Source organism: Mycobacterium sp. SMC-19 (genome assembly GCF_045310815.1).
Taxonomy (GTDB): Bacteria; Actinomycetota; Actinomycetes; order Mycobacteriales; family Mycobacteriaceae; genus Mycobacterium.
This window is the reverse complement of record NZ_JBJIAM010000015.1, coordinates 1-57367: the sequence shown is the minus strand read 5'-3', so window position 1 is coordinate 57367 and position 57367 is coordinate 1. Positions and strand designations below refer to the sequence as shown.

General features: G+C 68.1%; 51 protein-coding genes and 1 tRNA gene (1 of these 52 cut by a window edge). 16 read left to right on the top strand and 36 right to left on the bottom strand.

Annotated features, from left to right (window positions below; all coding sequences use genetic code 11):
* Window positions 1-394, bottom strand: partial view of a UDP-N-acetylglucosamine 1-carboxyvinyltransferase gene (murA, locus tag ACJH5R_RS21910; protein ID WP_067975122.1) — the beginning only. 860 nt of this gene lie to the left of the window's left edge; only the first 394 of its 1254 coding nucleotides appear in the window; it begins with the start codon at window positions 392-394; its stop codon lies off the left edge, out of view.
* Window positions 395-493: 99 nt separating this feature from the next.
* Between murA and ACJH5R_RS21905 the strand changes: the two genes are divergently transcribed.
* Window positions 494-1084 carry a cob(I)yrinic acid a,c-diamide adenosyltransferase gene (locus ACJH5R_RS21905; protein ID WP_406760003.1) on the top strand — a complete coding sequence of 197 codons (591 nt, stop codon included), beginning with the start codon at window positions 494-496 and terminating at the stop codon, window positions 1082-1084.
* A gap of 33 nt (window positions 1085-1117) precedes the next feature.
* Here the strand turns inward: ACJH5R_RS21905 and ACJH5R_RS21900 are convergent, their stop codons facing one another.
* The 21 genes from ACJH5R_RS21900 to argS all read right to left on the bottom strand — a co-directional run bounded on the left by ACJH5R_RS21900 (window position 1118) and on the right by argS (window position 22694).
* The gene (locus tag ACJH5R_RS21900; RefSeq protein ID WP_406782907.1) at window positions 1118-1561 is read right to left on the bottom strand and encodes a DUF2550 domain-containing protein; all 444 of its coding nucleotides are present in this window, start codon (window positions 1559-1561) and stop codon (window positions 1118-1120) included.
* A 14-nt stretch (window positions 1562-1575) separates the two neighbouring features.
* On the bottom strand, window positions 1576-1941 hold the full coding sequence (locus ACJH5R_RS21895) for a F0F1 ATP synthase subunit epsilon (RefSeq protein WP_406760001.1): 366 nt from the start codon (window positions 1939-1941) through the stop codon (window positions 1576-1578).
* Window positions 1942-2008: 67 nt separating this feature from the next.
* A complete protein-coding gene (gene atpD, locus ACJH5R_RS21890; RefSeq protein WP_406760000.1) occupies window positions 2009-3439 on the bottom strand; it encodes a F0F1 ATP synthase subunit beta in 1431 nt (476 codons plus the stop codon).
* A gap of 24 nt (window positions 3440-3463) precedes the next feature.
* Complete coding sequence (locus ACJH5R_RS21885; RefSeq protein ID WP_406782906.1) at window positions 3464-4387, bottom strand: F0F1 ATP synthase subunit gamma; 924 nt, start codon at window positions 4385-4387, stop codon at window positions 3464-3466.
* 7 nt (window positions 4388-4394) lie between these two features.
* Entirely contained in the window at window positions 4395-6044 is a 1650-nt protein-coding gene (atpA, locus tag ACJH5R_RS21880) for a F0F1 ATP synthase subunit alpha (protein WP_406759998.1), read from the bottom strand.
* Window positions 6045-6104: 60 nt separating this feature from the next.
* Window positions 6105-7442 (bottom strand): F0F1 ATP synthase subunit B/delta, encoded by a 1338-nt coding sequence (locus ACJH5R_RS21875; RefSeq protein WP_406782905.1) that lies wholly within the window; start codon window positions 7440-7442, stop codon window positions 6105-6107.
* An 8-nt stretch (window positions 7443-7450) separates the two neighbouring features.
* Window positions 7451-7972, bottom strand: a complete 522-nt coding sequence (locus ACJH5R_RS21870) for a F0F1 ATP synthase subunit B (protein ID WP_406759996.1) — start codon at window positions 7970-7972, stop codon at window positions 7451-7453.
* A gap of 9 nt (window positions 7973-7981) precedes the next feature.
* Complete coding sequence (locus tag ACJH5R_RS21865) at window positions 7982-8242, bottom strand: F0F1 ATP synthase subunit C (protein ID WP_019735417.1); 261 nt, start codon at window positions 8240-8242, stop codon at window positions 7982-7984.
* A 61-nt stretch (window positions 8243-8303) separates the two neighbouring features.
* Entirely contained in the window at window positions 8304-9059 is a 756-nt protein-coding gene (gene atpB, locus ACJH5R_RS21860; RefSeq protein WP_406782904.1) for a F0F1 ATP synthase subunit A, read from the bottom strand.
* The gene (locus ACJH5R_RS21855; RefSeq protein WP_046285343.1) at window positions 9052-9498 is read right to left on the bottom strand and encodes a hypothetical protein; all 447 of its coding nucleotides are present in this window, start codon (window positions 9496-9498) and stop codon (window positions 9052-9054) included. The genes atpB and ACJH5R_RS21855 overlap by 8 nt, the downstream gene beginning before the upstream one ends.
* Window positions 9499-9613: 115 nt before the next feature.
* Window positions 9614-10792: a glycosyltransferase family 4 protein gene (locus ACJH5R_RS21850; protein ID WP_406782903.1), complete on the bottom strand. Its 1179-nt coding sequence runs from the start codon at window positions 10790-10792 to the stop codon at window positions 9614-9616.
* A complete protein-coding gene (locus ACJH5R_RS21845) occupies window positions 10789-11448 on the bottom strand; it encodes an L-threonylcarbamoyladenylate synthase (protein WP_406782902.1) in 660 nt (219 codons plus the stop codon). The genes ACJH5R_RS21850 and ACJH5R_RS21845 overlap by 4 nt, the downstream gene beginning before the upstream one ends.
* Window positions 11445-12326, bottom strand: a complete 882-nt coding sequence (prmC, locus tag ACJH5R_RS21840) for a peptide chain release factor N(5)-glutamine methyltransferase (protein ID WP_406782901.1) — start codon at window positions 12324-12326, stop codon at window positions 11445-11447. Before prmC ends, ACJH5R_RS21845 begins: the two co-directional genes overlap by 4 nt.
* A gap of 27 nt (window positions 12327-12353) precedes the next feature.
* Complete coding sequence (prfA, locus tag ACJH5R_RS21835; protein WP_406782900.1) at window positions 12354-13430, bottom strand: peptide chain release factor 1; 1077 nt, start codon at window positions 13428-13430, stop codon at window positions 12354-12356.
* Between the two features lie 72 nt (window positions 13431-13502).
* On the bottom strand, window positions 13503-13745 hold the full coding sequence (rpmE, locus tag ACJH5R_RS21830) for a 50S ribosomal protein L31 (RefSeq protein ID WP_024442333.1): 243 nt from the start codon (window positions 13743-13745) through the stop codon (window positions 13503-13505).
* A gap of 227 nt (window positions 13746-13972) precedes the next feature.
* Window positions 13973-15985, bottom strand: a complete 2013-nt coding sequence (gene rho, locus ACJH5R_RS21825) for a transcription termination factor Rho (RefSeq protein ID WP_406782899.1) — start codon at window positions 15983-15985, stop codon at window positions 13973-13975.
* A 265-nt stretch (window positions 15986-16250) separates the two neighbouring features.
* Window positions 16251-17198, bottom strand: a complete 948-nt coding sequence (gene thrB / locus ACJH5R_RS21820) for a homoserine kinase (protein WP_406759990.1) — start codon at window positions 17196-17198, stop codon at window positions 16251-16253.
* The gene (gene thrC, locus ACJH5R_RS21815; protein WP_406759989.1) at window positions 17198-18280 is read right to left on the bottom strand and encodes a threonine synthase; all 1083 of its coding nucleotides are present in this window, start codon (window positions 18278-18280) and stop codon (window positions 17198-17200) included. The genes thrB and thrC overlap by 1 nt, the downstream gene beginning before the upstream one ends.
* A complete protein-coding gene (locus ACJH5R_RS21810; RefSeq protein WP_406760007.1) occupies window positions 18277-19596 on the bottom strand; it encodes a homoserine dehydrogenase in 1320 nt (439 codons plus the stop codon). Before ACJH5R_RS21810 ends, thrC begins: the two co-directional genes overlap by 4 nt.
* 18 nt (window positions 19597-19614) lie before the next feature.
* Window positions 19615-20997 (bottom strand): diaminopimelate decarboxylase, encoded by a 1383-nt coding sequence (gene lysA, locus ACJH5R_RS21805; RefSeq protein ID WP_406760006.1) that lies wholly within the window; start codon window positions 20995-20997, stop codon window positions 19615-19617.
* A gap of 50 nt (window positions 20998-21047) precedes the next feature.
* Complete coding sequence (gene argS, locus ACJH5R_RS21800; RefSeq protein WP_406759988.1) at window positions 21048-22694, bottom strand: arginine--tRNA ligase; 1647 nt, start codon at window positions 22692-22694, stop codon at window positions 21048-21050.
* 112 nt (window positions 22695-22806) lie between these two features.
* Here argS and ACJH5R_RS21795 point away from each other — a divergent pair.
* The 4 genes from ACJH5R_RS21795 (at window position 22807) to ACJH5R_RS21780 (ending at window position 25152) form a co-directional block, all read left to right on the top strand.
* Window positions 22807-22879: transfer RNA gene (locus tag ACJH5R_RS21795), tRNA-Arg, on the top strand.
* Between the two features lie 81 nt (window positions 22880-22960).
* A complete protein-coding gene (locus ACJH5R_RS21790) occupies window positions 22961-23320 on the top strand; it encodes a type VII secretion target (protein WP_406759987.1) in 360 nt (119 codons plus the stop codon).
* 6 nt (window positions 23321-23326) lie between these two features.
* Complete coding sequence (locus ACJH5R_RS21785; RefSeq protein ID WP_406759986.1) at window positions 23327-24586, top strand: hypothetical protein; 1260 nt, start codon at window positions 23327-23329, stop codon at window positions 24584-24586.
* Complete coding sequence (locus ACJH5R_RS21780) at window positions 24586-25152, top strand: hypothetical protein (RefSeq protein WP_406759985.1); 567 nt, start codon at window positions 24586-24588, stop codon at window positions 25150-25152. The genes ACJH5R_RS21785 and ACJH5R_RS21780 overlap by 1 nt, the downstream gene beginning before the upstream one ends.
* A gap of 126 nt (window positions 25153-25278) precedes the next feature.
* Here the strand turns inward: ACJH5R_RS21780 and ACJH5R_RS21775 are convergent, their stop codons facing one another.
* From ACJH5R_RS21775 to ACJH5R_RS21765, 3 genes are all read right to left on the bottom strand, one after another.
* Window positions 25279-25941 carry an HAD family hydrolase gene (locus ACJH5R_RS21775; protein WP_406782898.1) on the bottom strand — a complete coding sequence of 221 codons (663 nt, stop codon included), beginning with the start codon at window positions 25939-25941 and terminating at the stop codon, window positions 25279-25281.
* A 72-nt stretch (window positions 25942-26013) separates the two neighbouring features.
* Window positions 26014-29694 (bottom strand): PE family protein, encoded by a 3681-nt coding sequence (locus ACJH5R_RS21770; RefSeq protein WP_406782897.1) that lies wholly within the window; start codon window positions 29692-29694, stop codon window positions 26014-26016.
* 501 nt (window positions 29695-30195) lie between these two features.
* Entirely contained in the window at window positions 30196-30903 is a 708-nt protein-coding gene (locus ACJH5R_RS21765) for a DUF732 domain-containing protein (protein WP_406782896.1), read from the bottom strand.
* A gap of 253 nt (window positions 30904-31156) precedes the next feature.
* Between ACJH5R_RS21765 and ACJH5R_RS21760 the strand changes: the two genes are divergently transcribed.
* A complete protein-coding gene (locus ACJH5R_RS21760) occupies window positions 31157-32071 on the top strand; it encodes an LLM class F420-dependent oxidoreductase (protein WP_406782895.1) in 915 nt (304 codons plus the stop codon).
* A gap of 9 nt (window positions 32072-32080) precedes the next feature.
* On the opposite strand, the gene ACJH5R_RS21755 is transcribed toward ACJH5R_RS21760, so the two are convergent.
* Entirely contained in the window at window positions 32081-33529 is a 1449-nt protein-coding gene (locus ACJH5R_RS21755) for a DUF4185 domain-containing protein (RefSeq protein WP_406782894.1), read from the bottom strand.
* A 131-nt stretch (window positions 33530-33660) separates the two neighbouring features.
* The gene (locus ACJH5R_RS21750; RefSeq protein ID WP_406782909.1) at window positions 33661-34551 is read right to left on the bottom strand and encodes an LLM class flavin-dependent oxidoreductase; all 891 of its coding nucleotides are present in this window, start codon (window positions 34549-34551) and stop codon (window positions 33661-33663) included.
* Window positions 34552-34609: 58 nt separating this feature from the next.
* Between ACJH5R_RS21750 and ACJH5R_RS21745 the strand changes: the two genes are divergently transcribed.
* Window positions 34610-34999 (top strand): VOC family protein, encoded by a 390-nt coding sequence (locus ACJH5R_RS21745; protein WP_406782893.1) that lies wholly within the window; start codon window positions 34610-34612, stop codon window positions 34997-34999.
* Window positions 35000-35051: 52 nt separating this feature from the next.
* Here the strand turns inward: ACJH5R_RS21745 and ACJH5R_RS21740 are convergent, their stop codons facing one another.
* The 5 genes from ACJH5R_RS21740 to ACJH5R_RS21720 all read right to left on the bottom strand — a co-directional run bounded on the left by ACJH5R_RS21740 (window position 35052) and on the right by ACJH5R_RS21720 (window position 39793).
* Entirely contained in the window at window positions 35052-35528 is a 477-nt protein-coding gene (locus tag ACJH5R_RS21740) for an Rrf2 family transcriptional regulator (RefSeq protein WP_406760004.1), read from the bottom strand.
* A gap of 25 nt (window positions 35529-35553) precedes the next feature.
* The gene (locus tag ACJH5R_RS21735) at window positions 35554-36282 is read right to left on the bottom strand and encodes a 3'(2'),5'-bisphosphate nucleotidase CysQ (protein ID WP_220696054.1); all 729 of its coding nucleotides are present in this window, start codon (window positions 36280-36282) and stop codon (window positions 35554-35556) included.
* The gene (cysC, locus tag ACJH5R_RS21730; protein WP_220696053.1) at window positions 36279-38132 is read right to left on the bottom strand and encodes an adenylyl-sulfate kinase; all 1854 of its coding nucleotides are present in this window, start codon (window positions 38130-38132) and stop codon (window positions 36279-36281) included. The genes ACJH5R_RS21735 and cysC overlap by 4 nt, the downstream gene beginning before the upstream one ends.
* A complete protein-coding gene (gene cysD / locus ACJH5R_RS21725) occupies window positions 38132-39070 on the bottom strand; it encodes a sulfate adenylyltransferase subunit CysD (RefSeq protein ID WP_406782892.1) in 939 nt (312 codons plus the stop codon). The genes cysC and cysD overlap by 1 nt, the downstream gene beginning before the upstream one ends.
* A 231-nt stretch (window positions 39071-39301) precedes the next feature.
* On the bottom strand, window positions 39302-39793 hold the full coding sequence (locus ACJH5R_RS21720; RefSeq protein WP_406782891.1) for a beta-class carbonic anhydrase: 492 nt from the start codon (window positions 39791-39793) through the stop codon (window positions 39302-39304).
* A gap of 216 nt (window positions 39794-40009) precedes the next feature.
* Here ACJH5R_RS21720 and ACJH5R_RS21715 point away from each other — a divergent pair, with 216 nt between their 5' ends.
* The 7 genes from ACJH5R_RS21715 to ACJH5R_RS21685 all read left to right on the top strand — a co-directional run bounded on the left by ACJH5R_RS21715 (window position 40010) and on the right by ACJH5R_RS21685 (window position 47655).
* Window positions 40010-40987: an ABC transporter permease gene (locus ACJH5R_RS21715; protein ID WP_406759974.1), complete on the top strand. Its 978-nt coding sequence runs from the start codon at window positions 40010-40012 to the stop codon at window positions 40985-40987.
* On the top strand, window positions 40984-41871 hold the full coding sequence (locus ACJH5R_RS21710; RefSeq protein WP_406782890.1) for an ABC transporter permease: 888 nt from the start codon (window positions 40984-40986) through the stop codon (window positions 41869-41871). The genes ACJH5R_RS21715 and ACJH5R_RS21710 overlap by 4 nt, the downstream gene beginning before the upstream one ends.
* The gene (locus ACJH5R_RS21705; protein ID WP_406782889.1) at window positions 41868-43688 is read left to right on the top strand and encodes a dipeptide ABC transporter ATP-binding protein; all 1821 of its coding nucleotides are present in this window, start codon (window positions 41868-41870) and stop codon (window positions 43686-43688) included. Before ACJH5R_RS21710 ends, ACJH5R_RS21705 begins: the two co-directional genes overlap by 4 nt.
* A gap of 95 nt (window positions 43689-43783) precedes the next feature.
* Window positions 43784-45421 (top strand): ABC transporter family substrate-binding protein, encoded by a 1638-nt coding sequence (locus ACJH5R_RS21700; RefSeq protein ID WP_406782908.1) that lies wholly within the window; start codon window positions 43784-43786, stop codon window positions 45419-45421.
* Window positions 45421-46878 carry an FAD-dependent monooxygenase gene (locus tag ACJH5R_RS21695; protein WP_406782888.1) on the top strand — a complete coding sequence of 486 codons (1458 nt, stop codon included), beginning with the start codon at window positions 45421-45423 and terminating at the stop codon, window positions 46876-46878. Before ACJH5R_RS21700 ends, ACJH5R_RS21695 begins: the two co-directional genes overlap by 1 nt.
* A 106-nt stretch (window positions 46879-46984) precedes the next feature.
* Entirely contained in the window at window positions 46985-47236 is a 252-nt protein-coding gene (locus tag ACJH5R_RS21690; protein ID WP_406782887.1) for a FitA-like ribbon-helix-helix domain-containing protein, read from the top strand.
* A complete protein-coding gene (locus ACJH5R_RS21685) occupies window positions 47233-47655 on the top strand; it encodes a type II toxin-antitoxin system VapC family toxin (RefSeq protein WP_406782886.1) in 423 nt (140 codons plus the stop codon). The genes ACJH5R_RS21690 and ACJH5R_RS21685 overlap by 4 nt, the downstream gene beginning before the upstream one ends.
* Window positions 47656-47668: 13 nt before the next feature.
* On the opposite strand, the gene ACJH5R_RS21680 is transcribed toward ACJH5R_RS21685, so the two are convergent.
* Window positions 47669-50284 (bottom strand): AAA family ATPase, encoded by a 2616-nt coding sequence (locus tag ACJH5R_RS21680; RefSeq protein WP_406782885.1) that lies wholly within the window; start codon window positions 50282-50284, stop codon window positions 47669-47671.
* A complete protein-coding gene (locus ACJH5R_RS21675) occupies window positions 50281-51423 on the bottom strand; it encodes an exonuclease SbcCD subunit D (protein WP_406782884.1) in 1143 nt (380 codons plus the stop codon). Before ACJH5R_RS21675 ends, ACJH5R_RS21680 begins: the two co-directional genes overlap by 4 nt.
* A 218-nt stretch (window positions 51424-51641) precedes the next feature.
* Here ACJH5R_RS21675 and ACJH5R_RS21670 point away from each other — a divergent pair, with 218 nt between their 5' ends.
* Together ACJH5R_RS21670 and ACJH5R_RS21665 are read left to right on the top strand one after the other, a co-directional pair.
* Window positions 51642-52142 carry a SixA phosphatase family protein gene (locus ACJH5R_RS21670; RefSeq protein ID WP_406782883.1) on the top strand — a complete coding sequence of 167 codons (501 nt, stop codon included), beginning with the start codon at window positions 51642-51644 and terminating at the stop codon, window positions 52140-52142.
* Window positions 52143-52212: 70 nt separating this feature from the next.
* The gene (locus ACJH5R_RS21665; protein WP_406782882.1) at window positions 52213-52683 is read left to right on the top strand and encodes a MarR family winged helix-turn-helix transcriptional regulator; all 471 of its coding nucleotides are present in this window, start codon (window positions 52213-52215) and stop codon (window positions 52681-52683) included.
* Between the two features lie 102 nt (window positions 52684-52785).
* Here ACJH5R_RS21665 and ACJH5R_RS21660 read toward each other — a convergent pair whose 3' ends face one another.
* Together ACJH5R_RS21660 and gjpA are read right to left on the bottom strand one after the other, a co-directional pair.
* Window positions 52786-55530, bottom strand: a complete 2745-nt coding sequence (locus ACJH5R_RS21660) for a PGRS repeat-containing protein (protein ID WP_406782881.1) — start codon at window positions 55528-55530, stop codon at window positions 52786-52788.
* A gap of 72 nt (window positions 55531-55602) precedes the next feature.
* Window positions 55603-56754: an outer membrane porin GjpA gene (gene gjpA / locus ACJH5R_RS21655; RefSeq protein WP_406782880.1), complete on the bottom strand. Its 1152-nt coding sequence runs from the start codon at window positions 56752-56754 to the stop codon at window positions 55603-55605.
* Between the last annotated feature and the right edge of the window lie 613 nt (window positions 56755-57367).

Genomic DNA, 57367 nt, shown 5'->3' with positions numbered 1-57367 from the left:
GTAGGCCGGCCTGGTGCATGTCGAGCGGGCGAGACCCGATCGCGTCGCCGCCCGGTAGCGCGACCTTCGCCTGCAGACAGCGGCCCACCAAGGGGCCCAGCACACAGACCGAAGCCCGGAACTGGCGCACCGCGGCGAAGTCCGCGTCGTACTTGGGTTCGTCCGGCGAAGTGATGCGCACCGTGGTGCCGTCAAGCTCGACGTTGGCACCCAGGCCGCGCAGCACCTCAGCCATCAACGGCACGTCCAGAATGTCCGGGCAGTTGGTGATGGTGCTGGTGCCCTCCGCCAACAGGGCCGCCGCCATCAGCTTCAGGACGCTGTTCTTAGCGCCACCGACGGCGACCTCACCGGACAATCGGTTACCGCCGGTAACCACGAAACGCTCACCCACTCGCGTCAGTGTAGTGACGACGCGAGGACTATCCCGACCAATCCGGGCTCCTGCCGAACCGGGGATTGCAGTGGTTCCCTCCCCCGGTACGGTTTGACTATGGCGGTGCACATCACTCGCGTTTACACCCGTACCGGCGACGACGGGACGACAGGCCTCAGCGATTTCTCTCGCGTGCCCAAGACCGATCCGAGGCTGGTGGCCTATGCCGATGTCGAGGAGGCCAACGCGGCGATCGGTGTTGCGATCGCGCTTGGCGACCCCGCCGAGACGGTCAGCGCCACGCTGCTGCACATCCAGAACGACCTGTTCGACGCGGGCGCAGACTTGGCCACGCCGGTCGCCGAGAATCCGAAGTACCCGCCGCTGCGGATCACCGCCGACTACGTCGACCGGGTGGAGGCGTGGTGTGACGAATACAACGAACAGCTGCCCCCGCTCAACTCGTTCATCCTGCCAGGTGGCTCACCACTGTCGGCATTGCTGCACGTGGCCCGAACCGCGGTGCGCCGGGCCGAGCGCTCGGCCTGGGCTGCCCTCGACGCCTATCCGGACGGGGTGTCGGTGCTGCCGGCGAAGTACCTGAATCGGTTGTCGGACTTGATGTTTGTGCTGTGCCGCGTGGCCAATGCCGACGGCGACGTGCTCTGGAAGCCCGGCGGCGAACGCACCGACGGTCCCGAAAAATAGTCCGCGCCAACGGCTCCAACGCCGTAGGGCTGCTCAGTAGCTCTGGCGCCGGGAACGGGGCGACGGGCGCGCCTCCAGCCAGGACAGGAACGCGGTCCGCGCGCCGCGGTCCAGCGCTATCTCGAAGCCGGCCCGGTGGTCCTGACTGACGTCGCAGAGTTCCAGCACCACGATCTCGTCAGTCATGATGTCGAATTCGTCGCCCCGGGGCGCGCGGCGCGCCACCACGTCCACACCACGTCGGCTCAGCCGACGATCCGGCCACAACCGCACGCTGGAAAGACGGTAGAAGGCGGCTTCACCGCCCCGATAGCGGACGACGCCATGACGCCAGCCATGGCCGCCGACCGCCGGAAGGTCCCGCATGATTGCCGCGGTGCCGCCCTGGCGCAGCTTCCACAGCCGATAGCTCAGCGCGACAACAGCGCTGAGGAGAACAACGACAAGCACGACCATGCCGATCATGGGCGTGCTCATCGTCTTCAGACCTACTAGTCGATCACACCCAGGGCGCGCAGCCTGGCCCGTCCCTGTGCGGCCATCTTCGGGTCGCTGGACTGGGCCTCGTGCCGCGCGGTCGCTTCGTCGATCTCTGCGGCGAAGTCGACCGCCTCGGCCAGGATGCTGACGCCCTCGTCGGTCACCGACAGGAAGCCGCCATGCACGGCGAGCCGCAGCTCACCCTCCTCGACGCGGTCCACCCGCACCATGGCGTCATCGACGAGCTCGGCGACCACCGGGATGTGCCCCGGCAAGATGCCGATCTCACCAACGGTGGTCCGGGTGAAGATGAACGTGGCCTTGCCCGACCACACCTTGCGATCGACCGCGACGATGTCGACGTCAAGCTCTGCCATTACCCACCGCCTTTCGTCTTGGTAGGACGCTCTTCGCGCAAGCGCTCATCGCCAGCAGCACACCCGGTCACAGCTTGGCGCCCAGGCTCTCGGCCTTCTTGGCCAGGTCGTCGAGGCCACCGATCAGGAAGAACGCCTGCTCGGGCAGGTGGTCGAAGTCACCCTTGGTCAGGCGGTCGAAGGCCTCGATGGTCTCCTTCAGCGGCACCGTCGAGCCGGGCTGGCCGGTGAACTGCTCGGCAGCCATCATGTTCTGGCTCAGGAACCGCTCGATACGCCGTGCCCGGCCGACCAGCTGCTTGTCCTCTTCGGAGAGCTCGTCGATACCGAGGATGGCGATGATGTCCTGCAGGTCCTTGTAACGCTGCAGGACCCGGATGACCTCCTGGGCGACACGGTAGTGGTCTTCACCGACGATGGCCGGGTCCAGAATGGTCGAGCTGGAGGCCAGCGGGTCCACCGCCGGGAAGATGCCCTTGGAGAACACCGCACGGGACAGCTCGGTGGTGGCGTCCAGGTGCGCGAACGTGGTCGCCGGCGCCGGGTCGGTGTAGTCGTCGGCGGGCACGTACACGGCCTGCATCGAGGTGATGGACCGACCTCGGGTCGAGGTGATCCGCTCCTGCAGCTCACCCATCTCGTCGGCCAGCGTGGGCTGGTAACCCACGGCCGAAGGCATCCGGCCCAGCAGGGTCGAAACCTCGGAGCCGGCCTGGGTGAACCGGAAGATGTTGTCGATGAACAGCAGCACGTCCTGGCCCGCCTCGTCGCGGAACCACTCGGCCATGGTCAGGGCCGACAGGGCCACCCGCATACGCGTGCCCGGCGGCTCGTCCATCTGGCCGAACACCAAGGCGGTGTCCTTGAGCACGTTGGCGTCCTCGAGCTCGACCCACAGGTCGTTGCCCTCACGGGTCCGCTCCCCCACGCCGGCGAACACCGAGGTGCCACCGAAGTTGCGGGCGATACGGTTGATCATCTCCTGGATCAGCACGGTCTTGCCCACGCCGGCACCACCGAACAGGGCGATCTTGCCGCCACGCACGTACGGGGTGAGCAGGTCCACGACCTTCAGGCCGGTCTCGAGCATCTCGGTGCGCGGTTCCAGCTCGTTGAAGGCCGGGGGCTTCCGGTGGATGCCCCAGTGCTCGAAGTCCTCGCCGTAACCCGGCTTGTCGAGGCAGTGGCCCAGTGCGTTGAACACGTGGCCCTTGACCTCGTGCCCCACCGGCACCGAGATCGCGGCACCGGTGTCGGTGACCGCGGTGCCACGCACCAGGCCGTCGGTGGGCTGCATCGAAATGGTGCGGACCAGGTTGTCACCCAAGTGCTGGGCGACCTCGAGGGTCAGCGTCTTGGCCAGCTCCGAGAAGGAGATCTCCGCGTGCAGAGCGTTGAACAGCTCGGGCACCGCGCCCCGGGGGAACTCGACGTCGACGACGGGGCCGGTTACGCGCACCACGCGGCCGGCGGTTGTCTTGTCAGCGGTAACAGTCATTATCTTCTTCGCTTCCTTGGGGACTTACCGGGCGGCGTCGGCGAGGGCATTCGCACCGCCAACGATTTCGCTGATTTCCTGGGTGATCTGAGCCTGGCGCTCGCGGTTGGCCTCAAGGGTCAACGCTTTGATCAAGTCGTCGGCGTTGTCGGTCGCCGACTTCATCGCGCGCTGGCGCGAAGCCAGCTCCGAGGCCGCCGAGTCGAGCAGCGCGGCGTACACGCGGGTGGTCAGATACCGCGGCAGCAGCGAGTCGAACAGCGTCGTGGCATCCGGCTCGAAGGAGTACAGGGTCTTCGGCCCGGTCTCCTCGCCCACGTACTCCACCAGCATCGGGGCGATCCGACGCGCCTCGGCCGACTGCGACAGCATCGAGCGGAAGTCGGTCGACACGATGTGCAGTTCGTCGACGCCCAGGACCCCGTCGGTGCCCGGGTGGTCGCCGTCGTCGTCGACGCCGGCCAGGAATGCCTCAACCAGGGTGGAGGCGATCGTGGCGGCGTTCTCGTATGTCGGCTGCTCGGAGAATCCGGTCCAGGAGTCGGTCACCGACCAGTTCCGGAACGAGTAGTAGGCCAGCGCCTTGCGGCCGACGACGTAGAGCACCGGGTCCTTGCCCTCCGAGCGCAGCAGAGAGAACAGTTCCTCTGCCCGACGAAAGACGTTGGCGTTGTAGCCGCCACACAGACCACGGTCGGACGACACCACCAGGACACCCGCCCGCTTGGGCTCGCTGCGCTCGACCAGCAACGGGTGGTCCAGGGCCGCCTCGGCGGCCAGGGTGGTGAGCAACCGGGTGATCTCGACGGCGTACGGCCGTGCCGTTTCCAGCCGGGCCTGCGCCCGGCCGATACGCGAGGTGGCGATCAGCTCCTGGGCCTTGGTGATCTTCTTGATCGACCCGGCTGAGCGGATTCGCCCGCGTAGTTCGCGAAGTGTGGCTGCCATATCGGCGTTACTTCTTCTTCGCCGGCGCGGCCTTGTGGACCTGCACCGCTTCCTTGCCGAGCTTGTCCTCGTCGAGCGCCTCGACGTGCGCGTCGGGCACCACCGAGCTGCCGTCCGTGGCGGCGAAGCCCTTCTTGAACTGGTTGATCACGGCGACCAGCTTCTCGTTGGCCTCATCGGAGAGCTTCTTGGACTCACGAATCCCGGTCAGGATGTCATTCTCCGAAGCCCGGATGTGGTCCAGCAACTCGGATTCGAAGCGGCCCACGTCCTCGACCGGCACCGAGTCCAGGTGACCTTCGGTACCCAGGAAGATCGAGACCACCTGCTCCTCGACCGGCAGCGGTGCGTACTGGGGCTGCTTGAGCAGCTCCACCAGGCGTGCACCACGCTCCAGCTGAGCCTTCGACGTGGCGTCCAGGTCGGAGGCGAAAGCGGCGAAGGCCTCCAGCTCGCGGTACTGCGACAGGTCCAGACGCAGCGAGCCGGCCACCTCCTTCATCGCCTTGATCTGGGCGGCGCCACCGACACGGGACACCGACACACCGACGTTGATGGCCGGGCGAACACCCTGGTTGAACAGGTCGCTCTCCAGGAAGCACTGGCCGTCGGTGATCGAGATGACGTTGGTCGGGATGTAGGCCGAGATGTCGTTGGCCTTGGTCTCGATGATCGGCAGACCGGTCAGCGAACCGCCGCCCAGCTCGTCGGAGAGCTTCGCGCAACGCTCCAGCAGACGAGAGTGCAGGTAGAACACGTCACCCGGGTAGGCCTCGCGGCCCGGCGGGCGGCGCAGCAACAGCGAGATGGCGCGGTAGGCCTCGGCCTGCTTGGTCAGGTCGTCGAACACGATCAGCACGTGCTTGCCCGAGTACATCCAGTGCTGGGCGATCGCCGAGCCGGTGTAGGGGGCCAGCCACTTGAAGCCGGCGGAGTCGGACGCCGGCGCGGCGACGATCGTGGTGTAGTCCATGGCGCCGCCCTCTTCCAGCGCGCGACGCACGCTGGCGATGGTGGTGCCCTTCTGGCCGATCGCGACGTAGACGCAACGAACCTGCTGGTTCGGGTCCCCGGTCTCCCAGTTCTTGCGCTGGTTGAGGATGGTGTCCACACAGAGCGCGGTCTTGCCGGTCTTGCGGTCGCCGATGATGAGCTGACGCTGGCCGCGGCCGATCGGGGTCATGGCGTCGACAGCCTTGATACCAGTCTGCAGCGGCTCGCTGACGCTCTGACGCTGAACCACCGAGGGGGCCTGCATCTCAAGCGGACGGCGAGTCTCGGCCTCGATCTCGCCGCGCGCGTCGATGGGCTGTCCCAGCGGGTTGACGACGCGACCGAGGAAGCCGTCGCCGACCGGCACCGAGAGCACCTCACCGGTGCGCTTGACCTGCTGACCTTGCTCGATGTGCTCGAATTCACCCAGGATCACCGCACCGACGCTGTGCTCGTCGAGGTTCAGGGCCACGCCCAGCACGCCGCCGGGGAACTCCAGGAGCTCCTGGGTCATCACCGAAGGCAGGCCCTCGACGTGTGCGATGCCGTCCCCGGCGTCGATGACGGTGCCGACCTCCTCGCGCGCGGTCTCGGCGCTGAAGGAGCTCACGTACTCCTCGATCGCCCCCTGAATGTCGTCAGAGGAGATTGTCAACTCTGCCATGGCTTTTCGTCTTCCTGCCTTCGAAATGGGTGATGGGCTCTGGGACCGGGTAGGTCCGGGTCAGTCGGGCAATTGCGTCTTCGCGGCCGCGAGGCGCGACGACAGCGTGCCGTCGATCACCTCGTCGCCGACCGAGATCGCCAACCCGCCTAGGCGTGCGGGGTCGACGTCGACCTGCACACGCACCGGGTGGCTGTAGATCCGGCTCAGCACGGAATTCAGCCGGGCGCGCTGGGCGTCGCTGAGTTCGGCGGCCGCACCGACGTCCGCCACCAATTCGCCGCGACGTGCCACTGCGATCTGAGCAAGCTCGGTGATCGCCTGATGCGCGGACTGGCCACGCAGCAGCCGTACGGTCTGCTCGAGTAGCGCCACCGTGATCGGGTTGGCACCACTGCCACCGCCGATGACATTGCTCAGCAACCCGACCCGACCAGCGGCCGGGGTCGCGGTGTCGCCGAGCAGGATGTCCAGACGGGGCTGGGCATCCAACACGCGGGAGAACCGGAACAGCTGGTCCTCCACCTCGTCGACGGTGCCGGCACTCTCGGCCGACAGCAACAGTGTCTGCCGGGCGACGTGCTCGAGGGCGGTGACCAGATCCTCGCCGTTGGACCACCGGGCCGAAGCGGCGTCGGTCACCAGTGTCAGTGCGCCGGCACCGATCTTGTCGGCGAACAGCCGCTGCACCAGACGCACCTTCGGTGCGGCGTCGTCGGTCGGCACGGTCAGGTGCCGGGTGATCACGCTCTCGCGCTCCAGCAGTTCGGCGACCGCGGTCAGGTCACCGGCCAGCGCGGCCAAGCCCTGCTGGTCCAGGCCACCGGCCACTTCGCTGAACTTGTTCAGCACGCCGGCCAACGCCTGGCGGCTCGCAGAACGCATCCGGACCAGGATCGGTGATTCGACCTCGACGGACTTCGGCGCCATGGCGTCGAGCTCGTCGAGGAACCGGTCCACAGTGGCCGACTGCCGCTGCGGATCGGCGACGTGCGCGCGAACCAGTTCGCCCGCCCGCTGCACCGCTTCGGCACCCAAGCCGGACCGCAGCTCACGGATGAGTTGCGCCCGCATCAGACCGACCTGCTGTCCGCCGGTGGCCTTCACGCGCTCGGCGTCGACACCGGCCTGGCTACGCAGTTGCTCGGCGATCCGCTCGGCGTCCGAGCGGGCCTCCGCGGTCACCCGCTGCGCCTCGGCGGTGGCGTTTGCCAGTGCCGTGGAGTGCGCCTGACCGGCTTCGGTCAGACGAGCGGCGGCGGCTGCCGCCTCCTCCAGCTGCTTGCGCACCGACTCCTGCTGGTCGGCCATCAGCTTGCGTACCGGTGGCACGACGAACTTGACCAGCAGCCACACGATGATGGCAAAGCCGACCAGCTGCCCGATGAAAATCGACATCTCTGTTGCTACCGCCCCGTACTCGCCGCGGAAAGTGCCTCGGCGTCAACGCCGAGGATCCGGCCGGCCAGGGTGGCGGACAGTGTCTCCACCCGGGCCTGCAGCTGGTCACTCACCGCATCGCCTTCTTGCTTGAGCTTGTCGGTGGCGGCCTGCAATGTCGAGGCCACCTCCGCCTCGGCCGCCGAACGCTGCTCGTCGATCACCTTGCGACCCTCGGCACGGGCTTCGTCCCGTGCCGTGCTGGCCTCAAGGCGCGCCGCCGCCATCTGCTTCTCGTAGTCGGCGTCGGCCGCCGCGAACTGCTCGGCGGACTCCCGATTGTCGGCGAGAGTCTTGGTGACCATGTTCTCGCGCTCCCGCAGCACCTTCATGATCGGCGGCACCACGAAGGTACTGATCACGCCGAGCACGATCAGGAAGATCGCGAGCACGACAAAGAAGGTGCCGTCGGGAATGAGGAAGCTCTTCTTCGGGCCTTCCTCAGCCGCCTCGCTCAAAGCGAGGACAGCAACGCTCATGTCACCCATCTTTGTGCGTTACTGCTGTGCGGCGATCGGGGTGGCGAAGACGAACAACGCCATGAAGGCCAGGTTGATGAAGTAGGCCGCTTCGACCAGACCAACCGTGATGAAGAACGGGGTGAACAGGCGACCCTGAGCTTCGGGCTGACGAGCGATACCGGCGATCAGCGCGTTACCGGCGATACCGTCACCGATACCGGCGCCGATGGCACCGCCGCCCATGATGAGACCGCCGCCGATGAGGGCACCAAGTCCGATCAGATTGGGATCTGCCATTTCATTCCTCCTTGCTAGCTGGTAGTGCTCTACCAGGTCTGATGTGGTCGTGCAGGTGGTACTAGTGGTGGTCTTCTTCGAGCTCCATGGCCTGGCTGAAGTACAGGATGGTCAGCAGCGCGAAGATGAACGCCTGGATCAGTCCGACGAACAGGTCGAAGGTCTTCCAGATCGCGTTCGGCGCGACCATGAAGACCGGCCCGAGCAGCGCGATCAGGCTGACCAGGATGCCGCCGGCGAAGATGTTGCCGAACAGACGCAGGGACAGCGAGACCGGCTTGGCGATCTCTTCGACCAGGTTGATCGGCGCCAGGATCGCGACGTGGCCCTTGAGCACCCGCAGCGGGTGGCCGATGAAGCCGCGGCGCCAGAAGCCGGCCAGGTGGTAACCGCAGAACACCAGCAGGGCCAGCGCCAGCACGAAGTTGATGTCGGCGGCGGCAGAGGAAATCAACTCATGGATGCCGTGCTCGTCGGAGTACTGCACCGGCAGCACCGACAGCCAGTTACAGACCAGGATGAAGATGAAGATCGTCACCGCCAGCGGCAGCACGAACGGGGCGATCTTCATCCCGATGGCGCCCTCGATCTGGTTGCGCATCTGAATGGTGATCGCCTCGAAGAACAGCTGCACCCCGCCCGGGACGCCGCTCGAGGTGACCTTGGCGCGCAGGAACAGCGCCAGGGCGATCACGATCACCGCCGCGATCGCGGTGGAGGTGATGGTGTCGATGTTGACCTCACCGACCAGCGGCCACACCGCGGTCTCGTGGTGGCCGACCTCGATGGCTCCCTCAGCCACGATCGACTCAGTCATTTTCCGTCCCTTCAGCGCCCGACTCTGACGCTTGCGCGCGGAGCTTTTTTACCACTGGCAGCATGGTGGTCAGCACCAGCACTACCTCGAACAAGGCCAATCCGAACAGCGCGCCGAGGCCCTCTGGACGGAACTGGTAAGCGATAGCCAGGCCGATCGCGCTGATGACCAGCAGACGAGACGCCGAGTTCAGCGCCATCTTCTTCTTCAGCGGATGGTCGGAGGCGGTGATCTTCAGTGCCGATCGGCGAATCAGCAGGGCGTTGCCCAGACCGAGCGCCAGGCCCAGCCCGAAGAACACTCCGAACAGCGGGCGGCCGAATTGAGCAGCCGCGGCGATTGCGGCAGCGGTCAGAGCGACACAGATCAGTGACAGCCGAATCGGCTGGAACACCACCGACGGCAACACCAACGGCGCATCCTGCGCTGGTGTCGTCACCGCCTCACCCCAATCTGAATCTGCCCTGCGTCACTGTCGTGAAGTCGCCCGCCGAGCGTATCGGATGCCCGAACGCACTGTGGAACCACCTACAACACCATCTTAGACGGTGCTACTACCGCGCGTCGTAGGGGTCGTCTTCGGGGCTGCCGCCCCGGCGTAGCAACGGGATGAGCGTAACGACAATCGCGATGAGCATCGCACCCAACATCACCGCCCCGGTGTAGCGCGGGTCGAAGAAGATGGTGCCGGCCGCCCCGAACGCGACGATCGCGGTCCACAAGTAGATCAGCAGCACCACCCGGCGATCGGAATGGCCGATCTGCAGCAACCGGTGGTGCAGGTGCATCTTGTCCGGGCTGAAGGGACTGAGCCCAGCCCGAGTACGACGGATGATCGCCAGCAGCACGTCCAGGGCCGGCACACACATCACGGCCGCCACCAGCAGGAACGGTGACAGCAGCGCGAAGACGTCGCGCGCGCCGTAGGCGGTCTGCGAGATCGGCCCGGCCGCGGTGGTGGACGCCGCGGCCAGCATCAGCCCGATCAGCATCGAGCCGGAGTCACCCATGAAGATCTTCGCGGGGCTGAAATTGTGCGGCAGGAATCCGAGACAAGCGCCGGCCAAGACCACCGAGATCAACGCCGGCGGGTAGAACAGCACGTCGCCGCCGTGGTCCTGCAGCACGCCGACGGAGAACATGCAGATCGCCAGCGCGGTGATTAGTCCCAGGCCGGCGGCCAGCCCGTCGAGGCCGTCGACGAAGTTCATGGCGTTGACGATCGAGACCGTCAACGCCAGCGTGAGCAGGATCGACGACACCTGATCGAGCACCACGGTGCCGACGCCGCCGATCGGGATGTAGAGCACGCTCCAGGCCACGCCCATGGTGACCAGCACGCTGGCCGCGGTGATCTGACCGGCGAATTTTGTCAGGGCGTCCAGGCCCCACTTGTCGTCGAGCAGACCGATTCCCATGATGACCCCGCCGGCCAGCACCACCGCCGGCATCCCGGTGGAATAGACGAAGCCGCGCGTGAGCGCCGGCAGCTGCGAGGCCAGGAAGATCCCCGCGACGATCCCGACGTACATCGCCAGCCCACCCATTCGCGGTGTCGGCTGCACATGGACATCGCGTTCGCGCGGGTAGGCGACCGCACCGATCCGGGTGGCCATCCAGCGAACGGGTCCGGTGGTGAAGTAGGTGATGATCGCGGCGGTCAGTCCGACCAGCGCCAGCTCCCGCAGCGGCACGCCGGCACCACGGTCGGCCAGCGCCAGCAGGCTGGTCACGGTGTTCCCGTCAGGGAGTCCGGATCCAGCCCCAGCACGGCGCCGATCTGTTCGGCCGAGACCGGTCCGGTCCGGACGATCCGCGGCGCGGGGCCGGTGAGATCCACGATCGTCGACGCCGCGCCCTGTTCGGCCGGGCCCGCGTCGAGATAGACGTCGACGGACTCCCCCAGTTGGCTTTGCGCTTCGCCGGCCTCGACCGCGGGCGACCCACCGGAGACGTTGGCGCTGGACACCGCCATCGGGCCCACCGCCTTGAGGACCTCCAGGGCCACCGGGTGCAGCGGCATGCGCACCATGACGGTGCCGCGGGCCTCGCCGAGATCCCATTGCAGCGACGGCGCCTGGGTGACGATCAGGCTGAGCGCACCCGGCCAGAACGCCCGGATCAGTTCACGGGCGGTGTCGGGCACGATCAGGGCCAGCCCGTCGATGGAGTTCCACGACCCGACCAGCACCCCCACCGGCATGTCGCGGCCGCGTCGTTTGGCCGCCAGCAGCGCAGTCACCCCGGCAGCGTTGAACGCGTCGGCACCGATGCCGTAGACCGTGTCGGTCGGCAACACCACCAGTCGACCACCGCGCACAGCGTCGATCGCCGCCGTGATCCCGGCCGTACGCTGGTCCGCGTCGGTGCAGTCGAAAACCTCTGTCATGGTTGACCGTTCCTGATCGCCGTCACGAACCGGAGCCGCCCAGTCAGGTCGGGCCGGGACACTACTTCGTCGAAAAATCCAGTACCGCTGACGGTTTGGACAGTGGCCGTCGGGGTGGTGTCGTCGTGCTCAACGGCGAACAACCCACCGGGGCGCAGCAGTCGCGCAGCGAGGTCGGCCAGCGGGGTGATCACCGACATTCCGTCGGGGCCGCCGAACAGAGCGTGCTCCGGATCATGCTCAGCCACTTCAGGATCCAGATCTGCACCCTCGGGGATATAGGGCGGGTTGCTGACCATCAAGTCGACCCGACCATCAAGCTCCGACAGCAGCCCCGGCGTGGTCACGTCGGCATAGATCAGCTCCACTGGCGTACCCACGCAGTTGCGCCGCGCATAATCCAATGCCGCCTCAGAGTCCTCCACTGCGAGGACCCGCGCAGCGGGAAAGCTGCGGGACAAGGCGACCGCCAGCGCACCGGAACCGGTGCAGGCGTCGACAATCACCGGCTGCGAACCGAACGGTTGGGCCGCAGCCTGTTTCAGAACCCAGTCGAGCATGGCCTCAGTCTCCGGCCGCGGGGTGAACACCCCGGGGCCGACCTGCAGCAGGACCGGGCCGAACGCCGCGGTGCCGATCAGGTGCTGCAGCGGGATCCGGGAACTGCGTGCGGCGACCAATTCCCGGTAACGCCCGAAGAACTCGTCATCGGGTGGATCCAGCAGCGCCAGCCGGCCACGATCGGTGCCGGCCGCATGGGCAGCGAGTTCTTCGGCGTCGAAGCGGGCGGAATCGATACCGGCATCAGCGAAAAGCGCTGCAGCGGAATCGATCGCGTCCCGTATCCGGCTGCGCTCGATGGTCCGCCTCCTCCTCATCGCTTCGCTCTGCATCGTCGCCGGTGGCTATGCCGTCCCCTGTAACCGGGTTTCCTTATCGGCGGCTGCCAGCGCGTCGAACATCGGATCGAGATCCCCGTCGAGGACCTGGTCGAGGTTGTGCGCCTTGTAGCCGATGCGGTGGTCGGTAATCCGGTTCTCCGGGAAGTTGTAGGTACGGATGCGCTCGCTGCGGTCCACGGTACGGATCTGGCTGGCCCGATCGGCCGAGGCGTCGGCCTGCGCCTGCTCCTCGGCCACCGCCTGCAGCCGGGCCGCCAAGACCTGCAACGCACGGGCCTTGTTCTGCAGCTGGGACCGCTCGTTCTGGCAGGTCACCACGATCCCGGTCGGCAGGTGGGTGATCCGCACCGCGGAGTCGGTGGTGTTGACGCCCTGGCCACCCTTGCCGGAGGACCGGTAGACGTCGATGCGCAGGTCCGACTCGTCGATGGCCACCTCGCCGACCTCTTCGGGCTCGGGGTAGACCAGCACGCCGGCCGCCGAGGTGTGGACCCGGCCCTGCGATTCGGTGACCGGCACCCGCTGCACGCGGTGCACACCGCCCTCGAACTTCATCCGCGACCACACGCCGTCGGCGGACTCGCCCTTGCTCGCGATGGTCAGCGTGGCGTCCTTGTAGCCGCCGAGGTCAGAGGTGGTCTCGTCGAGGACCGTCACATTCCAGCCCTGGCGCTCGGCGTAGCGGATGTACATCCGGGCCAGGTCAGCGGCGAACAGCGCCGATTCCTCGCCGCCCTCGCCGGATTTGACCTCGAGCACGATGTCGTCGGCGTCGTGCGGGTCGCGGGGCGCCAGCATGTCGGTGAGCGCGGTGTCCAGCTCGGCGACGCGCGCCTCCAGGTCTGGAATCTCGGCGGCGAACGACGCGTCGTCGGCGGCCAGTTCCCGAGCCGCCTCAAGGTCGCCGCGGGCCGACTCGAGCTTGCGGTGGGTGGCGATGATGGGCGCCAGCTGGGCGAAGCGCCGACCGGCCCGACGAGCCTCGGCCGGATCGTTGTGCAGTTCGGGATCGGACAGCTGCGTTTCCAGGGCGGCGTGCTCGGCCAGCAGGGCGTCGATCCCCTGAACACTTTGGGTCATCTCACCTCCATCCCCGAACGCAAGCCGACGCCCGGGTGACGTGCTGGCACGTTCCGGGCGTCGGTGAGGGAGCTACTTGTCGTCGGCTGCAGCTGCTGCGGCACCGGCGTTGCGCTTGCCGTAGCGCTTCTCGAAGCGCGCGACCCGGCCGCCGCTGTCGAGGATCTTCTGCTTACCGGTGTAGAACGGGTGGCACTGCGAGCAGACCTCGACCACGATGTGGCCGCTCTCCTTGGTGCTACGGGTGGTGAAGGTGTTGCCACAACCGCAGACCACGGTGGTCTCGCCGTAGGCGGGGTGAATGCCAGTCTTCATGGTGTCCTCTTCAATCGTGGGCCGCCGGGTCGCCCGCCTTCGAATGTGAGGCGGACGTGAACCGGAACCTGAGGTTTTCGATTATGCCAGCTACGCTGTCGCCCCCCAAAACGCCGGGAGGGTTATGCGTATTCCGCTGCCGTCACCCGTCGAGATTGCCGTCAGGGTTGTGATCGCGGGGCTATCACAGCCCTGACCGCAATTTCAGTGGTCGGTGGCAGCGCCGATCAGTCGTTGTCCATTCCCGGCGTGGTCTTGGACACCTGCACCAGGAACTCGTAGTTGTTCTTGGTCTTGCGCAGCTGACTCATCAACAGGTCGATGGCCTGATGCGAATCCAGGCCGGACAGCAGCCGGCGCAGCTTGTGCACGATCGCGAACTCGTCCGGCGAGAGCAGCAGCTCGTCCTTGCGAGTGCCCGACGGGTTGACGTCGACGGCCGGGAAGACCCGGCGCTCGGCGATCTTGCGGTCCAGCTTGAGCTCGGCGTTGCCGGTGCCCTTGAACTCCTCGAAGATCACCGTGTCACCGGTGGAGCCGGTCTCCACCATCGCGGTGGCGATGATGGTCAGCGAGCCGCCGTCCTCGATGTTGCGGGCCGCGCCCAGGAACCGCTTGGGCGGGTAGAGCGCGGTGGAGTCCACACCACCGGACAGGATGCGGCCCGACGCCGGGGAGGCGTTGTTGTAGGCACGACCCAGCCGGGTGATCGAGTCCAGCAGCACGACCACGTCCTTGCCCTGCTCGACCAGGCGCTTGGCCCGCTCGATGGCCAGCTCGGCGGCCTGGGTGTGGTCTGACGGCGGCCGGTCGAAGGTCGAGGCGATGACCTCACCCTTGACCGAGCGCTGCATGTCGGTGACTTCTTCGGGACGCTCGTCGACCAGCACCACCATCAGGTGGCACTCGGGGTTGTTGCGGGTGATCGCGTTGGCGATGTCCTGCATGATCGTGGTCTTACCGGCCTTGGGCGGCGACACGATCAGCGCGCGCTGCCCCTTGCCGATCGGCATGATCAGGTCGATGACGCGGGTGGTCAGCTTCTCCCCCGAGGTCTCCAACCGCAGCCGCTGGTTCGGGTACAGCGGGGTCAGCTTGGTGAAGTCCGGACGGTTCCGGGCCTCTTCGACCGGGCCGCCGTTGACCGAGTCCAACCGCACCAGCGGGTTGAACTTCTGACGCTGGTTGGGCTGGTCGCCGTCCCGGGCCACCCGCACCGCGCCGGTCACCGCATCGCCACGGCGCAGCCCGTTCTTGCGGACCATGTTCATCGAGACGTAGACGTCGTTAGGTCCGGCCAGGTAGCCGGAGGTGCGCACGAACGCGTAGTTGTCCAGCACGTCGAGGATGCCGGCGACCGGTTGGACGACGTCGTCTTCACGCAGCTCGGCATCGCCGCGTTCGCCACCGCCGCCTTCGCCGCCACGTTCGCCACGGCGACGCCGGTCCCGGAAGCGGCGACCGCGCCGGCCACCACGTCCTTCGTCGTCGTCGCCACCGCCGCGGTTGGACTGGTCGCCGCCCTGGTCGTCGTTCTTGGACTGTGCGGCGTCGTCGGATTTGGCGTCGGCCTTGGGCTCGTTCTTGGCGCCCTCGCGCTCACGCCGCCCACCGGGCTGCTCGGCCTTGTCGGCCCTGTCGTCGTTCCGGCCCTGCTTACGCGACTCGCCCTGGGGCTCTGCCTCGGCAGGCTTGTCCTGCTCAGCCGGCTTCTCGGAGTCTCCGCCATCGGCAGCGGGCGAGCCGGTCGCGCGGCTGGCGCCACGGCGTTCGCGGCGCCGCGGTGCCGCGGCAGCGTCCGCCTCGTTGGCCGGGGCGGGCTCGGCACCGTTGGCCGCGCCGTTGGCGGGCTGCTCGGCGCTGGGCTGTGTCTTCGGCGCTTCGGCGCCACTGCCGCCGTTGCCCCCGTTGTCGGAGACCTCGCGGATGGCAGCGATCAGTTCGCTCTTGCGCATCCCCGAGGAGCCCTTGACACCGACGCGGTTGGCCAGCGCCCGCAGTTCGGGCAGCACCATCGCCGACAACGAGCTGTCGGAGGGTGCGGATGCGGCGCCGTTGTCGGGCGCCGAAGCGGGAGCGGACTCGGTGGTGGCCGGCGCCGAGGCGGTCTCCGGGGCGGACGGCGCGGCGTCACTACCGCCGGCGGCTACGTCCTGGCTGGTCTCGGAAGTACTCGGGGGGGTCGACAGCGATTCCTGTTCGGTGCTGCCTTCAGCCGTGAAGAGGTCCGTTTCGGTCACGGATTTCCTTTCTTCCCTCGTCGGTTTTCTCACGCGAGGGGCTTGGTTGCATTCAGCGGACTCGCCGAGTGCGTGTCACCGTCGACTGTTTAACGGTGTAGCCCGTATCGACGGCGTCGTAACACAAACCGTCAGCTACGGGAAGAATTTGGTGGCATCCCGGTTGACATCGCAGTCTGATTCAGGTGCTGATGCCGCGAATGCGGGACGGGACCGAGGATAGCCCGCTTCTGTGCTGGACGCAACAGATACTGCGCGGCGCGCCTCAACCCGGTACCGCCACCCCGGAGTTCCACTTGACCGCGGCGCCGACCGGCATCTCGGTGACGTTGAACACCCGCGCCTCGGGGGAATCGAGCACCGCAGCGGGCAGTTGGGCCGCTGTGGTCAACGCGATCACCGCAGGTCCGGCGCCAGAAAGCACGGCCGCGATGCCGTGGCGACGCAGCAACTGCAGGAACGCCGCGGACTCCGGCTGCGCGGCGCCACGCTGCGGCTGGTGCAGCACGTCCTCGGTGGCCGCCAGCAGCAGATCGGGCCGCTCGGTCAGTGCCACCACCAGCAGCGCGGCTCGGCTGACATTGAACCGGGCATCGCGGTGGCTGACCTGCTCGGGCAGCAAAGCCCGCGTCTCGGCAGTCGACGAGCGCAGTTGCGGGATCGCCGGGAACAGATGGATGTCGGGGTGCAGCCGCAGCGGCGCCGCCGCGTAATCGACGTTGCCGTCGGCGGCGTTGGCAGTCCATGAAACCACCGCGCCACCCAGTACGGCGGCGGCGGCGTTGTCGGGGTGGCCCTCGAACTCCGAGGCCAGCTGGATCAGCTGGGATTCGGACAGGCCGGGCCGATCGATTTGCGCAACAAGGCCGTTGACCACGGCCAGCCCGCCGACCACCGCGGCCGCCGACGAGCCCAGGCCACGCTGATGCGGAATCGCATTGCGGCAACGCACCACCATGCCCGGAGCCTCGACACCAGCCTCGCGCATGCCGCGCAGGATGCCTTGCACCACAAGGTGATCCGAGGTGAGAGGAACCTGACCGGCGCCCTCCCCCTCGACCTGCACCACCAGACCGGACTCGACGGTCTCGACGATCACCTCGTCGTAGAGGCCCAGCGCCAGGCCCAGGCTGTCGAAGCCGGGGCCCAGGTTGGCGCTCGACGCCGCAACCGCGACGCTGGCGGTCAACCCGGTCGGCAACAACTGAACCACTAGGCCAGCCCCAGTGCGGCGACAACGGTGGCCGCGTCGACGGGAACCGCGGTCACCTCGGGCATGTCCTTCAGCGCGGTGTCGGGATCTTTGAGCCCGTTGCCGGTCACGGTGCACACGACGGTCGAACCGCGCGGAACCCAGCCGTCCTCCACCGACTTGAGCAGCCCGGCGATGCTGGCAGCCGAGGCCGGCTCGACGAACACGCCCTCGGTCTGCGCCACCAGGTGATAGGCGGCCAGGATCTCGTCATCGGTGGCGGCCAGGAACCGGCCACCCGAATCCACCTGCGCTTCGACGGCCTGAGTCCAGGAGGCCGGCGAGCCGATGCGGATCGCGGTGGCGATGGTCTCCGGGTTCTTGACCGGCTCGCCCAGCACCAGCGGCGCCGCACCGGCGGCCTGGGTGCCCAGCATCTTCGGCAGCTTTTCGGTCAGGCCGTCGGCGAAGTACTCGCGGTAGCCCTTCCAGTACGCGGTGATGTTGCCGGCGTTACCGACCGGCAGCGAGTGGATGTCGGGCGCGGTGCCCAGTGCGTCGACGATCTCGAAGGCCGCGGTCTTCTGACCTTCGATGCGCACCGGGTTCACCGAGTTCACCAGCGAGATGGTCGGGAAGTCGGTGGCCATCTTGCGGGCCAGTTCCAGGCAGTCGTCGAAGTTGCCGTCGATCTGAATGATCTTGGCGCCGTGCATGACTGCCTGCGCGAGCTTGCCCATCGCAATCTTGCCCTGCGGGATCAGCACCGCACAGGTGATACCGGCCCGGGCGGCGTAGGCGGCCGCCGATGCCGAGGTGTTGCCGGTCGAGGCGCACAGCACCGCCTTTTGACCGCGGGCGACCGCGTCGGTGACCGCCATCGTCATCCCGCGGTCCTTGAACGAGCCGGTCGGGTTGAGCCCCTCGACCTTCAGGTGCACCGTGCAGCCGGCCTGCTCGGAGATCCGCTTGGCGTGGATCAGCGGGGTGCCGCCCTCGTGCAGGGTGACGGCCGTCCAGTCGTCGCCGATGGGAAGCCGATCGCGGTAGGCGCCGATCAGGCCGGGCCAGGGGCGGTGGATCGGTGTCCGGGTGGAGCTCACTGGTCTGTTCCTTCCAGTCGTAGCACGCTGGCGATCCGCTGGACTGCGTCCAGGTCAGCCAGCGCCGCAACGGTTTTCGACAATGCTGCGTCGGCAGCTCGGTGGGTGACCACCACGATTCGCGCGCCGATCAGTTGGCCGTCGTCGTCGGCCACGCCCTCCTGGCGCACCTCGGCGATGCTGACGCCGTGGGCGGCGAACTCGGCTGCCACGGTGGACAGCACACCAGGCTTGTCGGCGACGTCCATGCTCACGTAGTAGCGGGTCTGCACGTCCCCGATCGGGGCGATGGCCAGCTGGGCGTACTTGGACTCGCGCGGTCCGCGCCCGCCCTGCACCCGGTTGCGAGCGGCCATCACCAGATCACCGGTGACCGCCGATGCGGTCGGCGCACCACCGGCGCCCTGGCCGTAGAACATCAGCCGGCCGGCCGCCTCGGCTTCGACCACCACCGCGTTGAAGGCTCCGTTGACGGTGGCCAGCGGGTGGGTCAGCGGCACCAGCGCCGGGTAGACCCGGGCCGAAACCCGCTGTTGCCCATCGCCGGTGGTGATGCGCTCGCAGATCGCCAGCAGTTTGATGGTGCAGCCCAACGCCCGGGCCGTGGTGAAGTCCGCCGGGCTGATGCTGGTGATGCCCTCGCGGTAGACGTCGTCGGCCGTCACCCGGGTGTGAAAGGCGATCGATGCCAGGATCGCGGCCTTGGCGGCGGCGTCGTACCCCTCCACGTCAGCGGTCGGGTCGGCCTCGGCGTAGCCCAGCGCACTGGCATCGGCCAGCGCGGCGGTGTAGTCGGCGCCGGTGGAGTCCATTTCGGACAGGATGTAGTTGGTGGTGCCGTTAACGATGCCCGCCACCCGCAACACGGTGTCGCCGGCCAGCGACTGGGTCAACGGCCGGATGACCGGGATCGCGCCGGCGACGGCAGCCTCGAAGTATAGGTCTACACGCGCGTTCTCGGCGGCCTCGGCCAGTTCGCCGGTGGACCTCGACAGCAGGGCCTTGTTGGCGGTCACGACGGATTTGCCGTGCGCGATCGCCGACAGGATCGCCTTGCGGGCCGGCTCGACCGGGCCCATCAGTTCCACGACGATGTCAACGTCGCTGCGCGACACCAGGCTGTCGATGTCGTCGGTGAGCAACTCCTCGGGCACGCCACGGTCGGCCGCCACCCGGCGCACCCCGACCCCGCGCAGCACCAGTGGCGCACCGATGCGGGCGGCCAGATCATCAGCGCTCGACTCGAGGATGCGAACGACTTCGCTGCCGACGTTGCCCAAGCCGAGAACTGCCACCCCTACCGGGGCCCCGGACATCTGCGAACCGGACATTTTCTACCCCACCTCCAGGCTGATCAGGTCTTCGACGGTCTCCCGGCGCAGCATAAGGCGGGCTTTCCCGTCACGTACCGCCACCACCGCCGGGCGGGTGAGCAGGTTGTACCGGCTCGACATCGAGTAACAGTAGGCGCCGGTGGCGGCCACGGCGATCAGGTCGCCGGGAACCATGCCTTCGGGCACCCAGGTGTCGCGGACGATGATGTCGCCGCTCTCGCAGTGCTTGCCGACGATGCGCCCCAGCTCCGGCAGAGCCCCTGCTTCTCCGAGGCCCGGCAGACCTCGCGAGACCAGCCGCACGTCGTAATGCGCGTCGTAGAGCGCCGGACGGATGTTGTCGCTCATGCCGCCGTCGACGCTGACGTAGCGGCGATGTCCGGTGGCGCTGACGGCGACGTCCTTGACGGTGCCGACCTCATAGAGCGTGACGGTGCCCGGCCCGGCGATGGCCCGCCCGGGTTCGACGACCAGCTGCGGGGTGGGCAGGCCCACCGCCGCGGACTGCTCCGCCACGATCGCGGCGAGCTTGGCTGCCAGCTCGGCCATCGGCGGCGGGTCGTCCTGCGGCTGATACGAGATGCCCAGTCCCCCACCCAGGTCGATGACCGAGAGCTGCGCGGTCTTGTCGACGCCGAATTCGGCGACCACATCGCGCAGCAGCCCGATGACGCGGTGGGCGGCCAACTCGAAGCCGGCGACGTCGAAGATCTGCGAGCCGATGTGGCTGTGCAGGCCGATCAGCCGCAGGTGCTCGGCGGCGAACACCCGCCGGATGGCGTCCATCGCCGCACCGCTGGCTAGCGACAGCCCGAACTTCTGGTCTTCGTGGGCGGTCGAGATGAACTCGTGGGTGTGGGCCTCCACACCCACGGTGACGCGCACCAGCACATCCTGGACGGTCCCGGCAGCCTTGGCGACCGCTTCGAGGCGGTCGATCTCGATCAGCGAGTCGACCACGATGTGGCCGACGCCGGCGTTCACTGCGGTCTGCAGCTCGGCAACCGATTTGTTGTTGCCGTGCAAGGTGATCCGCTGTGCGGGGAAGCCGGCGTGCAGCGCAACGGCCAGCTCTCCCCCGGTGGCGACGTCCAGACACAGGCCCTCTTGGTCGATCCAGCGCGCGATCTCGCTGCACAGGAAGGCCTTGGCGGCGTAGTGCACGTTGTCGCCCCCACCGAACGCCTCGGCGATCTCGCGGCAGCGGCCGCGGAAGTCGTCCTCGTCGATGACGAACAGCGGGGTGCCGAATTCGGCGGCCAGGTCGGTGACCTTCACCCCGGCGATCTGGGTCACGCCGTCGTCACCGCGAACGGTGTTGCGCGGCCAGACGTTCGGCGCCAGCTGCAGCAGCTGCTGCGGGGTCTGGGGCCGCGGCGGCAGTCCGTCGTGCTGGATCTCTTCGGCGTGGCGCGGGCCCGCGGGGTGAACGTTCACATCCGCTCCGGTGCGCTCACGCCGAGGATGCCCAGCCCGTTGGCGATCACCTGGCGGGTGGCCTGACACAGCGCCAGCCGCGCAGCGTGCAGGTCGCCAGGCTCCTCATCGCCCTGGGGCAGCACCCGGCAGCTGTCGTAGAACCGGTGGTAGTCCCCGGCAAGGTCTTCCAGGTAGCGGCAGACCCGGTGCGGTTCCCGCAGTGCGGCAGCGGTTTCCAGCACCCGGGGAAACTCGCCGAGGTTGCGGATCAGCGCGCCTTCCTTTTCGTGGCTCAGCAGCCCGAGGTTGGCGGTGTCGGCGGCCAGACCCAGTTCGGCGGCGTTGCGGGCCAGCGCGGAGAGCCGGGCGTGCGCGTATTGCACGTAGTAGACCGGGTTTTCGTTGCTCGCCGAGGACCACAGCGCCAGGTCGATGTCGATCGGGGTGTCCACCGAGGAGCGGGTCAGGCTGTACCGGGCGGCGTCCACGCCAATGGCCTCGACCAGGTCATCGAGGGTGATGACGGTGCCGGCACGCTTGCTCATCTTGACCGGCTGGCCGTCGCGTACCAGGTTGACCATCTGGCCGATCAGCACCTCGACAGTGGCAGGGTCGTCACCGAAGGCGGCCGCGGCGGCCTTGAGCCGGGCGATGTAGCCGTGGTGGTCGGCGCCGAGCATGTAGATGCACAGGTTGAAGCCGCGCTCACGCTTGTCCAGGTAGTAGGCCAAGTCGCCGGCGATGTAGGCGGGCTTGCCGTCGCTCTTGATGACGACGCGGTCCTTGTCGTCGCCGTAGGCGCTGGCGCGCAGCCAGGTCGCGCCGTCTTTTTCGTAGATGTTGTCGTTGGCCCGCAGCCGCTCGATGGCCTGCTCGACGCGGCCGGAGGTGTGCATCGAGTCTTCGTGGGTGAAGACGTCGAAGTCGGTGCCGAACTCGTGCAGCGATTTCTTGATGTGGGTGAACATCAGGTCGACGCCGATCTCGCGGAACGTCTCCTGGGCATCCGGGCTGTTCAGCGCGTCGGGGGCCTTGGCCTGGATCTGCGCGGCGATATCGGTGATGTAGGCGCCTGCGTAGCCGTCCTCGGGGGCGGGCTCGCCCTTGGCGGCGGCGATCAGCGAGTTGGCGAACCGGTCGATCTGGGCGCCGTGGTCGTTGAAGTAGTACTCGCGGGTGACTGCGGCACCCTGGGTGCTCAGCAGCCGGCCCAGCGCGTCGCCGACCGCGGCCCAGCGGGTGCCACCGATGTGGATGGGGCCGGTCGGGTTGGCCGAGACGAACTCCAGGTTGACGTTGAGGCCGTCGAACTCGCGGGAGTGCCCGTAGTTCTCTGCGGCGGCGATCACGTTGGCGACCACGGCACCCTGCGCCGAGGCCTCGATGCGCAGGTTCACAAAGCCCGGCCCGGCGATCTCGGCGGCGGCGATCCCGTCGGCCAGCGCCAGCGCCGCAGCCAGCCACTCGGCCAGCTCGCGCGGGTTGACGCCCACCTTCTTGCCCAGCTGCAGGGCCAGGTTGGTGGCGTAATCACCGTGTTCGGGGTTGCGCGGCCGCTCGACCGTCACCGTCGCGGGCAGCGCGGCGGTGTCCAGGTCGTGTTCGGCCAGCACCGCGGCGGCGGTGTTCTTGAGCAATTCGGCCAGATCGGCGGGGGTCACGAGGCCCCATCCTATGGTCTTACGTGGTCAGGCCCCGAATCCGTCCGGTTCTCGGGTCCGGGCTTTGATGCGCTAGTCTGTCAAAGCCCACATGGCGCCGCATCACGCGAGCGCCCCCGTAGCTCAGGGGATAGAGCGTCTGCCTCCGGAGCAGAAGGCCGCAGGTTCGAATCCTGCCGGGGGCACCCAGGTCAAAATGCCCATCGAGGGCTTGAGTCATTCGCCGGTGAATTTCACAAACCGTCGTTCACTAATACAGTTCTCCCATGACCTCCCCCGCCCTGCGCGTCACTCCGGCCAGCCTGCGGGAGCTGGCAGAGCGGTGCACGTCGCTGTCGGATCAGGTTGCACCAGCACTGCCGGCGGCAGCCGCTCCCGCATGGCAGGCCACCGGCACAGCAGCCAGCACCGTCAATACCGGCGCCAGCACCGCCGCGACCGCGATGCGCGGACGGATGACGGCCAGCTCGGGAAAGCTCACCACCGCGGCCCACGACTACGAGGCAATGGACCAAGCCGGCGCCGCCACCCTAGCCGCAGTCCCCCAGCACAGCCGCGGCCTTCCCCCGCTGGTCCCGCGTTCCGGCGTCGACGGCGGCTCCGGCGGGCTCGGGACGCCCAGGTAACGAGCGATGCCTTTCCCGACGCTGACCGAGATCGAAGACGCGAACTGGGACTACCTCACCACCAACGCCACCGCCTGGACGAATCTCGCTAATACCTGGGAAGCCGCGTTCACCGAAATCCGCGACGCCTCTCCGAGTCCCGGCGGCATCCCGTGGACCGGCACCGGCGCCCAGGCCTTCCAATACCGCGCCGCCGCCGACGTGGTGAAAGTCCACGGCCCCGCCGACATGCTGCGCAACGCCGCCGGGATCGCCACCCGCGGCGCGCAAGCGCAACAGGGCAACAAGTCACTGGTGCTGTCTGCCGTTAATACCGCTGAGCGCCAAGACTTCCGAGTCGGTGATGACTACTCCGTCACCGACACCTGGACCTACTACAGCTCCGCTGCGGAGCAAGCTCAGCGCGAGCAGGCCGCAGACGGTCATGCCAGTTTCATCAAGTCCCGTGCCGTCAACCTGGTCAACAATGAGCAGGAGATCGCCCGCCAACTCAGCACCGCGACGGCCGGACTACGCGAGTTCAGCTTCGGCGAAGAAGGCGCCGACGGTGGCGCGGGCGGACGCAACGCGGCACTGGCCAAAGGCCGCTTCCCACTCGCCCCATATGATGCACTCCCACCACCGCGCCCTCCCGGTCAAAACGACGATCCGTGGAAGCATGGCGGCGATCAACGGTGGTCTTCGCAAGCGTCGGCTCGACCCAAGGAGATAGCGGTTCTCGCTGCCGCTGAGGAAGAGATGATCAGAAATCATCAGCCGACAGCGAGAGGGATGCTGGAGCACTACCTGGGGAATACTGGAACTCCCAAGCAACTGCCTCCGGAGGTTCTCAACTCCTGGCTATCGGACGGCAACAACGGCTACGGTGACCGCTTCCTGTCCCCGCCACAACAGATTGCCGGCAACGTAAACAACATCACCCAACAAGCTCTCGAACAGGCTCAACGAACCGGAATGGCTGTGACCCTGAGTGGAAACACGGACTGGCAGACGGTAGCGGGAAGCGATGGCGACCATGTGCGAACGCTGGGGCACTACTCGTTGTCTACCGCGTACAACATAACCATGAACCCGGATGGCACGTATGCGCTGAGGTATCGCAATGATGTCTACGACTGGTACAACTTTGCAACACATCCATACGCCAGCAGCACGACACAACAGATTTCCTCCTGGGCACATGACCTGCAAGCGGCGGGACTGGCGCAGGACTTCCTCATAACGGGGTCAAGCAGCGTGCATACGGTTGAAGGCGCGGTGCGCTAGTGCCACGTATCCCGCTGATCACCATCACAGTCGCGCTTCTCCTTGCCCAAGTCGCGACTGGTTGCGGGTTCGCAAATGTCACCAAGGTGTCCACGCAAGAAATTCCCATCGACGACGCGGTAGGGAAGATCAACAGCGCCGCCAAATGGGCACACCTTCCGCAATCCCTCATCCCGCTGGAAGCCACCGCACATCAGACCAACGCGCCGATGGAGACGGACACCAGCATCACATTGGCTTTCAAGGCTCCGCTAGCCGACGTCGACAGCTACCTGACTGCCATGCACGCGCGCAAGGACTACACACTGGTTCGTCCCGCGAACGACTGTCCCGCGCCGGGGAGCGGACAGACTCTGGTACGAGAACCACCGCCGCCATCAACTGAGATGTGGTCTGATTCCGGCTTCTTCGCGCGCTGCGCAGCCGTAGAACAGTGGGAGATGTACAGCGATGAATGGACCACACCAGGAACGACGGTCGGAACCCTGTACCGCCAGGCGGGTGTTCATCCAGGGGGCACAGAAGTCATCAACGTACTTTTCACACTGAGCGGGCACAACCTCTAGCCGCTGCCTTCGCTGTTTCGGTATTTCACTTCGCCGTCATCGCTTCCCACAGATTCGGGGCCCGTACATCTCCGCCAGCTCGCGACGAATGGACCATCCGCTACCCCGTCGTTGTGGTCTAAACCGCTACATCTTTTGAACGGTTTTCGCCCACTCGATAAGCGCGACGTCGTCGAGGGTGCCGGTGATGTAGTCACCGTCGAGCGACTTCCCCAATTGGGATGGGACGGTCACTACGAATGCGCTCGCGGCGCGGGCGGCGGTAACCCCAGTCGATGAGTCCTCGAAAGCGACACCCGTGTGGGGCGAGGCACCGAGACGTTCGAATGCCGTCAAGTACAGCTCGGGATGGGGTTTGGCACGCGCGACCTCGTCGGCTGCGACAGATATCGCAAAGAAATCTCCTAACGCAGAGGATTTCAGGGCAGCGGTGAGCATGGCTCGCGGGCTGTTGGTCGCAACGGCGATCGGCACCCTGTCTTGGAGATTCTCAAGGAGCTGCCTGGCACCCGGCATGGGCGCAACCCCTGCCGATAGCTCCGCTTCGACACGTGGCATGAGATCGGCCTGCAGCCGAGGACCCGCCCCAGGAATCCCGAAATGTACGGCCATATTGGCGCACGCCGACTCAAGAGTCCGGCCGATCAAGATGTCCTTCTCGGCGGGACCAAATCCGAACCCGTAATCGGCGAACAAGGCCTCCTCGGCCCGCGACCAACAACTCTCGGTATCGAGCAGCAGCCCGTCGCAGTCGAAGACGATCGCACTCACGTACCGAGGAAGTGCCATGCCCCAGACGCTAACGGCGATTGACGGTGCGGGCAGCCACTTCCGGCCGGGTCCCGCACCGCCGCCAAGGCTCTAGGGAGTGCCGCCGGCACCGCCCGGACTGCCGCCGACGCCACCAGTGTTTCCCGACGGAGCGCCACCCGGAGTGCCGGCACCGCCCGGGTGCCCGGCCCCTAGCGAATCGCCGCCGGCACCGGAAGCACCACCATGGCCACCGGGGTTGCCGTTGCCGCCGTTGCCGCCGACACCGCCGTCACCACCCGAGCCGCTGGCACTGTCGCCTCCGGCGCCACCGATTCCGCCGAGTCCACCAGTTTCGCCTCCCTGAGTCGCATTGCCGCCGTTGCCGCCACGGCCCCCGTCCCCGCCGTCGGCCGTGCCGGTACTGATGCCCCCTGCGCCGCCGGCGCCACCATCGCCGCCGCCCCCGAAGCTGTGGCCCGTGCCGCCATGGCCACCATCCGCACCGTTGGCGGCGATCCCGCTCTGGCTACCGCCCCCGGCGCCGCCGGCACCACCAGCTCCCCCGAGGAACATGCCGTCGGCACCATCACCGGCCGCGCCGGCGGCGCCTCCGTTGCCGCTGACACTGTTGCCACCCGCACCACCCTTGCCGCCGGAGCCGCCGTCGGTGGTACCGCTGCTACCGTCAGCGCCCGCGCCGCCGGCACCACCGTTTCCGCTGACACTGTCGCCCCCTGAACCGCCGGCACCACCGTTGCCGTAGCCGTGGCCGTCGCTGGGGTCGCTGCCGCCAGCGCCGGCGGCACCGCCGTTACCCCCGGCACCACCGTTGGCGGCCCCACCGCTGCCGCCGCCGTCGCCGCCGGCTCCGCCACTGCCGCCGGCACGGCTGCCGCCCCCGCCCTGACCGCCATCGGCGCCCGCGGCGACGTGTCCGCTCTGGCTGCTACCTCCGGCACCACCGGCCCCGCCGTTGCCCCCGTAATAGCCGCCATCGCCGCCGCTACCGGCTAGCCCGGCGGCGCCGCCGTTGCCGCTGATGCTGTTGCCGCCCGAACCGCCGGAACCACCGTGCCCTCCTTCGCCGCCGGGACCCCCGCCAGCGCCGTCTGCGCCGGTCCCGCCGGCCCCGCCGTTGCCGCTGACGCTGCTGCCTCCGGCACCACCGGCACCACCGGACCCGCCGGTGCCCCCAAAGGCGTCAACCGCGCGCCCCACGCCGCCATTGCCCCCGGCGCCACCGTTGGCGGTGCCGCCGCTGTTCCCGCCGGCGCCACCCTCGCCGCCCGAGCCCCCGCTCCAGCCTGCGATCCCGCCGTCGCCGCCGTCGGCACCGGCGGCGGCGCTCCCGCTCTGGCTGCTCCCCCCGGCGCCCCCGGCACCCCCGTGCCCGCCGAAGCCACTGATGAGGCCGCCGTCGCCGCCGTCGCCGGCCGCACCCGCAGCGCCACCGTTGCCGCTGACACTGTTGCCGCCGGCACCACCGGCACCACCGTCGCCGCCAGCACCCCCGTCGGAACCGCCCGCGGCACCGTGCGCGCCGGCACCACCGGCACCGCCGCTGCCGCTGACGCTGCTTCCGCCGGCACCACCGGCACCGCCCGAACCGCCTTGACCGTTGGCCAGGTCGGTAGCCGCGCGTCCTTGCCCGCCATTCCCGCCGGCACCACCATTGGCGGCCCCGCCGCTGTTTCCGCCGGCGCCGCCGGCGCCCCCCGCACCGCCGTAGGAGCTGCCGATACCTCCGCGACCGCCATCGGCCCCCTTGGCAGCGATCCCGGTCTGGCTGCTCCCCCCAGCACCGCCCGCGCCACCCTTACCGCCAACGTCGCCGCCATCGCCGCCATCGCCGGCTTTGCCCGCAGCACCGCCGGTGCCGCTGACGCTGTTTCCGCCAGCCCCGCCGGCACCGCCTGCGCTGCCTGCACCAACGCCGACCGTTCCGTCCGAGCCGGCGCCACCGGCGCCGCCATTACCGCTGACGCTGTCCCCTCCGGCGCCGCCATCGCCACCGACGCCCGCCAATCCACTGTTCTGGGTGGCCTCGCCGCCGGCTCCGCCGTTGCCGCCGGCGCCACCGTTGGCAGCGCCGCTGCTGTCGCCGCCGGCACCACCATTGCCGCCGGCCCCTGCGGCGTAGATGGCATCGCCGCCCCCGCCGCCATCGGCTCCACTACCGGCAGTGCCGCTCTCGCTAGCGCCACCCGCACCGCCGGAACCGCCGGCCCCGCCGTAGAGGCCTAAGCCATCCAGATACCGACTGTCGCCGCCGTTGCCGCCCAGCCCGCCGGCACCACCGATACCGCTGATGGTGTTGCCGCCGACCCCGCCGTCGCCGCCGGCACCGGCCGCTATGCCGCGACCGCCGTCGCCGCCCGCACCCCCGGCACCGGCGTTGCCCGCGGCACTGTCACCGCCGGCGCCACCCAGGCCACCCGCACCGGCGAAGGGCGCAACGGGCAGCGCAATCCCACTGAGTTCGGTGTCTCCGCCGAGCCCGCCCGTGCCACCCGTGCCGCCGCCAACAGCGCCGGCCCCGCCATTGCCACCCGCACCGCCGACACCGCCGTCGATGTCCGTGGCGACACCACCGACGCCCCCGTTGCCGCCGTTTCCTCCGGTGCCTGCGCCGCCCGCACCACCATTGCCACCGGCCCCGCCATTGCCGCCGCCGTCGAAGCCGTCACCACCGAGGCCGCCGTTGCCACCATGGGAGACCGCACCGGCCACGCCTCCGCCGCCGCCTGCCGCGCCTGCATTGCCGGCATCCCCGCCGTTGCCACCGGCACCGCCATGGATCGAACCGGCCGTACCGTCAGCCCCGCCACCACCTGCTCCGCCGGCGCCGGCAGCTCCACCATCGCCTGCCTGGCCGGTCGCACCGACCACGCCGGCCACCGCGCCCTGCCCGGCCGCACCGCCCGCGCCACCGGTGCCACCCGTGCCGCCATCGCCGCCGTTGCCGCCGTTTCCTCCGGCGCCGTCGCTCGTACCGGCGACTCCGATGGCCCCGGTCGCGCCGTCACCGCCTTCGCCCCCGACTCCACCGACGCCGCCGTTTCCGCCGCTGCCACCCGTGCCGGACAGCAGTCCGCCCCTGCCGCCGGCCCCACCGGTTCCACCGATACCGCCGTTGCCGCCGAGGGTTCCGCTGCTGCCGGCCAGGACTCCGTCGACCCCGCTGGTCCCGGCCAGCCCGGAACCGCCATCGCCGCCGTCACCACCGGATCCCCACAGCCAGTTGCCTGCGCCGCCAACGCCGCCGGCACCACCCAGGCCACCGGCGCCGCCGTCACCGCCGTCGCCGAACATCCAGCCGCCGGCACCACCCGACCCGCCGTCGCCGCCGTCGTAGCCCTCGCCGCCAGCCCCGCCGTTGCCCCACATCCCGGCCATCCCGCCGGCATAGCCGGCCAGATGATCAACTGTCCCGGCAGCACCGATCCCGCCGTCACCGGACAGGAATCCGCCGTCGCCCAGGTCGCCGATGCCCGGCAGCCAGCCGAAGAGCGAGTCGTTGGTGCCGGTGAAAAAGTCCACCCCGTCGCCGATCATCACCCGGCCGAACAGATTCACCGAGGCGTCGTTGAGCCAGTCCAGCAGCGGATCATTCGACGTATCCAGCGCCGGTGAACTCTCCGGCAAGGCTGCGGCCCACCACCCCCACGGGTCCGCGGCCGCCGCATCGCCAGGACCAACGCCGCCGAACAAGTCGAGCAGCGGCGCGATCAGGTCGTCGAAATCTGCCCTCGCAGGCGGGGCCGACGCCGGCGCGAACCCCATCGCCATGGCTGCACCGACTGCCGAGGCCGCCCCCACAGCCCGTCGAGAAGCCCTACGCCTGCTTGCTCTGTCACCGTCTCTGCCGATCATCTCGGCCCTCCCCGCAATCACGGAACCCCACCGTCGGGCGCCTTGACGAAACCGCTGATTCTGATAAAAAGCTATGCGTCCGTTGGCGCCCTGCGCATCAGGGAAAACCCTTGCAATTTCCGACTGCGGACGTGGGTTCCCTGGGCGTCAGCTGGCAAGCGATGCCGCGCTCCTTCGCTCAGAGCGCAATTCACCACAGGCGGCGGATCTCAGCCCCAGGGCCGATCAAGTGACTATTCGCCTTGGCTTCCAGATTCCCGACTTCGCTTACGGCACCGACGTTTCGACCTTGTTCCCCTATCTGTTGTCACCGCATACGGCGACGCCAGTTGGCGCTACCCGGTAGCGCGGGGCCAGTTCGTACCGTTCGCCGTCGCCTCGGTCATCTCCGCGGGCAGCTTCGCCCTAATCATCAACTCAGCGCCCGGCGCCCGGGCAGTAGGACTCGATTGCCGCTCGGGCGACCTTTACAGCTTCTGCCCGCTTGACTGACGGGGTTGACCTTCCGCCATTGCTCTGCGCGATGTTGTCCACGACCTGGTCGGGAGTCCACCCCAATTGCGTCAAACGCCAGCAGGTTTCGCGGCCCTGGCTTACCAGGCCGGGAGGATTGCTCACCGTGTAGCCGAGGCCCGCCATTCGGTCCAGGTAGGCCACATCGGCCGGATCGGTGATGCCTGGGTATCTCGAGGAGGGCGGTTGGGCCGCTGGCGGTGCGGCAACCACAGCCGAGGGCTGTTGCTGGACGGTGACTGGCGGGGGATGCATAACGGTGATCGGGGGCGGCTGCGTGACGGTCACAGTCACCGGCGGCGGCTGCACGACCGTCACCGTGGCCGGCGGGGCCGCACCGATAGTGGTCGGCGGGGACGCCGCAACCGTCGTGGTTGCCGGGCGGGAGGGTGCGAAAACGAGTCCCGACGGCCTCATGTTGAACCAGATCATCGTGACGGCGGTTACCGCGACGATGGACGACAGGAGGGCAGCAATCGGCAGGTAGCGCAGCCGCGGAGGCGCCTGCGTTGTTTCGATCAGTTCGTCGCCCGGTTCATCCTCAGACCAGGCTTCGGCGATGACCTCGTTGCCGACGGTTAGGGCGGCTTCGGCAGGATCATCGGTGGTCACTTCGTGTGCCGCGTTTCCTTTTCCCGCACCTAATGCGTTCATTCCGGCATGGAATCTACCTCGACGATATCGCAGACGACTTATCGAACGAATGCAGCGATCCAGAAGACCTTTTTCACGTCACCGGGCGGTAGGCGACTCTGGCCACCGCCGACCCGACGAGTGAGCGCCGCAGAAAGTTCATCACCTGAACTGCTTTCGCGGAGAGCACAAACCGCCGCAATATTCCGTTAGCACCCCTAAGCTCAGCCACGTGACGATTCGCCTTGGCTTCCAGATCCCCGACTTCTCCTACGGCACCGACGTTTCGACCTTGTTCCCCACCGTCATCGCACGGGCCCGCGAGGCCGAGGCGGCTGGGTTCGACGCGGTGTTCGTGATGGACCACTTCTACCAACTACCGATGCTGGGCTCCCCCGACCAGCCCATGCTCGAGGCGTACACCACCCTCGGCGCGCTGGCACAGGCGACTGAAAACGTCCAGTTGGGCACGCTGGTCACCGGCAACAGCTACCGCAACCCGACCCTGCTGGCCAAGATCATCACCACCCTGGATGTGATCAGCGCCGGGCGAGCGATCCTGGGCATCGGCACCGGATGGTTCGAGCTCGAACACGACCAGTTGGGTTTCGAGTTCGGCACTTTCACCGACCGGTTCAACCGGCTCGATGAGGCGCTGGAGATCATCTTGCCGATGCTCAAAGGTGAGCGGCCGACCTTCGAGGGCAAGTGGTACCGGGCCAGCGAGGCGATGGCCGAACCCCGCTTCCGCGACCACATTCCGCTGCTGATCGGCGGCAGCGGCGAGAAGAAGACGATCCCGCTGGCGGCGCGCCACTTCGATCATCTCAACCTGATCATCGGATTCGACGAGGCGAAGGCGAAGATGGACGTGGTTCGGCGCAGCTGCGAGGACGTGGGCCGCGACCCGGCCACCCTGGAAACCACCCAGTTGATCACCGTGCTGCCTGGCGACTTCCCCGCTGATCAGCTCCCCGATGCGATCAAGCAGCGGACGGTGACCGGCAGCCCCGAAGCGATCGCCGAGCAGATCAAGACCAAGGTGCTCGATGCCGGCGTCGGCGGGGTGACCATGAATATCCCCGGCTACACCCCCGGCGTGATCACCGAGGTGGGTGCGGCGTTGCGCGCGGTGCTCGACGACTGACCCGCAGCCTTACCCCAACACCGTGTGCATCAGCATCACGTCGTAGGCGTTCCACAGCGACAGCGTGAAGTACACGTCCTTGCCCGTCGACCACGGGTGCACATACGGCGCGTAGATGCCGCCGGGAATCTGGCCGGTGGGGATCAGCGTCTGCTCGGCGCTCCACGGCCCCTGCGGCGTGGGCGCGGTGCGGGCCACGACGTCATTGCCGCCGTTGCCGTACAGCGCCAGGTACTGCCGCAGGTGGGTGTTGTACTGCACCGACATTTCGCCCACCGGGCCGGGGATCACCGGGGTGGCCGCGGCCGGGTTGGCGGGCACCCAGGATCCGCTGTCGCCGTTCCAGTACTGGTACTTGGTGAGGTCGGGAATGGCGCGCTCGGGCACCCGCGACAGGTACGCCGCGCCGCCGCGGCCGGACGGGGTTCCGTAGGAGTACAGGTAGCCGTCATTGCCGCGCAGGTAGGCGCCCATCTGGAATTTCTCGTTGCCGGGGACGAAGTGCGCCCGCGGGACGTTCTCCGGCGACGTCGAACGCACCGTCCCCGGATAGACGCCCCAGGTTTCGCCGTTGTCGTTGGAGACCGCGATCGCGGAGTAGTTGGTGGACCACTCCCCGTCGCGCCCCCATTGCTTGATGGACATGAAATTCATGTACTGGTTGCCGGCGATCCCGATGGCGGCGGTGGGGATCATGCCTTCCTGCTGCGGGGCCAGCTGCACCGCGGGCAGGATCTGCTTGGAGAAGTTCGCTTGCCGCAGTGGCGATCCCGAGTACTTGTTGCCCACTGCTCCGGGGCCAACGGTGATCCCGTCGGCGAGGTTGTTGTCATTGCTGCGGAACAGCACGTTCTGCCGCCACTGCTTGCCCTGGATGCGGCAGTAGCCGAAGGTGTCGCCGAACGCGTAGAGGATCTGACGGTTTCCGGGATCGCCGTTGTCCCAGGGGATGCCGAGGTCGGTACCGGAGATGCCGAAGCGTTGCAGGGTTTGGTTGGGACTGTTGGGCCCGGTCATCCACTCCACCAGCGACGTCTGGGCACCGGCGATGGCGCCGGCTGCGTCGGCGGTCGACAGACCCGGATCTGCGCCGGCGTTCGGCACGGGCTGGGCGGGCTGGACTGGTTGGGCGACGTTCGGCACGGCTTCACCGCCGGGAACTGGGGCCGGCGGTACCACCGCGGCCTGTTGCCGAATCGTGCCGTTCGGGTTGATCAGTGCGGCGATCAGCGGGCCCAGTTTGGGCAGTGGCGCAGAGTCGTTGGTGCCGCGGGGCCGCCGCCCGGTCGGCAGCTGGCCGGCCCCGGTGGTCGGTGAGCCCGGCGGCGGGTCGATGTTGGCTTCGGGGGCATTGCAGGTGGCCGCGTTCGCCGGCGGCGCGAACTCGGTGGCGGCAACCATCCCCAGGACGACCACCGGCACCATCGCCGCCGAGACGATCCGACGCGTCGCCGACATGTCACACCTTTCCCAGGACCCGGTCCCGGGCCTCGCACCACTGTGACGATAGTGATTTCTGGGACTTCTGTGGCTGCCAGAGGACGATAGAGACGCATCCGTGACGGTGTCGCAACCAGCGGATTACCCGCTCAGCCGGCCCGGCTGACCTCGGCAATCACGTCGGCCACGCTCCGCAGTTGGCCCAGGTCAGAGCTGGTCGGGATCAGATGAACCTCGTCGGTGCCCACCGCCGCGAACCGGCGCAGCACCTCGGCCAGCTCGTCCTCGCTGCCGGCCCAGCCGGTGGTCGGCGCCATCGCCTCGACATACTCGGCCGGAATCCAGTTCATGTAGCGCAGCAGGTGCCGGCGCACCTGATCGCGGGCTTCGTCACGATTCCCCAGGGCGAACCAGAACGACGTCGCCAGATACGGCTTGGCCCGGCCCGCCTGCTGCCAGGCGTCACGCGCGACGTCGAACAGCTCGTTCTGTTTGGCGACGTCAAGATCCAAGGTGATGCCGGCCAGGCCTTCGGCCCAAGTGGCCGCACTGCGCAAGGTCTTGGGGCCGGTCGTGCCGACCACCAGCGGCGGCCCGCCGGGCTGGGTCGGCGCCGGGCCGACCGGCAGCACCGACTCGGTGATCTTCTCCCCCGCCCAGACGCGTCGCATGATCGCGACAGCCTCGGCCATCTCCCCCATGGTCTGCGTCGCCGGATCGGCACCGACCGCGCGGTAGTCCTCCTCGCGGCCACCCACGCCGAGCCCGACGGTGAGCCGGCCCTGGCTGAGCAGGTCGGCGGTGGCCAGCGCTTTGGCGAGCATGACGGGGTCGTGCAGTTGCGGGACGATCACCGTGGTCACCAGGCGCACCCGCTCGGTCCACGCCGCCAGCGCCCCCAGCAGGGTCAGGCTGTCGGGGTTGGTGAACGCGATCCGCTCGCCCCAGGCCAGCGACGAGAACGGCCCGTCGTCAATGGTGCGCGCCCAGTCCCGCAGCAGCGTTGCGTCCAGGTTCAGTTCCATCACCGGCATGGTCATTCCCACCTGCATGACCGCGATTGTGGCACGGGCGGCGTTCGCGGCCGACACTTGAGGAATGGGCATTTCGTTCAACCACACGATCGTGGCCGCACACGACAAGCAGGCGTCGGCAGCGTTTCTGGCCGAGCTGTTCGGACTGCCGGCGCCGCAGCCGTTCGGGCACTTCCAGGTCGTCGCACTCGATCACCAAGCCAGCCTTGACTACGCCGACGTGCCCACGGACGAGCCGATCCGGCCGCAGCACTACGCGTTTCTGGTCTCTGAATCCGACTTCGACGCGATCTACGCCAAGATCTCCGGGCGTGGCCTGGAGCACTGGGCAGATCCGCGAGGTGAACACCCGGGCGAAATCAACCACAACGACGGCGGGCGCGGCGTGTACTTCCGCGATCCCGGCGGTCACTACATGGAGATCCTCACCCGGCCGTACGGCGCCGGCGGTTAGCGAGGCTCGACGCAGGAGAGGCGAAGCTGGACCGCCGCATCAACCCCGGCGCCTAGCCCGGCGAGTGGCCGCGCTGGCGCTCCTGGGTGCGGTAGTCGGTGGCGAGTTCGGCGACATGCGCGGGCAGATCGCCCGACGCCACGTCGGCCAGGCTGGTCTGCTCGAGCACGGAACGCATGCTGGCCCGCAAGGCCCGCCACACATCGGTCAACGCGGCCGTCGGGCCGGCATACGGCAGATCGCCCATGCCGATGTCACGAACACTGGCCAGCGGGCCGTCGATGCAGCGCAACACGTCGGCGACGCTGATCGCGGTGGCCGCCCGGGCCAGCTCGTAGCCGCCGTCGCGGCCGCGCTGGCTGCGCACCAGCCGGTCGGTCCGCAGATCGGACAAGATGTCGACGAGGAACTGCGCCGGAATGCCCTGCGCGGACGCTATTTCGTCGGTCTTGACCAGGGCGCCGGGCTCGGCGGTGGCCAGTTGGACCATCGCTCGCACCGCGTACTCCGCCTTGGCCGACATGCGCATTGCGAGCATTCTTCCATCTGGCGGGTCAGCTGATCGCTGCGAGCACCTCTTGCGCGTATTCGGGGCGGCACACCACCAGGTCGGGCAGCAATGGGTCCGCCCGGTTGTAGACCAGCGGTGAACCGTCGATGCGCGAGGTGTGCAGTCCTGCGGCCCGGGCCACCGCCACCGGCGCGGCCGAGTCCCACTCGTACTGCCCGCCGGCGTGCACGTAGACATCGGTGGTGCCCGCCACGACGGAGGCCACCTTCACCCCCGCCGAGCCCATCGGCACCAGCACGCCGTCCAGTCGCTCGCGAACCGCTTCGGCGATCGCGGGCGGACGGCTGCGTGACACCGCGATGCGGGGCGCCCCCTGGTATGCGGGCGGGGCGGGAACCGTCGGGGTGGCCAGCGTGCTGTCCCGCGCGGGCAGCGCCACCGCCCCGGCGGACAACTCGCCGGCTTGCCACAGCGCCACGTGCACGGCCCAGTCGTCGCGGCCGAGTTCGCTGAACTCCCGGGTGCCGTCCAGCGGGTCGACGATCCACACCCGCTCGGCGGCCAGGCGGACCGGGTTGTCGGCGCCCTCCTCGGACAGCACCGCGTCGTCGGGCCGCTCACTGGCCAGTGCGGCCATCAGGAAGTCATGCGAACGCTGGTCGCCGGCCGCCTTCCGTTCCGCCTCTGTCGCGTCGGCCAGTTCCTCGCGGACACGCAGCAGCAGCCGGCCCGCCTCGGCGGCCAGGTGCGCGGCCAGCTGGTGATCGTTCACTTGCGGTCGTCGATCGCCGCGATGACCTGGCGGGCCTGCTCGTCGACGCTGTTCTGCGAGCTCAACCGCACGTCGGGGTTCCGCGGCCGCTGATACGGGCTGTCGATACCGGTGAAGTGCGTGATCAGTCCCGCGCGCGCCTTCGCGTAGAGCCCCTTGGGGTCACGCTGCTCGCACTCCTCCAACGAGGTGTCGCAGAACACCTCGACGAAGTCGAACCCGGCGTCGGTGTGCACCTGGCGGGCCAGCTGGCGATGCTCGATCAGCGGGCTGATCGCCGGCACCAACACGATCTGGCCGGAGTCGGCCAGCAAGGTGGCCACGTGCGCCAGCCGCCGCAGATTCTCGGCACGGTCGGCCATCGAGAAGCCCAGGTCGGCATTGAGGCCGTGCCGCAGGTTGTCGCCGTCGAGAACGTAAGCCGGCGTGCCCCTTTCGAGCAACAGCTGTTCGACACGCATCGCCACCGACGACTTGCCCGCGCCGGACAGGCCGGTCAGCCACACGGTGCGGCCCTTGGACAACCGGTCGGTCGCGGTGACCAGCGACTCGTGGCGCACCGTGTTGGGGCTCGACACGCGCGGCGAGACGTCGCGCAGCACCATGCCGGCGGCCACGGTGCCGTTGGTCGCCTGGTCGATCAGGATGAACGAGCCGGTGGCGTCGTTGCGGGTGAACTCGTCGAGCATCAGCGGCACCTGCGAACGCAGCGAGACGCGGCCGAGCTCGTTGAGCTTCAACGTGTTCGCCTCTTTGTCGCGGTGCAAGGTGTTGACGTCAAGGCGGTAGTCCAGCGCCATCACCTTCACCCGGGTGGTCCGGGTGGTGTGCTTGATGATGTAGTCGTTGCCCGGCTGCAGCGTCGCACCGTCGGCCATCCAACACACGGTGGCGTCGAAGTCCTGGACCACGCGCGGCTGGTTGTTGGTGCGGGCGATCATGTCGCCGCGGGAGATGTCGATGTCGTCGGTGAGGCTCACCGAGACCGCCATCGGCGGAAACGCTTCGGCCACTGTGCCGTTGGGACCCTCGATCGCGGCGATCCGGCTCGGCTTGCCCGAGGGCAGCACCACGACGTCGTCGCCGGGACGCAGTACACCGCTGGCCACCGTGCCGGCGTAGCTGCGGTGATCGGCGTGTTCGTGGGTCTGCGGGCGGATCACGTACTGCACCGGGAACCGCACGTCGACCAGGTTGCGGTCACCGGCGATGTAGACCTCTTCGAGGTGGCTCAGCAGCGCCGGACCATCGTAGAAGGGCGTCTTGTCGGACTTGGTCACCACGTTGTCGCCGAGCAGCGCCGAGATCGGGATGGTCGTCACGTCGTGCACGTCCAGGCGGGTGGCGAACGAGTGGAAGTCGTCGCGGATCGCTTCGAACTTCTCGGCGTCCCAGTCGATCAGATCCATCTTGTTGACCGCCAACACAATGTGACGGATCCCCAGCAGCGACGCCAGGAAGGTGTGCCGGCGGGACTGCTCCTGCAGCCCGTGCCGCGCGTCGACCAGCACGATCGCCAGCTGGGCGGTCGAGGCTCCGGTCACCATGTTGCGGGTGTACTGGATGTGCCCCGGGGTGTCGGCGATGATGAATTTCCGCTTGGGCGTTGCGAAGTAGCGGTAAGCGACATCGATCGTGATGCCCTGCTCGCGCTCGGCGCGCAGACCGTCGGTGACCAGGGCCAGGTCGGTGTAGTCGTGACCGCGCTCCCGGGAGGTGCGCTCGACCGAGGCCAGCTGGTCCTCCATGACGGCCTTCGAGTCGAACAGCAGCCGCCCGATCAGCGTGGACTTGCCGTCGTCGACCGATCCGGCCGTGGCGATACGAAGCAGCGTGGTTGCCGCACCCATCAGAAATACCCCTGCCTCTTGCGGTCTTCCATGCCTGCTTCCGAGATCCGGTCGTCGGCGCGAGTCGCCCCGCGCTCGGTCAGCCGCGACACCGCGGTCTCGTCGATCACCTCTTGCACGGTGGCCGCCGTGGATTCCACACAACCCGTGCACGTGACGTCGCCGACGGTGCGGAACCGGACCGAAGTCTCGAACACCTCTTCCCCGTCGACGGGGCGCAGGAACTCATGGTCGGCCAGCAGCATGCCGTCACGCCGGAACACCTTGCGCTGGTGCGCGAAATAGATTGACGGCAAGGCGATTTCCTCGGCGCCGATGTAGGACCAGATGTCGAACTCGGTCCAGTTCGACAGCGGGAACGCCCGGATGTGTTCGCCGGCCCGATGCCGCCCGTTGTAGAGGTTCCACAGCTCGGGCCGTTGGGCCTTGGGGTCCCACTGGCCGAACTCGTCACGGAAGCTGAACACCCGCTCCTTGGCGCGAGCCTTCTCCTCGTCGCGGCGGGCACCGCCGAACGCGGCGTCGAACTTGTTCTCGCGGATCGCCCGCAGCAACGTGACGGTCTGCAGCGGGTTGCGCGACGGCCCGTCATCGACCACCCGTCCGGCGTCGATGTCGTCTTGCACCGAGGCGACCACCAGCCGGACCCCGGTCTGGGCGACGAGCTCGTCGCGGGCGGCGATGACCTCGTCGAAGTTGTGGCCGGTGTCGACATGCATCACCGGGAACGGCAGCCGGCCCGGCGCGAACGCCTTGACGGCCAGATGCAGCATGACGATGGAGTCCTTGCCGCCGGAGAACAGCAGCACTGGACGTTCGAACTCCGCCGCCACCTCCCGGATGATGTGGATGGCCTCGGCCTCCAGGGTGCGCAGATGCGTGAGCTGATAGTGCCCGGCCGTGGAGGCCTCGGGGGGCGCGGTGACGTTACTGGTCATGACTTCCTTGCCAGAGATACCCGATAATCTTGGTGAGACTTACCATATTTCTTGGTTATAGCCGGCTATGCAACCAGCCGCACTGTCTCGCTGTCAATGTGATCTACGCGGCCCGGCCGCCTTCGTGCGCCTCCCCCCGCGCGAGCGTGCGTGTCTGTACGCCGACACGCCGCTCAGACACGGACATGTGCGCACCCTCGTCGGGATCCTCGCCCCCGGGAAAGGGAGCAGCTACAGGCTGACTTCGTTGAGCTTTCCGGTGGCGACGTCGAAGACGAACCCGCGCAGCGACGTGGTCTGGGTGATGAACGGGCTGGCCTTGACCCGTCGCAATGACTGACGGACGTCCTCGACCGGGTCCGGGAATGCCTCGGCCGACCATGTCGGGCGGATGCCGGTCTCTTCCAGGATGGAGCGCTTGAAGTCGTCGTCGGTGAAGGTGAGCATTCCGCAGTCGGTGTGGTGGATCAGGATGATCTCGCGGGTGCCCAACAGCCGCTGGCTGATCGCCAGGGAACGGATCGCATCGTCGGAGATCACGCCCCCGGCGTTGCGGATGGCGTGCGCCTCGCCCTCGTTGAGCCCCAGCACCCGGTAGACGTCGAGGCGGGCGTCCATGCAGGCGACGACCGCGACGTGCTTGCTCGGCGGCATGGGCAGTGGACCCTTGAAGGTCTTCGCGTATTCGGCGTTGTTCGCCAAGTAGTCATCGGTGACGGTCACAGGTCTTCTCCTCTGTCGCGGTGCAGCGCAGCCTAGTGAACGAACCCGGGGAGATCACGGGTAAAAATCACGCAAAAAATCGTCTCCGGACGGCCGCCTCCCCCGCCGCGAGCGTGCGTAGACGTACAGATCTCCCCGGTGTGTCGCGGACAGACACGCACGCTCGCGGTGGTGGGAAAGGGGTGGGGGTCCACGGCACCCTCTACCCTTTTGGCCATGACGCGGTTTCTGGCCGGCCGGGCGCTGAACTACCTGGTGCTGCTGGGTCTCGCATCGTTCCTGACGTTCTGCCTGACCTCGTTGGCCTTCGCGCCGCTGGACAGCCTGATGCAACGCAACCCGCGTCCGCCGCAGGCCGTGATCGACGCCAAGGCCACCGAACTGGGCCTGGACAAGCCGATTCCGCTGCGTTACGCGCACTGGGCCACCCACGCCGTGCGCGGCGACTTCGGGGTCACCGTCACCGGTCAGCCGGTCTCGGGGGAACTGGGCCGGCGCATCGGGGTCAGCCTGCGGCTGCTGGTCGTCGGTTCCCTGGCCGGCACCGTGATCGGCGTGGTGGCCGGCGCCTGGGGGGCGGTGCGCCAGTACCGAATATCCGACCGGGTCATCACCATGGCGGCGCTGCTGGTTCTCTCGGTGCCGACCTTCGTGCTGGCCAACCTGGTGATCCTCAGCGCGTTGCGGGTGAACTGGGCCCTGGGCGCGCAACTGTTCGACTACACCGGGGAAACCTCCCCCGGGCTGGTCACCGGCTTCTGGCCCGGGCTGGCCGATCGGCTGCAGCACCTGGTGTTGCCGTCGCTGACACTGGCGCTGGGCGCGGCCGCCAGCTTCAGCCGCTACCAGCGCAACGCGATGCTCGACGTGCTCGGCCAGGACTTCATCCGCACCGCGCGGGCCAAGGGCCTGACCCGCCGTCGCGCCCTGTTCAAACACGGGCTGCGGACCGCGCTGATCCCGATGGCGACACTGTTCGCCTACGGGGTGGCCGGCCTGGTCACCGGCGCGGTGTTCGTCGAGAAGATCTTCGGCTGGCACGGCATGGGCGAATGGGTGGTGCAGGGCGTGGCGACCCAGGACACCAATATCGTCGCGGCCATCACGGTGTTCTCCGGTGCGGTGGTGCTGCTGGCCGGACTGCTCTCCGACGTCATCTACGCGATGCTCGACCCGCGGGTGCGGGTGTCATGACCCGCCCCGCCGAGATCGAGTTCGCTTCGCGGCGCACCCTGGTGCTGCGCCGATTCCTGCGCAGCCGCAGCGCCGTGGCCGCGCTGGCCCTGCTGGCGGTGATGTTCGTCGGCTGCTACACGCTGCCCGGCCTGCTGCCCTACTCCTACACCGACCTCGACTACGACGCGCTGCTGGTTCCACCGGGTGCTCGACACTGGTTGGGCACCAACGCTTTGGGCCAGGATCTGCTGGCCCAGATCCTGCGCGGCATGCAGAAGTCGATGCTGATCGGCGTGTGCGTGGCGCTGATCTCCACGGTGATCGCCGCGACCGTCGGAGCGATCTCGGGCTATTTCGGCGGATGGCGCGACCGGGTGCTGATGTGGCTGGTCGACCTGCTGCTGGTGGTACCGGCTTTCATCCTGATCGCGATCATCACCCCACGCACCAAGAACAGCGGCAACATCGCGCTGCTGGTGCTGTTGCTGGCCGGGTTCAGCTGGATGATCAGCGCCCGCATGGTGCGCGGGCTGACCATGAGCCTGCGGGAACGCGAATTCATCCGGGCCGCACGCTATATGGGCGTCTCCAGCCGACGCATCATCATCGACCATGTGGTGCCCAACGTGGCGTCCATCTTGATCATCGACACCGCACTCAATGTCGCGGTGGCGATCCTGGCCGAAACCGGTTTGAGCTACCTGGGTTTCGGCATCCAACCGCCCGACGTCTCGCTGGGCACCCTGATCGCCGACGGCACCGCATCGGCCATTACCTTCCCGTGGGTCTTCCTGTTCCCGGCCGGGGTGTTGATCACCATCCTGGTCTGCGCCAACCTCGCCGGCGACGGTCTGCGTGACGCGCTGGACCCCGATGCCGCGACGCTGCGGGACCGCCGATGAGCACCCTGCTGGAAGTCTCCGACCTGGCCGTGACGTTCGGCACCGGCCCCGACGCGGTACGTGCGGTGCGCGGCATCAGCTACCACGTCGACGCCGGCGAAGTGGTAGCGATGGTCGGCGAATCGGGTTCAGGGAAATCCGCGGCGGCGATGGCCGTGATGGGGCTGCTGCCCGAGCATGCGCAGGTGTCCGGATCGGTGCGGCTGGCCGGCACGCAGCTGATCGGGCTGGGCGACACCGCGATGTCGAAGTTCCGCGGCGCCTCGATCGGGATGGTGTTCCAGGACCCGATGTCGGCGCTCACACCGGTGTACACCGTGGGCGATCAGATCGCCGAGGCCATCGAGGTGCACCAGCCCCGGGTGGGCCGCGCCGCGGCGCGCCGACGTGCGGTCGAGCTGCTGGAACTGGTCGGGATCGCCAGGCCCGAGCAGCGGGCGCGGGCGTTTCCGCACGAACTGTCCGGCGGTGAGCGGCAACGGGTGGTGATCGCCATCGCCATCGCCTGCGACCCGGACCTGCTGATCTGCGACGAGCCCACCACCGCGCTCGACGTCACCGTGCAGGCGCAGATCCTTGAGGTTCTCAAGACCGCGCGGGACGTGACCGGCGCCGGGGTGCTGATCATCACCCACGACCTGGGGGTGGTCGCCGAATTCGCCGACCGAGCACTGGTGATGTACGCCGGCCGGGTGGTCGAGTCCGCACCGGTCGAGGTTCTGTACTCCGACCGGCGGATGCCCTACACGGTGGGACTGTTGGGTTCGGTGCCCCGCCTGGACGCCCCGCAGGGCACGCGATTGGTGCCGATCCCGGGCGCACCACCGTCATTGACAGCCGGGGTCGATACGGGTTGTCCATTCGCCCCGCGCTGCCCATTGGCCGCCGACGACTGCCTGGCCGCTGAGCCGGAGCTGCTCAGTGTCGGGGAGAACCATTGGGCGGCATGCATTCACACCGATCAGGTGATCGGGCGCAGCGCCGCCGACATCTATGGCGTGCGCACCGAGGTGGCGGCCGCGGTCTGCGGCGAGTCCCCCACCGTGCTGCGGGTCCGCGACCTGGTCAAGACCTATCCGCTGACCAAGGGCGTGCTGCGCCGGCGCGCCGGTGAGGTGCGCGCCGTCGACGGCGTGAGCTTCGAGTTGCAGCAGGGCCGCACGCTGGGGATCGTCGGCGAATCCGGCTCGGGCAAATCCACCACCTTGCACCAGATCCTGGAGCTGACCGCGCCGCAGTCCGGGTCGATCGAAGTGCTCGGCACCGACGTCGCGGCATTGAAGAGGGACGGCCGTCGCGCCCTGCGGCGTGATCTGCAAGTGGTGTTCCAGGATCCGGTCGCTTCCCTGGATCCCCGGCTGCCGGTCTTCGAACTCCTGGCAGAGCCCCTGCGTGCCAACGGCTCCGACAAGGCCGCCATCCATGCCCGAGTCGCCGAACTTTTGGAGCTGGTGGGACTACGCCGCGGCGACGCGCTGCGCTACCCCTCGGAGTTCTCCGGCGGGCAGAAGCAGCGAATCGGCATCGCCCGGGCTCTGGCGTTGCAGCCGAAGATCCTCGCGCTCGACGAGCCGGTGTCCGCACTCGATGTGTCGATTCAGGCCGGGATCATCAACCTGCTGTTGGATCTGCAGCAGCAACTCGGACTGTCGTACCTGTTTGTGTCGCATGACCTTTCGGTGGTCAAGCACCTGGCGCACCGGGTCGCGGTGATGTTCGCCGGTGCGATCGTCGAACAGGGCGAGGCCGATCAGGTCTTCGGCAATCCGCAACACGACTACACCCGCCGCCTACTGGCCGCGGTGCCGCGCTCATGAATAGGACATTGACTCTGCACTCACGGCGACGTTGTGCGAGAAGAGGCCGCCCTGGACGCAGAGTCAACGGGGTGGTGGCCACCGTGGTGGCCGCCATGTCAGCTGCCGGTTTGGCGCTGAGCGGATGCGCGGCAGTCGATATCACCGCGCCCGAGGGCACCGCGACGGTCGGGACCGCCAGCGACATCAACCCGCAGGCCCCGGCGAAGCTGCGCGACGGCGGCAACCTACGGCTGTCCATGACGCAGTTCCCGCCGAACTTCAACCCGCTGCATATCGACGGCAACCTGGCCGAGAACGCCGCCATGCTCAAAGCCACCATGCCGCGGGCGTTCACCATCGGGCCGGACGGCTCGGCGACGGTGGACACCGACTACTTCACCAGTGTGGAGCTGACCGGCACCAACCCCCAGGTGGTCACCTACACGATCAACCCGAAAGCGGTGTGGAGCGACGGGACACCGCTCACCTGGAAAGACATCGCCAGCCAGATCCAGGCCACCAGCGGGGCCGACAGCGGGTACGCGATCGCCACCACCAACGGCGCTGAGCGGGTCGCCTCGGTGACCCGTGGAGTCGACGACCGGCAGGCCGTGATGCGCTTCGCCAAGCCCTACGCGGAGTGGCGGGGCATGTTCGCGGGCAACTCGATGCTGTTGCCGGCCAGCATGACCGGCGACCCGCAGACCTTCAACAAGGCTCAGCTCAGCAAGCCGGGTCCCTCGGCCGGGCCGTTCGTGCTGTCGACGCTGGATCGCACCAGCCAGCGGATCACCTTGACCCGCAACCCCGCCTGGTGGGGCCGGACACCGAAGCTGGACACCATCACCTACCTGGTGCTCGACGAGGCCGCCCGGATGCCGGCGCTGCAGAACCACACCATCGACGCCACCGGGGTGGCCACCCTGGATCAGTTGACGATCGCGCGGCGCACCGAGGGCATCGCGATCAGGCGGGCACCGACCCCGGCCTGGAACCACTTCACCTTCAACGGGGCGCCAGGCGCCATCTTGTCCGACAAGGCGCTGCGGCTGGCGGTCATGCGCGGGATCGACCGGTCCACCATCGCCAAGGTCACCCAGCGCGGCCTGACCGCCGACCCGGTTCCGCTGAACAACCACATCTACGTCGCCGGCCAGGAGGGCTACCAGGACAACAGCGCGGTGGTGGCCTACGACCCCCAGCGTGCCGCACGCGAACTCGACGAGCTCGGCTGGAGGTTGCACGGGAAGTTCCGGGAGAAGGACGGTCGACCGCTGGTGATCCGCCACCTGTTCTACGACGCGTCGAGCACCCGCCAATTCGCCCAAGTGGCGCAGCACAACTTGGCCCAGATCGGGGTCAAGCTGCAGCTGGACGCCAAGGCCGGCGGCGGCTTCTTCACCGACTACGTCAACGTCGGCGACTTCGACATCGCCCAATTCAGCTGGGTCGGTGACGCATTCCCGCTGGCTGGGCTGAACCAGATCTCCGCGTCCTACGGGGAGGCCAACTTCGGCAAGATCGGCAGCCCGGCCATCGACGCCAAGATCGAGGAGACACTGGAGGCGCTCGACCCGGTGGTGGCCCGAGCCCGGGCCAATGAGGTCGATGCCCTGCTGTGGGCCGAGGGATTCAGCCTGCCGCTGATTCAGACCACCGGCAATGTGGCGGTACGCAGTTCGCTGGCCAACTTCGGGGCGCCGGGGCTGGCGGATCTGGACTACACCGTGATCGGATTCCTGAAAGACTGATGACCGAGCATCAAGTGGTGATCGTCGGCGCCGGCCCGACCGGATTGATGCTGGCCGGCGAGCTGGCCTTGGCCGGGGTCGACGTCGTGATTGTCGAGCGACGCGACGGCCATGACCTGATCGGCTCGCGGGCGGGCGGTATCACCCCGCGCACCATCGAGATCCTCGACCAGCGCGGAATCGTCGACCGGTTCCTGGCGCAGGGGCGTATCGGCCAGATCTGTCACTTCGCGTGGATCATGTTGGACATCAGCGATTTGCCGACCCGGCACAACTACACCGTCGGCCTGCCGCAGTACCGCGTCGAGCGCACCCTCGCCGACTGGGTCAACGAGTTGGGTGTGCGGATCTACCACGGCCGTGACGTGATCGGTTTCGCGCAGGATGACTGTGGCGTCGACGTCGAACTCTCCGACGGCACCACGCTGCGCGCCGCGTATCTGGTCGGGTGCGACGGCGGGCGCAGCCAGATCCGCAAGATGGCCGGAATCGCGTTTCCCGGTTGGGACCCGACGGCCATCTGCCTGATCACCGAGGCCGATCTGACCGAGGAGCCGCCCTGGGGGCTGCACCGCGACGACGTCGGGATCCACTCGTTCTTCCGCCTCGAGGCCGACGGGCCGGTGCGGGTGATGGTGACCGCACCGCAGCTGGAGTCCGGAGAGGAGCCGACCCAGGACGATGTCAGCCAAGCCCTGATCTCGCGGCGCGGTACCGATTACGGGTTGCACAATGTCCGCTGGGTCCGCCGGTTCACCGATGTGACCCGGCAGGCCGAACGCTACCGTGACCGGCGGGTGTTGCTGGCCGGCGATGCCGCACATGTGCATTCCCCGGCGGGCGGGCAGGGCCTCAACACCGGTGTGCAAGATGCGGTGAACCTCGGCTGGAAGCTGGCCCAGGTGCTCGCCGGAACCTCACCCGAGGCCCTGTTGGACAGCTACCACGCCGAGCGTCATCCGGTCGGCGCCCGCGTACTGCACAACACCCTGGCCCAGGGCACGCTGCTGGAACCCGGGCCCCGGGTGGACGCCCTGCGGGACATCATGGCCGAACTGCTAAGCCTCGACGAGCCGCGCCGGCGGATCGCGTCGATGATGTGCGGCTTAGACATTCACTACGACCTCGGCGACGGGCATCCCCTGCTGGGTCGAAGGATGCCCGACCTGGAGGTGGCCACGCCGGCCGGCACAATGGCGGTTTTCTCGCTGCTGCATGACGGTCGCGGCGCCCTGCTGAACTTCGGCACCCCTTGGGATTTCGACATCATCCCGTGGGCTGACCGGGTAACAGCGATGGATGCCCGCTACGACGGCCCGTGGGAGTTGCCGGTTCTGGGCGCCGTAGCGGCACCCGATGCCGTGCTGATCCGTCCGGATGGTCATGTCGCATGGGTGGGCGACGGGTCAGCCGCCGGATTGAGCGACGCCTTGACCACCTGGTTCGGCGCCCGCTGACGCAGCACTGAATTGTGCAATGCCGTCGGTGAACCGATGATCGGTGAGGTTCTCGGCGCCACGAAAGCGAGGTGGCCATCTGGTGATAGCACGATATCATTCTGACGTGGCTCAGATACTGATCCGTCAGCTTGATGACGACGTCAAACAGAAGCTGGTCCAGCGCGCCCGCCGACACGGCCGCAGTACCGAAGAGGAGGTGCGCGAGATCCTGCGCAACGCGGTCCGAGACGCCGACGAGCCGCCAGCTCGACTCGGCTCACGAATCTCGGCTCGATTCGCCAAAGTCGGTCTCAACGGGGAGATCGATGAGCTGCGCGGACATCCTGTGCGCCCGGCGGAGTTCGGCGACCAGTGATCCTGCTCGACACCAACGTGATCTCCGCGCTGATGCAGCAGCGGCCAGACGACGTGGTGGTGCGGTGGCTCGACGGCCTGCCCGCCGAGTCGATCTGGACGACATCCGTCAGCGTCTTCGAGGTGTGGACCGGACTGGAACTACTCGAGCCAAGCCAGCGTCGTCGGCGCCTCGAGCTGGCGTTCACGCAACTGCTCGCCGAGGACCTCGACGGTCGCGTGCAGACATTCGATCAGCCGGCCGCGGTGGCCGCTGCCGGCCTCGCGGCCCGGGGCAGTCGCGAGGGCCGCCCCGTCGAGGTGCGTGATGTCCAGATCGCTGGAATCGCCGTCGCCAGAAAGGCGGCGCTTGCCACCCGCAATATCCGGCATTTCCGAGACCTCGGCGTCGAGTTGATCAATCCATGGGCCAGCCAGTAATACTCCGTATTAGCTAAGCGGTCAGGTCGATGCGGTGGGCGTCGGTGACGCTGCGGTAGCGATCCGGACTGCAGGTCAACACGATCACCTGGCCGTGGGAACCGACCGCGTCGAACACCGCGCCCATCTTCTCCAACCGGTCCGGGTCGGTGAAGCCGAGAGCGTCGTCGATCACCACCGGGACGCTGTCCTCCTTGGCCACCAGCGCCGCACCAGCCAGCCGGGTCAGGATGCCCAGCTGTTCCTTGGCGCCACCGGACAGCGACTCATAGGGAACGGTGCGCCCGCCAAGGGTGCGCGCGCAGATCTTCAGGTCGGTGTCGACGTCGACTTCGAAATCGGCACCGAACACATGAGCGCCCAACCGCTGGATCTCGGCGCGGAACGGCTCGACGTAGCGCCGTCGGGTGTCGTCGCGGTGGCGGATCATCGTGGACCGCAGCAACGCCGCCGCGCGTGCCCGGCGACCGATCCGATCGTGTTCGGCCGCAGCGTGTTCCCGCGTGGCCTGTGCCGCGTCGAGCTGGCCCCGCCGCCCCTGGGTGCCGAACACGCCAAGCTCGACCTCCACCTCGTGCAGCGCGCGGGAGGTCTCGGCGTGCCGGGCCCGCAGCGCCTGCGCCGCGATGTCCGCTGCGGCCAGTTCGGCATCGATCGCCTCGGGTGCGGCGGCTCCCAGCTGTTCGGACAAGTCCGCCACGCGCTGCTCGGCGGTGCGCAAAGCCTGCGCGTTGGACTCGGCGGCGTCCGCCAGTTCGTCATCGCTGACCGTCGCCCGCTGTGCGGCAAGACGCTGGCTGACCGCCTCCAACTCACCGCGCTGCGCCGCCACCTTGTCGCGCAGCAGCGCCAGCCGCGTCGCGGCTTCCGTGCGACGCGCCGTCGTATCCTGGGCGGCGCGGCGCAGGGCTTCGCAGTCGATGCCAGCCTGCGTCCGTAGGGCCTCGGCCGCGTCACGGTCAGCGCGGGCCTGCTCGGGAGTGACCCCGGCGGGGAGTTCGCCCTGCTCGGCGCGCAGCCGCGTCAGCCGGGTACGCAACGCCTCGATCTCCTCGTCACCGCGCAACGCTGCCAGGGTGGCGGCCAGCTGGTCGCGGACGCCCTGGAGTTCGCGGCGCCGTTGGTCGGCGTGGCGCGCCTGCGCCAGATCGGTCACGCCGGCCGCCGCCAGTGCATCGGCAAGTTCGGCTTGTGCCGCAGCATGTTTGACATTGGCCTCACGAGCACTGTCGCCGGGGCGAACACGCACCCGCAGCAGGCCGGGCACTTCGACCTCGAGGCCGTCGGCGACGGTGGCCGACCAGCTCTGGCCGGCGGGCAGCGCCGTGGGTTCGCCGGCGATCACCAAGTCGATGTCGGCGATCGCGGCGAGCTCCAGGGTCGCCGAGATCGCGGCCAGCGACGCCTCACTCCGGTCGCAGGCCGCCGACGCCTCTTCGATCCGGCGCAGGATCGGCTCGGTCACGACGATCTGCGCCAACTCGGCCGCCACCTCGGCGAGCTGGCGGTCGGTGGCGTCGAGCCGGGCGAGCCGGTCAGCGAGCCGATCCGCCTCATCACGAGCGGCGAGTTGGTCGACAATGCGACGGGCGGATGCGGCGCGTTCGGTGGCGGCGACCACGGCTTGCGCGGCGTCGGCCGCAGCGGTGTCGGCCGCGGCGGCGTCGGTATCGACGGTGCCCTGCGCCGCGGCGGCGCCGTCGATCTCGTTGTCCAGCAGGCTGATCGCGGCCGCCCGGGATTCGAGTTCGCCGCGCTGCCGGATCCGCTCGGCGTGGGCGCTGTCCGTCGCGGCACCAGTGGCTTTGGCCGCGGTGGCCACCAACTGCGCGTCGCGAAGCCGGCCGCGTAACTCCGCGATCGCGGCGCCGGCGGCCTGCGCCGCGCCGTGCCGGGCATCCGCGGCGGCTTGCTCGTCGGTCAATCTCGCCAACTGCTCGGACAGCTCCGCGTGCCGGTGCACCCGGTCGTCCACTTCGGCGAGCAACTCGGCACAGCGCGCCACCTCGGCGTCGGCGGCGGCCAGCGCGGCAATGGCAGCGGCCCACTCCCCGGTGGGACGCCCCGTCCCCGTGAAGTAGCGCGCGAACTCGGCATCGATGCGCTCGATGAGCACGGGCTCGGTTCCGCTGAGGGTGGCGGTGTCACCGGCGGCGACGTCCAGCGCCCGCGACAGCGCATCACATCCGGACAAGTCCACCGCCGCCGTCGAGGACGCCTGCAACACTCGCTGGGCCTGCCAGAGGCCGGTGTCCATGGTCTCGTCCAGCATGGCGCGGACCCGCTCGTGCGCCTCATCGCCGGTGAGCTGCTCGCGGCGCGGTTCGACGATGGTCAGTTGCGTCCGGGGGGCTTTGTGGAATCGTTTGTGATAGACGAAACGGTAAGGGCCGGTGCTGATTTCCGCGGTGACCTCGGCACCGACATCAGCGTAGGTGGGTTTGACCTGTTTGACGTCTTTCTTGGCGGAGCGGTCCTTGGACTCCAGCAACAGATCCAGCGCCTCGATCATCGAGGACTTGCCGATCTCGTTGGCGCCGGACACCACCACCACGCCGTGGTCGGGGAAGTCGATCTCCCGGTGCGCCACACCGCGGTAGTTGGTCAGCTCCAACCGGTGCAGTCTCATGCCACTCCCCGATCGATCAGGCGCAGCAGCAGCGCCAGCGCGGCATGGGCGTCGTCGGCAGCGGTGTCGACGCCGCGGGCGGCGGCGACCAGTTCCTCGACCGCGTCAGCGGCGAAACCGCCGATTCCGAGGTCAGAGAATTCGCCGTCGGCGGGGACCACCACCAGGTGGGTATGACGTTTCCAGGTGCCCACCCAGGCGAACAGCCGAGAATACCGGTCCAGACAGACGTCGAGGGCGGCCCGGTCGGTGACGCTGAGTGAACCCGTCAGCGCCAGCTGAACGACGGTGCGTTCCTTGTCCGGCAGCTGGTCGAGGTTGATATCCAGATCGGTAACGTCACGTCCGGTGTCGAGCTGGCGGTGCAGCGTCAGGAAACGCCATCGGCCGACGTGGCGCGAGTCCACGCTCACGGCGCCATCGGCCTCATCGATGTCGACCACCAGCACGTGGCCGGGGTCGGATTCGATGTCGTCGAAGTTGGTGACTTCCGGCGAACCGGAATACCAGATGCGGCCCGTCTCCCCGACCTGGGTGCGAGAGTGCTTGTCCCCCAAGGCGACATAGTGGATCGCCCCGCGAGACAGGGCGTCGTGCAAGGCAGTCACCCGGATCAGTGCCGGGTTGTTCGGATCGGGGTCCAGCACGTCGACACCGCCGTGAGCGACCAGGACCCGGATAGTGCCATCGGCGGCCAGGCCGTCCAGTGCGGCGGCCGCCAGGTCGGTCGTGGGGCGCTTGGATCGCCACGGCGCGGCGACGATCTCGAGGCCGGGGCGGACCTGGTGCACGCCGGCGCCGTCAAGCACCATCACGTTGTCCGGGCACTCAGCGGTGAACAACGCGCTGGTGTAGATGGAAGCGGCGTCGAGTGGATCGTGGTTTCCAGGTAGCAGATAAACCGGTACCCCGATGCTGCGCATGGCCTCCAGGGACTGACTGATGACCTCGGGGGCGAGTTGGTTGTCCTCGAACACGTCGCCGGCGACGACCACGAACTCCGCGCCCGTCTCCATCGCCAGCGCTCCCAGCCCGGCCACTGCATCGCGCCGGGCCGCCGAGTAACGCGGCTGGGCGTCGCCGGCCAGGAAGTGCCGGGTCATGCCGAGCTGCCAATCGGCGGTGTGCACGAATCGCATGTCGGTCCTGACCCTTTCCGCCGGGCCGGCGGCCGGGCATCGCGAGTGTATGGCCGGTCACCGACAAGCCCGCGGACCTCGATCGGCAGGTCCGCAAACCCGAACCGCGCGTCGTACTCGTGTGCCACATCCGACACTTCAGCACCACCGGGATCACGGTGAGATCGTTGCGAATCGGATAGCGCGGCCGATATCGGCCACCCCCTACCCTGGAGCGGGTGAGCACTCACCGCACCCTGATCCTGCTGCGGCACGCCAAGTCGGACTATCCGCCCGGGGCGACCGACCACGAACGTCCGTTGGCGACGCGCGGGATCCGAGAGGCCGGGCTGGCCGGGGACTGGCTGCGTGCCCACGAGCCGGCCGTTGATGCGGCGCTGTGCTCGACCGCCGCCCGCACCCGAGCGACCTACGAGCGGACGGCGCTGGCCGCCCCGGTGCGCTATGTCGACGATCTCTATGACGCGGCCCCCGGAACCGTGATCGCGACGATCAACACCGTGCCCGATGACGTCGACACGCTGCTGGTGATCGGTCACGAGCCGGCGATGTCGAGCGTCGCACTGGGACTGGCCGGCCCCGGCACCGAGGCGGACGTAGCCCAACGGATCTCGGAGAAGTACCCGACGTCGGGAATCGCCGTTCTTCACGTCACCGGCAGTTGGGCGGACGTGGAACTGGGATCGGCAGCGCTGGTGGAGTTTTACGTACCGCGGTAAATCACCGATTCACGAAATCTGCTGACTGGAAACCGATGTCGGGCTAGCATCGCCTGATGGCGAGCGTGCGATGAGCCATCCCCGATGTAGTGGCTGCGAACTCGATGCTGACGAATACGATTCGTGGCAAAGTTATTTGGCAACCACGCTGCGAATGACCGCGATGCTTGACCAGCGGTTGAATGATGCGCACCAACTCTCACTGATCGAGGTGGACGTGCTCGCCGTCTTGGGCGAATCCCCCACCGGCCGAATCCAAATGGGCGATCTTCCCAAGTCCCTGCCATCACTTCCGAGCCGGTTCACCAGACATATCCGTCGACTCGAAGAGCATGGCCTGCTACAGCGGAGCGTTGATCCCTGGGATCGCCGCCGGGTGCTGTTGTCCATCACCGCCAAAGGGCGAGAAGCCGTGGAAGAAGCCATGGCCACCTATGCAGATTCGGTCCGGGCCCACTTCATCGGCCCGTTGAGTCGGCCGCAGGTATCGGAGATCGCCGAGACCTGTGAGCAGATCAAAAGCCCTCTGCATCGTTCCTAGAGAACGTCATTCCCGAGCTCTTCCCGGATTATCTTGCGCCACATAACCGGCCGCGGTCGCCGAGTCCGTGATGGACCCAGCGACCGCGACTGACCCCTCGGCTCAGGTGCCCGGTTGACCGTCGGCCCCGGTAGCCCCGGTGCCGCCCGGCGTGCCGCCCGGGCTGCCGGCGGCGCCACCGGCGCCGCCCGTGCCGCCAGTGCCCGGGTTTCCGGGTGCCCCAGCCTTACCGGTCCCAGTGGGAACACCGCTGTTCCCGGCGTTGCCGCCGGTTCCACCGACGCCGCCGTCTCCGCCATTGCCGCCGGTCCCATCGGCGCCGGTGGTGCTGGCCCCGCCGGCGCCACCGGCGCCGCCGACTCCGCCAACGCCACCCGCGGCGCCGTTGCCGCCGTCGAGGCCGTTGCCGTCGTCATCGACGCGGCCGTTCCCGCCGGCGCCACCGGTGCCGCCCATACCGCCGGTACCGCCCTTACCGCCGGCTCCGCCGTCACCGGCCTGGGCGGTGCCACCGGCCCCGCCGACGCCACCGGTGCCGCCGGTGTACCCGACAGTCCCGTCGCCTCCGGCCTCCTTCGGGAAGCTGCTGCCGATGTTGCCGCTGCCGCCCATACCGCCGGCGCCACCGTTACCGCCGTTACCGGCGTCCACGCTGCCGGACGCATTGCCGCCGGCACCACCGGCACCGCCGTTACCGGGGGTGTTGAACTGGGCCATCCCACCGGCACCACCGTTACCCCCGTTACCAGCCTGGCTGGTCAGGCCGAGGGTGTTGGTGGGCATCGCCACCCCGCCGCTGTTGCCTCCGGCCCCGCCTGCGCCGCCGTCACCGCCGACACCGGTGACATTGGCACCGAGTCCGGTAGTGGCCGTGCCACCAGCACCGCCGTTGCCGCCGTTGCCGCCGCTCGCGCTGCCGTTACCGCCGGCACCACCGTTACCGCCGGCCAGGCCGTCTTTGCCTGTGACGGCGCCGCCACCGGCACCGCCGTTACCGCCGTTGCCGCCGACGCCGACGGTCCCGTTGGCGGTGGGGCCGTTGCCGCCGGCGCCACCATTACCTCCGAGTCCGCCGCTTTGGCCGTAGCCGCCGTTGCTGCCGCCGGCACCGCCGGCACCGCCGTTGCCGCCCTGACCGAAGACGGTCCCGGCCTCGAACTGGTCGCCGTTGACGTCCTTCCAACCGGACGCGGCGCCACCCGCTCCGCCGTTACCACCGTCACCGGCGCCGCTCGAGCTACCGCCGTTGCCGCCGTTACCGCCGGCGTAGGAACCGGTGCCGCCGTTACCGCCGTTGCCGCTGACGCCGCCGAAGTTGGCGGTGCCGCCGTTACCGCCGGCACCGCCGGTGGCCTTGATGCTCTGGTCGGCCGCACCGTTACCGCCGTTGCCACCGTTGCCGCCGTGACCGTTGACGCCGCTGGTGTTGGCCAGACCCGTGCCGCCGCCGTCACCGCCCCGCCCGCCGTCTCCGGCTAGGCCGTTGCCGCCGGCGCCGCCGTTGCCACCGTTGCCACTATTGGCGGTGCCTGCCGCAGCGCCGCCACCGGCGGAACCACCGCTACCACCGTCACCGCCGCGACCACCGTTGATGCCGTCGCCGCCGGCGCCGCCGTTCCCGCCGTGACCGCCGCTGACCCCGTCGTAGGGGTTGCCGCCAACAGTCCCCGCCCCATAGCCGCCGGATCCTCCCCGGCCGCCGTCGCCGAGGTAGTCGCCGGTGACCGGATCCTTGTAGCCGTCGCCGCCGGCCGCGCCGTTCCCGCCGACGCCGACCGTCCCGGTATTGCCCGCGTGTCCGTACAGTGCGGAGCCGTAGACGCCGGCGGAGGCCCGCGCACCGGCCTCCCCGCTGTAGCCACCGGCACCACCACTGCCGCCGTTGCCGCCAGTGAGATTCTCGGCGTTCCCAGCAGCGCCGGCGCCACCGTTACCCGCGACACCGGCATTGCCGCCATCGCCACCACTGCCGAACATGTACCCGCTGCGGCCACCGGCGCCACCGTTGCCGGCGCTACCGCCGGCTCCGCCATTGCCGGGGTTGGTTGCCGCGGTCCAGGATCCGGCGGCACCGTCGATCCCGTTGCCGCCGACGCCGCCGACGCCGCCATTACCGAAGAACCACGCCGCCGAGAAACCACCGTCACCACCGGCGCCACCGGCGCCACCGGCGCCACCCGCGCCGATACCGGCTCCACCAGCGCCGCCGGCACCGCCGTTGCCCATGAAGATGCCACCAGCCCCGCCGTCGCCGCCGTCACTGCCGCCGAAACCATCGCCACCGGCGCCGCCGTTGCCGATCATGCCGATGGCGTTGCCGCCGTTACCGCCGTCGACTCCGGCCGTGTCGCTGTCCCAGCCCGCACCGCCGTCGCCGAACCACAGACCACCCGCGCCACCATCGGGGTTCTCCGCGGTGCCGGCCGCGCCGTCGCCGATCAGGTAGACCCCGGCGATGTCGTTGATCCAGCCGTTGACCATGGAGCCCAAGTCACTGTTGATCCACAACTCCAGGCCGGTGTGCAGCGGTGTGTAGAACCACTGGTCGATGATGCTGGCCATGTCGAAGCCGCCACCGGCGGCAACGCCGGGCTCCAGAGCCGCCGACCAACTGTCAGAGCCGGTGAGCCAGTCCAGACCGTTGGCCCACCAATCGGCGCCGCCATCGGCCGGTGATGGGTCGAAGAACAAGTCGAACAGACTGTCCAGCCCGAAGTCGTCGGCCTGGGCGGCCGGCGCACTGACCATCGGCGCCATCCCGAATGCCAGGAACGCACCCACCGCGCTGCCGGCACCGATCACCCGCTTACCGCGACGGCCACTTCGGCTGCTGCTGTGCTGAGTCATGTGCGAACACCTCTCCTGTGTGAAAGCAGTGCTATCGAGTAGTTGGGTCTGGGATCGAGTCACGGAGTCGAATCAGCTGAAGAGTCCGAAGAAGTCGCCCAGCCAGTCGGTGGACAGGCTCGAACCCGGGTCGGTGTCGCTGATGTCGGGGGGTGGGACGTCCGGAATGTCGGGTAGGTCGATCCCGGCACCGGGTGGAGTGACCACGACGGGTCCCTTGCCGTCCCAACCGGATCCGAGCAGCGCGCCGATGGTCTGGTCCCAGGCCAGCCAGGCCCCGATCGGACCGATCGCCTGGCTGGCGATGCTCAGGCTGCCGAGCAGGGGCACGCCACCCAGGTCGAGGCCGATGCTGTTGAAGATCGAACCGCCCACTGCGGGAACCGAATCGACGACCTGTCCGCCGGTGCCCAGCACCTCGTAGGGGCCGACGGCCACCGAGCCCGGAGTGAACAACCCGCCGAACGCGATGTCGAGATGTTCCATGCTCAGCCCCGGCGGGAAGAATCCAGCGTGGTTGATCAGCGGCAGCAATGAATCCAGGCTCAGTGTTGCGCCGTTGAAGAACGCTCCGGACATGTTGGCCAGGGTGTCGGTGAAACTGTCGTTCGCTTCGATGCTGTTGAGCAGCGCCACCCACGGGCTGATGCCCGGGCCGATCATGCCCATGATCATCCCGCTCAGCGGCGACGACAGAAAGTTGACGATCGGTGTCACCATCGCGGGGTCGATACCGGCCGGCAGGAACTGCGGCAGCAGCTGCACCAGCCCGATGTGGCCGAGAAGGTCGGTGACGCCGTTCCCCGTGCTGAGCATGTGGTTATGCACGGTCGCAATGGTTTCGTCGGACGCACCCCCCAGCGAGTAGCCGGTCAGCACCTTCTCCAGGTTGTCCTGCATCTGCGCCATGACACTGTTGAGGTTTGTCGGGTCGTCGAACACCTGCTGCCAGAAGTCGCCCTGGTTGGCTAGGAACTGCTGGAAGCTGACATTCGGCGCCAGGTAGTAGTTCTGCAGAAGCCGGGAAACATTGTCCGAGGTTTCATTCCAGACGTCCTGCCAGGTCCCGATCAGGCTGCCTACGATGCCGCCGTCGGCGGTCAGCGCCACATCCCGGACGACGGAGACTTCTGCCACCGGGGTGGCCACCGGGGTGACCGCGACCAAGCCGCTCCCGACCATCACGATGCCGGCGGTGACGTAGGGGCGAAGAGTTTGCTGCACGACCGTCTCCTTATGTTGTGCTCCGCATATCGCGTAAGCCCGACACATCTCGACGGTCGCCCTGCCCGGCAACTGCCGACATGAACAAGGCGAAAGCTACTCCGGATAAACTTGCGATGTCTAGTGAAAAATGAAAATTTCCTGATTTAGACCGATGAAACTGAGAGATGGCTATCGTGTCGGCTGCATATATACGCAGTTTAAATGGCTTTTAGCTCCCTGTGCGGCTAATAATTTTGACGGGCGTCAATTCGACGGAAGCTACCCGCAAGTAACCCAAATCCTCTGGTCACTAACCAAACAGCCCTCAAACCGCCCGCTAGCTGACGACCCGCCCAAACGCCCTCCACCTGGCCTTATGCATTTAGCACGTCACACGATCCAAGTAACTACTGAGAACAGAAAGTCCAGTTACCCGCATCAGCCGTGCGCCGCACACAGGAAACACGCAGGTGATTCACGGCGCCGCCACCTCCGCGGCGCCCCAGCCCCGGGCCTTGGACAAGTTAGCTGCATCCGGTGGCAGCGACCGTGAGCCGACCTCAGATCATCGCCCGCAACGCCGGCGGCGGCTCCACCCCCATGACCGTCAAGGCACTGGAGTGATAGATGG

What these genes read in the sequence shown, in the direction of transcription:
- ACJH5R_RS21900 (WP_406782907.1), bottom strand. Translation starts at nt 1,561, where the DNA reads ATGAGCACGCCCATGATCGGCATGGTCGTGCTTGTCGTTGTTCTCCTC.
- ACJH5R_RS21665 (WP_406782882.1), top strand. Translation starts at nt 52,213, where the DNA reads ATGAGCCATCCCCGATGTAGTGGCTGCGAACTCGATGCTGACGAATAC.
- cysC (WP_220696053.1), bottom strand. Translation starts at nt 38,132, where the DNA reads ATGGGTGCGGCAACCACGCTGCTTCGTATCGCCACGGCCGGATCGGTC.
- ACJH5R_RS21750 (WP_406782909.1), bottom strand. Translation starts at nt 34,551, where the DNA reads ATGACCATGCCGGTGATGGAACTGAACCTGGACGCAACGCTGCTGCGG.
- atpD (WP_406760000.1), bottom strand. Translation starts at nt 3,439, where the DNA reads ATGACTGTTACCGCTGACAAGACAACCGCCGGCCGCGTGGTGCGCGTA.
- ACJH5R_RS21790 (WP_406759987.1), top strand. Translation starts at nt 22,961, where the DNA reads ATGACCTCCCCCGCCCTGCGCGTCACTCCGGCCAGCCTGCGGGAGCTG.
- rpmE (WP_024442333.1), bottom strand. Translation starts at nt 13,745, where the DNA reads ATGAAGACTGGCATTCACCCCGCCTACGGCGAGACCACCGTGGTCTGC.
- atpA (WP_406759998.1), bottom strand. Translation starts at nt 6,044, where the DNA reads ATGGCAGAGTTGACAATCTCCTCTGACGACATTCAGGGGGCGATCGAG.
- ACJH5R_RS21715 (WP_406759974.1), top strand. Translation starts at nt 40,010, where the DNA reads ATGACGCGGTTTCTGGCCGGCCGGGCGCTGAACTACCTGGTGCTGCTG.
- ACJH5R_RS21705 (WP_406782889.1), top strand. Translation starts at nt 41,868, where the DNA reads ATGAGCACCCTGCTGGAAGTCTCCGACCTGGCCGTGACGTTCGGCACC.
- ACJH5R_RS21700 (WP_406782908.1), top strand. Translation starts at nt 43,784, where the DNA reads ATGTCAGCTGCCGGTTTGGCGCTGAGCGGATGCGCGGCAGTCGATATC.
- ACJH5R_RS21755 (WP_406782894.1), bottom strand. Translation starts at nt 33,529, where the DNA reads ATGTCGGCGACGCGTCGGATCGTCTCGGCGGCGATGGTGCCGGTGGTC.
- ACJH5R_RS21865 (WP_019735417.1), bottom strand. Translation starts at nt 8,242, where the DNA reads ATGGCAGATCCCAATCTGATCGGACTTGGTGCCCTCATCGGCGGCGGT.
- ACJH5R_RS21875 (WP_406782905.1), bottom strand. Translation starts at nt 7,442, where the DNA reads ATGTCGATTTTCATCGGGCAGCTGGTCGGCTTTGCCATCATCGTGTGG.
- ACJH5R_RS21870 (WP_406759996.1), bottom strand. Translation starts at nt 7,972, where the DNA reads ATGGGTGACATGAGCGTTGCTGTCCTCGCTTTGAGCGAGGCGGCTGAG.
- cysD (WP_406782892.1), bottom strand. Translation starts at nt 39,070, where the DNA reads ATGACCAGTAACGTCACCGCGCCCCCCGAGGCCTCCACGGCCGGGCAC.
- ACJH5R_RS21885 (WP_406782906.1), bottom strand. Translation starts at nt 4,387, where the DNA reads ATGGCAGCCACACTTCGCGAACTACGCGGGCGAATCCGCTCAGCCGGG.
- ACJH5R_RS21810 (WP_406760007.1), bottom strand. Translation starts at nt 19,596, where the DNA reads ATGTCCGGGGCCCCGGTAGGGGTGGCAGTTCTCGGCTTGGGCAACGTC.
- ACJH5R_RS21675 (WP_406782884.1), bottom strand. Translation starts at nt 51,423, where the DNA reads ATGCGATTCGTGCACACCGCCGATTGGCAGCTCGGCATGACCCGGCAC.
- ACJH5R_RS21785 (WP_406759986.1), top strand. Translation starts at nt 23,327, where the DNA reads ATGCCTTTCCCGACGCTGACCGAGATCGAAGACGCGAACTGGGACTAC.
- ACJH5R_RS21905 (WP_406760003.1), top strand. Translation starts at nt 494, where the DNA reads ATGGCGGTGCACATCACTCGCGTTTACACCCGTACCGGCGACGACGGG.
- prmC (WP_406782901.1), bottom strand. Translation starts at nt 12,326, where the DNA reads ATGAGGAGGAGGCGGACCATCGAGCGCAGCCGGATACGGGACGCGATC.
- ACJH5R_RS21895 (WP_406760001.1), bottom strand. Translation starts at nt 1,941, where the DNA reads ATGGCAGAGCTTGACGTCGACATCGTCGCGGTCGATCGCAAGGTGTGG.
- atpB (WP_406782904.1), bottom strand. Translation starts at nt 9,059, where the DNA reads ATGACTGAGTCGATCGTGGCTGAGGGAGCCATCGAGGTCGGCCACCAC.
- ACJH5R_RS21745 (WP_406782893.1), top strand. Translation starts at nt 34,610, where the DNA reads ATGGGCATTTCGTTCAACCACACGATCGTGGCCGCACACGACAAGCAG.
- ACJH5R_RS21740 (WP_406760004.1), bottom strand. Translation starts at nt 35,528, where the DNA reads ATGCGCATGTCGGCCAAGGCGGAGTACGCGGTGCGAGCGATGGTCCAA.
- ACJH5R_RS21660 (WP_406782881.1), bottom strand. Translation starts at nt 55,530, where the DNA reads ATGACTCAGCACAGCAGCAGCCGAAGTGGCCGTCGCGGTAAGCGGGTG.
- ACJH5R_RS21845 (WP_406782902.1), bottom strand. Translation starts at nt 11,448, where the DNA reads ATGACAGAGGTTTTCGACTGCACCGACGCGGACCAGCGTACGGCCGGG.
- ACJH5R_RS21680 (WP_406782885.1), bottom strand. Translation starts at nt 50,284, where the DNA reads ATGAGACTGCACCGGTTGGAGCTGACCAACTACCGCGGTGTGGCGCAC.
- ACJH5R_RS21710 (WP_406782890.1), top strand. Translation starts at nt 40,984, where the DNA reads ATGACCCGCCCCGCCGAGATCGAGTTCGCTTCGCGGCGCACCCTGGTG.
- ACJH5R_RS21695 (WP_406782888.1), top strand. Translation starts at nt 45,421, where the DNA reads ATGACCGAGCATCAAGTGGTGATCGTCGGCGCCGGCCCGACCGGATTG.
- ACJH5R_RS21775 (WP_406782898.1), bottom strand. Translation starts at nt 25,941, where the DNA reads ATGGCACTTCCTCGGTACGTGAGTGCGATCGTCTTCGACTGCGACGGG.
- ACJH5R_RS21770 (WP_406782897.1), bottom strand. Translation starts at nt 29,694, where the DNA reads ATGGCGATGGGGTTCGCGCCGGCGTCGGCCCCGCCTGCGAGGGCAGAT.
- prfA (WP_406782900.1), bottom strand. Translation starts at nt 13,430, where the DNA reads ATGACCCAAAGTGTTCAGGGGATCGACGCCCTGCTGGCCGAGCACGCC.